The following is a 57,671-nucleotide window of genomic DNA, read 5'->3' on the forward strand; positions in this document are numbered from 1 at the left end:
CTTCTTCTGATTCGAAGCAGGAGCGGTCGTTAAAGGTCGCCGGATCTTCGCAAAAAGCAACCTGAGGCACGACAGCAGGCGGCGCTGCTTCGACCGCAGCTGTTGGTTCCCCACCGTTCCGAGTAATACACTCGCTCATCAGGAACGACTTCGTTCCGGCTTGCGGAGCCAGATTGCCATTGCTCCCGTACACGGTGAATACATCCTCGGCATCGCGCAGGATCGTCGTCCCGCCACCAGCAGCATAAGCCTGACCAGGGGACAACGCGAGCAGTGAAGCCAGCGGCACCGTGTGCAGCAGCAGTCCGGTTGGGACGCCCCGCCAGATTTCCAGTTGATCGAAGGCGCAGTACAGCGTGTAGTACTCATCCGGCGCAAAATTGAGGCGGCCGTCGCCGGGAGTCGTGTTCCCGCCACCACCGCTCGACGATCCACCGCCCGTACTGCCGCCGCCACCGCCGCACACAATCGGTCCCGCGTTGGCATTGAAGCCGCTGATCGACGCCGTCGCGGTGATCGTGTCACCACTGACGGCGTTGACGACGAAGCCCTGACTGAAATTGCCCGTGGGATACGCGCTTAACTCAGTGCTGGCGACAGGTGAGCCATTCTTGAAAATCTGGACGCTGACGGCGGGATCGCTGTAGCTGAAATCGATCACCGTGCCAGCAATGGCGACGTACTCACAGCCGCCACCGTCCACCCAATTCAGGCTGGTGATGGTGACGCCGCCGGCGGCAAAACTGGTTGAGGTCAGTAGCAGGGTGAAAACAAGACAAGCAAACAGAAGGATCTTAAGCGTTCGACGAGGCATGAAGTTTCCCTACAGCGTAGTTGAGTAATCAATCATTCATATGATTTTATCGATTAGATAAAAATTATGTTGATCGGTTTTGTCAACATTCTGTAGAAATGGGGTGGACTTTTAGGCTGTCCACGCCTCGACCGCATCCGCGATGATGCCAGCACACGCGAAGACATCGTCGAGGCTCACCCATTCGACCGCCGCATGCGCGCCTTCGCCGCCGGGGCCGATGATCACCGTGGGGATGCCCGCGCGCCCAAGAATTGCCGAATCGAGCCAGGCCCACATGCCGTACAGCGTCGGCTCACTCCCCATAATCGCGGTTGCGGCGCGCTGCACCGTCTGCACAATGGGCGCATCGAGGCTGATCTCGTAACCGGGACGGTAAAATTCCAGTTCGACTTCGGCGTTAAAGTGCGAGTCTTCCCGTTGAAGTTCGTTGATGTGTCCCTGCCACCACTCGATCACATCGTCGCCGGTGCGCCCCGGCAGCAGGCGGTGTTCGACCTGCAAACGCGCGCGATCCGGGTACGTACTCAAGCCGAGACCGCCGCTGATCATGCTGGCATGGATCGATTCGCGACCGAGCAGGAGGCTCTTCGTCTTGAGCGCGGCCTCTTTTTCGAAGCGCTCGATCACATTGAGCAGCCGCCCCATGTGCACAATCGCGTCGATGCCCGTGTGATACAGGCTGCCATGCGCCGCGCGCCCCTGCGTCGTCAGGTTAACCCACGCGAAGCCCTTATGCGCGACGCACAGGCGCAGTTCGGTCGGCTCGGTGAGAATGGCAGCGTCCGCCCTGACAACCGAGACCAGCGCATCCATGCCGATGCTCAGGTATTCCTCATCGGTGACGAACCCGAGGATGATGTCGCCGCGCGGCTGGAAACCGTCACGTATCAGCGCCTCAACCGCGCCGAGGATCGCCGCGAGGCCACCCTTCATATCATAGGCCCCACGCCCGTACAGCCGATTCTCTTCGACCCGGCCATCGAGCGGATTATCGAGCATGTTTTCGAGGCTGACGGTATCGGTGTGCCCGGTCAGCAGCACGCTTTGACCGCCGCCCGTGCCGCGCCAGCGCGCGATCACATTGGGACGGTTGCGCGCAGTCTCCTGCAGTTCAACTTCGAGGCCGAGCGCGCGGCACAGATCAGCCAACCACTGCGCCACCTGGGCTTCGCCCGCCCCCAGGTCGTCGAGACCGGGGTTGACCGAGTTGATCTGCACCATGGCCTGCAGCCATTGGGTCGTGAGGTTCGTGTTAATCGTCGCCATCGTTCACCGCCACCTTGTTGATCATCGCGTGCGCGTCCGGATGCAATCCAATCAACCACTCGCCGAGCAGGGCGACCGCGCGATGCACGCCGACTGTCGCGCGCGGATGCCCCATGCTGCTGACCTGAATCGTGTATTCGCGGCCTTCGCGTTTGGCGCGTTCGCTCACGCGCAGCGCCAGATGCTGGATAATCGTTGCTTCGCCGACGTGCACCTCAAACAATAGCGCATGTTGACCGCGGTACAGCGTCATAAAGTGGATATGCAGGTCGCCCTCGTCGACATTCCACCCCGCAAACTGATCGGCCATCTGATCCAGCGTGAGCGGGCTGGTGAACACAATATGCGGCATGGGCAAATCCCTGATCACTGATACGTTCGGCGCGCTTATCTCGTTGCGCGCATAGGCGAAATAATAACACGCGCGTCCGGCGTTCCGCGCAATCTGTTCATACTTAGTAATGACGCGATCTGTCATGTCATTCACCCACGCCGAAGGGAGCAGATTGGTCAAGCCGGGCGTGTTGGCCAGCAGTTCCGCGCTGAGTTCGGCGTATTCGAGGATGTCGGTGGCGAGGTACAAACGGCCGTCCGGCGTCAGGCGGCTGACGAGCGCGTCGACCGTATCGCGCTGCATCAAACGGCGGTGATGATGCCCCGGCTTGAACCACGGATCGGGGAAATTGACGTAAATCTGGCTGATGGACTGCGGCTCGAACAGGTGGTTGAGCGCCATCTCCGCCGTCGAATGGATCACACGCACGTTGGTCAGTTGCTCGCGGGCGATCAGCTTCTCGCCAATCACCATGCAGCGATTCGAGATCTCCAGCCCGACGATGTTGTGATCCGGGTAGCGCCGCGCGAGATGCAGCAAAAACGCGCCGCGCCCAAAGCCGATCTCTAAAATCAGCGGGCGCTGGACGCCGAACAGCGCAGGCCAGTCGGTCGGCCAGTCACTGCGATAGCCGCTCAGTTTTTCGGTCATACGTTCCAAATCCAGTCGTTACCGACCCCACCCCGAATTCACTTCACGGCAAGACAGTTTTAATATTTCGAGACTGTCTTTCCTCAGACAACACCTGTAGGGACGCGCAGAAGCGCGTCCCTACAATTTGTTCGTTTGTTAAAAGTATCCTGTCCTCAGCCCAAAGAGCGGGAGCTAGGCGTGCTTTCCAAGTCCCCTCTCCTCTTTTCGGAGAGGGGATTTAGGGGTGAGGTCTGTTTTTACCGTGCTAGCCCCGCCAGCAGCAGATCGAGCGCCAACTTGGCGTCAATCTGCCCGGTTTTGATCTTCACATCGTAGTCGTGTAGGGCGCGGTAGATGCGCTCCAACTGCGCCGCGTTGAACGCCCGCGACTGCTTCGCCAGCTTTTCGCCGACAAACGGATGCACGCTCAATGCCGACCCGATCTCTTTGGGCGCGCCGCCGCGATCCAGATGATCGCGCGCCATAAGCAGCAGGCGGAACTGGCGGTTGATCATCGCCAGAATCGCGAACGGGTCTTCCTGCTGTTCGAGCAGGCGGTACATCAGCGTCGAGGCGGCTTTCGCGCGGCCTTCCGCCAGCGCGTCGACCATCTCGAACATATTCGCTTCCTGTACATAGGGCGTGAGCAGCGCGACATCCTGCTCGGTGATCGGGTGCTCGCCGTTCACGAACGCGATCAGCTTGAGCAGTTCGTTATCCGCGCCGCGCAGATCGTTCCCGGTGACGCTGGCGAGCGCCACCGCCGCCGCGGGTTCGATTTCGACGTTGTAGGTCTCGCGCGCCCGCTTGAGAATCCACTCAGTGCTGTCTTTCGGCACCATGTACAGCTTTTCGAAGCCGTGTTCGTCGCTTTGCGCCAGCTTGACGATCTTGTTGCTGTCGGCGAGCTTCTCGCGCTCCCAGAAGATCAGCCGCCCCCATTCGGGCAGCGTGGGCAGCGCCGTCACCAGCGCCTCGACCGCCTTTTTGCCCGTTTCGCCCGCGCCTTTGCGCGTGATCCACGCCAGCAGGTCGCGCACGATCACCAACCGCTTGTCAGAGAGGAAGGGGTAGGCCATCACCGCGCTGAGCAGCTCGCCGACGGACGTTTGCGGCCCGTCGAATTCGGCGGTGTTCAGGTCGGCGTTCGGCGAGGCGCTGATCTTGGCACGCAGCTTGCCGACCTCTTCCTCAACGCGCAGGTCATCATCGCCATGAAAGATGTAGAACGTAGGTGATTTAGTCATAACAGATTGAGGACTGAGGACTGAGGACTGAGAACTGAGAACGCTTTACTTAGGTGGCTGGGCTGGCAGCAAAGCTCATTGATGAACAACCCAGCCTGCGCGTTCGCTGTCACGTCGTTTACTCAGTCCTCAGTCCTTTAACCTCAGTCCTTAACTGGAGCGCGTGGTCACGCGGTGCACCGTGATCGCATTGGCGCTGAACGGCGTCCGCATTTCGCTGCGGGTGATGCGAATGATTTCGAGATCGGCGGGGTCACCGTCGGTGGTGATGTATTTTTGCAGCGACAGACCGAGCGGCTGCGAAAAGATCAGCGCGGCGATCATCAGGATCATTAGCGTCGGGAAGCGATTGAAGACATCGCGCCGATTTGCGCCCGCCAAACCGAGCAGCGCCGCCGCCGACGTCATCATCCCCGTGGTGACGAGGTTGGTGCCGCAGTTGGGATGCACCGCCAAATGATGTTCGCCGTTGCGCATGCGGCGCAGCGCATCGCGCACCGCCGCGTCAATGGCTTCGGTGGGCGCTTCGCCCATCAGCACGAAGCCGCTGCCATCACTGCGCCCCGCCATGCGCAAATTCTTGACGCGATTCGCCAGCAGGTGGATCGTCGCGTGTTCAAGACCATGATTCCGTCGCGTCCGCCGGACAAGCGGTAAATCCAACACTGGTTGTAGGGAGTCCGCCAATTGTTCAACCCATGCGGTCATTTACTTCATCTCTCGCTTGCTAGCACGACAGGTTCACAGACTGTAACATACTTTTCGCCCCACGAAAACCCGGCGTCCGCCCTACGGCGGATGTGTTTCAATAAAAATACGAGTAGAATGAACGTATGGTGGTTGCAAGTTAGCGCCTTCGCTTTATGGAGAATAACACAATGCCAAGACAGACACGCTTTGGGCTGCTCCTGCTCATTCTCGTCATTTTTGCTTTGAGCCTGCCCATGATGACGGCCGCGCAGTCCGATCCTACGCCGACGCCGGCTCCGCTCACCGAAGTCACGGCCGAACCGGAAGCGACGCAGGAAGCCGTCCAGCTCCCCGGTACGGATCGTCCCGAACCCGTCGATGGCGGCGCGCTCAGCGTCGGCGACACGCTTGAAGGCACGCTGACCGAGAGCGAACCGGCCTTCGCCTACACGCTGACCGGTGAAGCGAATCAGACCGTGCGCATCAGCCTGATTTCGGACGAATTTGATCCGTATCTCGTGCTGCAGGATGCCGACGGTAACCTGATCGACACCGATGACGACAGCGCGGGCAACTTCGATTCGCGCATCACGTACACGCTGCCGGACGCGGGCGAATACACCGTCATCGCGCAGAGCTTTGCCTACTACAACAACAGCGGCGCAGCCGTGGGCGCGTTCACGCTCACCGTCGACACAATCGAAGTGCGGCGCATTGAATACACGCAGGAAGTCACCGCCGAACTGACCAATGATGAACTGGCCGCCGATTACGCCTTCACGGGCGAAGCGGGCGACTCGGTCATCATCCGGCTGGACTCCCCGATCTTCGACACGTACCTGCTCCTGCTCGACGACAGCGGCTTTGAACTGACGTCGAACGATGACAGCGGCGGCTCGCTCAACTCGCAGATCGGCCCGTACGAACTGCCGTACACGGGCGCGTACACCATTCAGGTGAACAGCTTCAGCCGTTCCGCGATCGGCGAATATACGCTCTCGATCGACAAGGCGGACATGCAGCCCATCGCCTACGGTGACACGGTCGAACTCGACATCACCGAACGCGGCGGCACGTTCTTCTTCAGCTTTGAAGGCAATACGGGCGAAGTCATCAACGTCTACGCTGAAAGCACGGGCACGGTTGATACCGATCTGGCGATCAATGATCCGTACAACTACCAGCTCATCGCGGACCAGGACAGCGGTCGGCGCAATGATCCCGAAATCACCGATTATGTACTGACCACCAGCGGCACGCACACCATCGTCCTCGACGTGATCTCGGGCACGGGCTCGGTCGCGCTGACGATTGAACGCGGCATTCTGCCCTCGCTGGACGACGGCGCGCAGGAAGTCACCTTCTCGAGCGATGGTATGAACCCGACCCGGTCACTCGTCTTCACGGGCGAAGCGGGCTCGGTCGTCCGGCTGACGCTGGCTGTCGACTCGGATAACGCGACGGGTTCGCCGAACATCAGCGTGATGCAAGCGGGCAGCACGCTCGCTTCGGGCAGCGGCAGCTATGTCAGCGGCCTGACGCTGGAATTCTCGGTGTACTCGGATGGCGAAGTGCTGGTCAGCATCAGCGACTACAGCTACAGCGATCTCACCTACTCCGTCTCGCTGGAAACCGCCGAATAAAACCCATCTGCACCAGCAAACAGGGCGCGCTGCGGTGCGCCCTGTTTATTTTCACACCGGCAGCAGTTCTGGCGGATTCAAGAGCTGCCGTGCCGCCTCCAACTCCTGCGGATTCCCGATCAAACCGACAATATCCCCTTCGAGCAGCGGCGTGTGCGATTTAGGATTGGGCACGACAGCGCCATCGCGCATAAGCGCGATGATCGACGTGCCGACCGTCGCGCGTAAATTGCTGTGCGCAATCGTCGAACCACGCAGCGGGCTGTGCGACGACACGGGAATCCACGCGATTTCGATGCCCTGCGCAGCGATCAGCAGTTGATCCAGCGCCCGATGATAGATCGGCGCTAAGGGTGCAGTATCCGCCGGGGCGACCGCTGGTTCGTCCCGCGACGGATGGCTGAAGATGGGCAGGCGCAGGAGGAATTTTTCGGCGAGCGGAATCGAGCGGAACATGAGCGGATTGACGATGATCGAGATCAGCGCGCCCGCCAGAATGAGCGAATACTGGTCCTGTGACAGCACGCCGAGCGCGATCCCGGACTGCCCGACGATGAACGAGAATTCGCCAATCTGACTCAACCCGGCGGCGACGACCAGCGCCGTCATGCGCGACGCGGGCAAGAACACCGTCAGCAGCAGCGTGATCACCGACTTGCCCACGATGATCAGCACGCTCAACACAATTACCTGCCCGGCATTCGCGACGATCACCGCCGGGTTGACGAGCATTCCAACCGAGACGAAGAACAGCACGGCGAAAATCTCGCGGAAGGGGACAACTTCCTCGCCGACCTCATGGCTGATCTCCGACTCGCCGATCACCACACCCGCCAGAAACGCGCCGAGCGCCAGTGACACGCCGAAGAGTTCGGCGGCGGCGAAGGCTGTGCCCAGCGCCAGCGCGACGACCGCGAGGGTGAAGAGTTCGCGCGAACGGGTCTGCGCGATCTGCGTGAGCAGCCACGGCAGCAGGCGCGCGCCCACCAGCATGATCAGCGCGACGAAGATCACCGTTTTGAGGATGGCTAGCCCGATGTTGGCCAGCGAAACCTCGCCGCCGCCCATCAGCACGGGCAGCAGCACGAGGATGGCGACGGTCGCCAAGTCTTCCAGCACCAGCCACCCCACCGCGACCTTGCCGTGCCGCGTGCGCAGCAGATCGTTGTCGGTCAGGGCGCGCAGCAGCACCACTGTACTGGCAATCGAGAGGGCGAGTCCGAGCACCAGCCCGGCCTGCAGCGACCAGCCCCACGCTTGCGCCAGCAGCACGCCAATTCCCGTCGTGATGAGCATCTGAAACACGGCACCGGGCAGCGCCACCCGCCGCACCGCCCACAAGTCACGCAAGGAAAAATGCAGCCCCACGCCGAACATCATGAAGATGACGCCCATCTCTGCCAGTTGACTGATATCGTTGATGTCGCCGACAAAACCGGGGGTGAACGGCCCAATGGCCATCCCTGCGAGCAAATAGCCGAGCAACGTGGGGAAACCAAGCTTGCGGGCAAGCCAGCCGCCGAAAAATGCGGTCAGAATCGCCATCGTAAAAGTAGCCAGCAGCAGCAGGTCGTGGTGCATCATGTCTCCTTGTTGGGTGGGGCGCTTGTCCTTATAGTTCGCTTCCAGACTACTGATCGTTCGGTGTCGGTTGGGATGAATCGGGCCTGAAGTACATTACAGACGTAGTTACAGTCCCAAATCTTACCCCATGGCGGGAATCATAAATTCTTTATCAGATTTACCCACCGCATATAGACTTTTACCTGAAATCTGTTGTAATATGCACTGTGGGATGTAGTGTGAACAACTATGCTGTATTGAGGTGCGTAAATGCCGCTATATACGTATCGTCGTGAAGATGGGACGACCTTTGATTATCGCCAGAAGTTTCTCGATGAACCGCTCACCGTTGATCCGGTGACCGGGCAAAAGGTTGTGCGCGTGATACAGGCAGCGGGCGTGATCTTCAAGGGGACGGGTTTCTACGTCAACGACAGCAAGAGCGCGTCGCGTTCATCTACGCTCACCCCCCCCAAGACCAGTGATGATGCCAGCAAGCCTGCCGCCGACGCTGCTAAACCGGCTGCCGAGAGTAAGCCTGCCGCTGCTGAGGCCAAACCAGCCGCCACCACTGCCGCCGCCGACTAGCGGCCGTCATTATTTGATATGAAAAACGCCCGTCATTGAGCGGGCGTTTTTGATTCCTGTGCGCTGTCTAAAGTCGACTCGCGAAAGTTCCAATGTAGGGGTAGACCTATGTGTCTACCCGGTTTCGGGCGCACACGCAGGTGCGCCCCTACATCCATTCGTGGATTTGTTTCGAGAACCGACTTATGCAATTTAACTTATGAATACGGAGTTCTGACCCCACCCCCGGCCCCTCCCCGAATTCAGGGAGCCAGCAAAAACCCTGTTTGTCTCCCCTCTCCCCGCTTGCGTGGGAGAGGGGGTGCTGACAGGGGTAGGTTTTCAATTGTAGGGACGAGGCATGCCTCGTCCTCCTTTGCCAAAATAACCGTCACCCTATTGGCTAAAACCTTCTTTTGCTTTCACGGATGGCAGGCTTTTGGTTCAATCCAGAGAAAAACAGGACGAGGCATGCCTCGTCCCTACAGGGGGTTTTGGCGAAAGAAACGCGCATTCCATTAGGAAGCATTAAAAACCTACCCCTGACAGGAGAGTGGTTGGGGGTGAGGGGAGGAGCGAATGAGGCTCATCCCTAACTGACGTTGGATAGCAACTTCAGCCCTGCGGCGCAAGCCAATACGTCGAGTTGCGCCCCTCCGCCGTCCAGCCGATCAAGCCGTTGTAGTCCACCTGATACCAGTACACACCGTCCGCGCATACGCCCTCCGTCAGCACGGTGAACACACCGCCGCCGGGGATCAAACCGAGCACGCGCGCGGCAAACGTCGGCGCGACGCGCACGCGATTCGGCAGGCCGGGCGTCACTTGCGCCGGGTCGTTGATCGTCAGGCGCGGCGCAAGTGTACACTGCGTCGGGGTGGTCGGGACACTCGCCGCCGGGCTGGCGGTCGCTTCGCTGTCGACCGCAGGTTCTGTCCAGTAGGTACTCCACTGGCCTTCGGGCGTCCACCCGACGATACCGTCATAGTCGACTTGCCACCACGTGATGCCATTGTTGCACTCCGGGCCGTCGACAACCGTGAACACGCCGCCCGCGGGGATGTAAGCGAGAATCGCGCCACCGCCGGGCACAGGCTGGTCACGCAGCACATTGGGCAGACCGGGCGTGACGACGCCCTGCGCGCCGATCGCCAGCCGGGAGGTCACAGACATACAGTAAGTTTGAGCGTAAGTCGGAAAGACGGAAACGCCCGCCGCCGTCAAGGTGACGGTGAGCGCGAAAATGAGCAGAGTGATCCGCCGGAACATGGTGCTTCCTTGTTGAGGTAGAAACGTTCTACCTTTCATTATGCGGTAAAGTGCCATGCGCTGCCTGTCCCCCGGCTGACGTTTGACCTACGATCTCAACCAGCGTCGAATTTTCGATCCCCAGCGCGGTTTGCGTTATGGTTGGCTCAGCGCCTGCAGCACTTGCTCGGAGTGATCATGACCAAACCATTACAGGGTATTCGTGTCCTTGACCTGACGCGCCTGCTCCCCGGCGGCGTGGCGACTCTCATGCTGGCCGATCTGGGCGCGGAGATCATCAAGATTGAAGCGCCGGGCGGCGGCGACTATGCGCGCTGGATGCCGCCCCTCATCGACGAGCAGGGCGCGTACTTCGGCGCGACCAATCGCGGCAAGCAGAGCATCATCCTCAACTTGAAAGACGAACGCGGGCAAGCCGTGCTCCAGCGTATGGCGGCGAGCGCCGACGTGCTGATCGAGAGCAACCGCCCCGGCGTGCTGGATCGGCTGAACGTCGGTTATGACACGCTGAAGGCGATCAACCCGCGGCTCGTGTTCTGCGCGCTCTCCGGCTGGGGCGCGACCGGGCCATACGCGCAGCGCAGCGGGCATGATCTCAACTATATCAGTGAGGCAGGCTTGCTCGGCGAAATGAACTCACCGCAGCCCTTCGGCGGGCAGGTGGCCGATCTCGGCAGCGCGTATGCGGCGGTCGCGGGGATTTGCGCGGCGCTGTTTGGGCGCGAACGCACAGGCGAGGGCGCCTTCCTCGACATCTCGCTGTTCGAGGCGGCGCTGCCCTTCATGACGATCTCGTGGGTCGAAGCCATTAGCGCGGGCGATCACATTCGCGGGCGGCTGTCCGGCAAAATGGCGTGCTACAACGTCTACACGACCAGTGACGGGCAGTCGGTCACGCTGGCGGCGCTCGAACCCAAATTCTGGACGAACTTCTGCACGGCGATCAACCGTCCGGACTTGATTGAAGGCTACGAAAAGCCAGAACGTCAGCGTTATTTGCTGGCGGAACTGGAGCAGATCTTCGCGCTTAAGACGGCGGCGGAGTGGGCAGCGCAGCTCGAACCGGCTGACTGCTGTTTTTCGCGCGTCATGCGCCCGAGCGAGGCGCTCAACCACCCGCAGATCGAAGCGCGGCGCTCACTGGAATGGACGTGGTCGGAAATGCCCGTCATCCACAGCCCAATCCGCAGCGGCGACCTGCCGGAACTCGCGCCCGTGCCCGGCTATGGCGAACACACGCGCGCGGTGCTGCTCAGTTTTGGCTATACGGAGGCTGAAATTGATGAACTGACGGCGCAGGGGGTCGTGCAGGCGTAAAAAAACGCTGCGGACAGGCACCTACAATTATCGCCTGTCCGCAGCGCAGCAGTGCTCAGGTGAAGCTTACGAGTACCGGATCACGGTCGGGGTCGGCGTCGGCGGGAAGACCCAGTGGCAATCCAGCGGCATGGTGCTGATCAGTCCGGCGTTGTAGCGGGCGAGGTACCAACCGCACACCCAGACTTCTTGGTTTCCCTGTTCACACGGGCCGTTACCGCTTTCCCAGGCCATGTCACCGCCGGGGAAGCATTCATTATCAGCCACGGTGTTGCACTGAATGCCGTTGCTGCCATCTTCGGTGCACAGCAGATTTTCCGGGGTTTCAGTTTGGGCGCTGACGACGAGCAGGCCGCTGACAGCGACGAGTAGGAGGAGGAGCGTGAGGAGCATAGGTTTCTTCATGGAAAGTCTCCGATGGTGATGAGAAGTACGTGCTTAATCATCACTATATAGGCGGCTTAAGAATTAAAGTGTTTAGGTTTTATGGTTTTTAATTAATTCTAAATCAACGTTTTAGTGCAGAAGTGCCTGCCGTGTGATCGCTACAGGTTAGTTTTTCTGAGGGAATCAACATGAGTTTACTGGCTGAAAAAGTGATTCTGGTGACGGGCGGCGCGTCGGGGATTGGCCGCGAAACTGCGCTCGCGCTGGCGCGGGAAGGGGCGCGCGTCGTCGTCTCCGATGTGAACGCGGCGTTGGGCGCGGAAACGGCGGAGCTGATTCAAGCGGCGGGCGGCGGCGCGATCTTCGTCCCGTGCGATGTCTCGAAAGCCGAGCAGGTGCGCGCTTTGATCTCCGCGACCGACGAAACCTATGGTCACTTGGATGGCGCATTCAATAATGCAGGCGTGGGCGGCGTCATGGCCACGACTGCCGATCAGGACGAGACGGCGTGGGATCAAGTTATCAACATCAACCTGAAGGGCGTGTGGCTGTGCATGAAATACGAACTGCCCCTGCTCCTGCGGAGCGGTGGCGCAATCGTCAACACCGCCTCGGTCGCGGGCTTGGTCGGCTTCCCCTACGCCAGCGCCTATGACGCCAGCAAGCACGGCGTGATCGGTTTGACCAAGACGGCGGCGCTCGAATATGCGGCGCAAAATATCCGCGTGAATGCCATCTGCCCCGGCTTCACCGATACGCCCATGGTGCGCGACATGGTGCAGGTCGCCCCACACATGCAGCGCCGGGTCACGGGCAACCCCATGCGGCGTCTGGGGACGGTGCAGGAAATTGCCGAGACGGTCGTATGGTTGCTGAGTCACAAAGCGTCTTTTATCACAGGTCAGGCCATCGCCATTGATGGCGGCCTCACCGCCGGATAATCGGGAGTTCACCGTTCACTGTGTTCAGTGAACAGTCAAAGAACACCCATGCCGGGTTCATGTTCGCACTGTGAACTGTGAACTGATCACTGTTGACTTTGACAAGGGAGAAGCTATGCAGATCGGAATCATCGGGACCGGGAGAATCGCGAGCGGCGTCGGGCAGCGCTTGATCAAAGCCGGGCATGCCGTCTTTTTCGGCTCGCGGGACGCGAGCAAAGCGCAGACCGCTGCCCAAGCCATCGGCGCGCAGGGTGGCACGCAGGCGGAAGCGGTCAGTTTTGGTGAGGTGATCATTCTCGCCGTGCCGTTCGGCAGCGTCGCCGAAGTGGTCAGCGAGCTGCCTGGGCTCAAGGGCAAAATCGTCATCGAAACGGCGAACGATTTTCAAAGCACCGATCCGCTGTCCACGACGGAACGCGTTCAGGCGCTGCTGCCCGACTCGAAAGTTGTGAAGGCTTTCAATCACATCTTCTCACAGGTGATTGCGAATCCCGCTGCCCAGGGATTAACCGCCTTCATCGCTGGGAACGACAGCGCTGCCAAAGCCGTCGTCAAGACGCTGCTGGAGGACATCGGCTTTGAGGTGGTCGATGTGGGCGGGGCGAAAGAAGCGATGCACCTCGATCATCTCGTGCGCTTCATCGTGTTTCTCGGCTATGACCACGGCATGGGCACTGATCTCGCCTTCAAGCTCGTAAAGGTCTAGGACATGGCCGACTTTCGCCTCCCCGACTCCACCTATATCGCCGCAGCTCGTTTTCGCGTGCGCGACCTGAGTCGGTCGCTCGGCTTCTACCGCGATATCCTCGGCTTGCAGGCCACCGAGATCGGCGAGCATTCGGTCGCGCTCTCGGCAGGTGACTCCGCGCCCATCATCACGCTGGTGGGGAATCAGCAGTTCACGCCCAAGCCCTCGCGTTCGACCGGGCTGTATCATGTGGCGATTCTCACGCCCAGTCGTCCCGCGCTCGGCAAAGTGCTCAAACGCTTAGTCGAAGCCAATTACCCCATCGGTGGCGCATCCGATCATCTGGTGAGCGAGGCGCTCTACCTGTCTGATCCCGATGGCAACGGACTGGAAATCTACCGGGATCGGCGGCGTGACGAGTGGACGTATATCCACGGCGATCTGCAAATGGCGACCGAACCGCTCAATCTGCGCGCGCTGGTCAACGACGCCGACCCGACGCCCTACGATGCGATCCCCACCGGGACGATCATCGGGCATGTACATCTGCATGTGTCGGATCTGGCAAAAGCGGAGGCGTTCTACAACGGCGTACTCGGGCTGGATGTCGTCGTGCGCAATTATCCCGGCGCGCTGTTCTTCTCCGCGGGTGGCTATCACCATCACCTGGGCACGAATACGTGGGCGGGGCGCATGCTGCCGCCGCAGACGGCAGTCGGCCTCGACTGGTGGGATCTGGTGGTGCCCGGCGCAGCGCAAACCGTGATCGAACGTGTGCAGGCCGCCGGGTTGCCCATCACGATCAGCGGGACGGGCGCGGCGCTCGTCGTGGATCAGGACGGCAACCAAGTCCGCATCCTGAACGGGTAAAGCGCAAAGAAAAGACTCAACGCAAAGACGCCGGGACGCCAAGGCGCAAAGTAGGGTGACAAAAAACGGGGCAGGTCGGGTCTTGCTTCAGTCGAGCATCAGCAGCGACGCTCTCAGGTAATTCTGAATCTTACTTGGCGTCCTGGCGTCTTCGCGCCTTTGCGTTGAATCTTTCTCGTTTCTTTCTTCTAGGCTTTGGCTGCTGCATAAATCATTTGCAAGGCGGCGTCGGCGCTGCGGGCTTTGTTCGATTCGCGGTCGCCATCCCATAGGTAGCGGTTGACCTGCGTCTCGCGGTCGCGCAACGCCAAACCGATATACACCAGCCCGACGGGTTTCTCCGGCGAACCACCGCCCGGCCCGGCGATTCCAGTGACGCTCAGGGCGATATCCGCATTAAACAGGGCACGCACCCCCTCCGCCATCGCCTGCGCCGTCGCCGCGCTGACCGCTCCGTGCGCGCTCAACGTGGCTTCCGGCACCCCGATCAGCTTCATCTTCGCTTCGTTGGAATAGGTCACGACGCCGCCGAGTACATAGGCGGAACTCCCGCTGATGTTCGTCAGGCGATGCGCGATCAAGCCTCCGGTACAGGATTCTGCTGTGCACACCGTCCAACCGCGGCGTTTGAGCGCGTCGCCGATGAGCGCTTCTAAGCGTATATCATCCATAATGACTATGCTCCCCGGCAATTTGAAATATTGCCTCTTTGATCCCCTGACAATTCTACTTGATACGGATATAATGTGGGATAACCGAACAGCGGTATGGGATAATGAGGGATAAATCCGCTCATGGGGTACTGGGGCTGGCGTCCGCTGATCCTGGGGCTGTTTATGAGTACCTGGGTCGCTGGATGCAACGTTGTTACGGATCACGCCTCTCCGAGTACCTTACCGACCACTTATCCAAGTGTCACCTTGACGATAGGGCGGTTAGCGTCTCCGAGAGCAGCGCCGACGCGCGCGGCAGTTATGACAGTTATTTCTCCGGCGGGCCTTCCGCTCGCCTATGATAATCCGGTCTGCTATGAAACACGCGAACATTCGCGTTTGTGTCTGGGAATGATTTTCAATCCGCTGCCGTATGCGGTGACAGGAGTGGTGCTCGAAGTCCAGTTGGCCAGCTATATTGAGCAGATCGCCCTTGAACAGGCGATCATCCCAGCGGGCGGGTTCGCGCCGTATCAGGCGGTCTTTGATACGCGCAGCCCGGCCAGCGGCAGCGCGCGGCTGATCGGGGCGAGCCGCAGCGCCGACGCCGCTTGGGTGACGCTGCAAGCAGACGCGGTCACCGCGGAGCCGCTGACGGATGGGCGCTATGTCGTCAGCGCCGCTGTGAGCAACGCGGGCACCCTGCCCGCCGAAGCCTTACGCGCGGTGGTGCTGCTGCTGGATGAGCACGATCTGCTGATGGGCTACCGCGTCGTCGATCTCGACGGCATTCATCTGGAATCGGGGGCCATGTTCCCGCTCCGGGTGATCGTCGCGCCGCAGGTCGGCGTAGCCGATGTGCAGGTGGCGATCTATGTCGAGGGGCGCAAACTCGTACCCGAATAGGCCAATCCGACTGTATACTAAGAGAGATACAGGAGGACACATGACAGAAACATCGGAATGGGTTAGTTTGCGCCAAGCCGCCGACCTGTTAGGCGTGCACCCGGCCACGGTGCGCAACTGGGCCGATAAAGGCGATCTCCCGTCGCGTCGTACGCCCGGCGGGCATCGCCGCTTTCGCAAAGCGGATTTAACGCAGTATGCGGCGACGCAGGGCGAACTGCAGCCGCTCGAAGTGCAGGTGATCCTCCAGAATGCGCTCGGTCAAACGCGCATGACCGTGGGCGGCGGCACGCTGAATCAAGAAGCGTGGTACGCCTCCATGAGCGAAGCCACGCGGGCGACCATGCGCGATCAGGGGCGGCGCGTGCTGGAAGGGCTGCGCGCGTATCTGGCCGCCGGGTCACCGGATAACCGCCTCGCGGAGGCTATTCGCATCGGCAAAGATTACGCGGCGATTCTGGAAAAAGATGGACTGTCGCTGCCCCAGGCTGTGCGCGGTTTCTTTTATTTCAGCGATTTTGTCACCAACGCCGTGCTCACGTGGTCAGAGCTGAACGTGCCGCGCAGCGCGTCGGAATGGGCGCATTTGCTGCGGCAGGTCAACACCTACATCAACACCATGCTGCTGTCGATCATCGAATACTATCAAGCCGAATAACCCCATGCCGATTCCTCCGGCATGGGTCGCCTTATGTCTCATCGAACATCTCGGCGCGAAGAAACTGCGCGCGCTGTGGACGCACTTCAACGGCGATCTCGACGCAATTCTCCGCGCCGACGAGCGCGCGCTGGATCGTGTGCCGGGAATCGGCGTGAAGCTGGCGGCGGCGATCAAGCGCGTGGACGTGGACGGAGTCGCGGCATCAATGACCCGCTGGGAACAGGCGGGAGTGAAGCTGATCACACTCGGCGATTTGGCGTATCCGCCGCTGCTCAAGCGCATCCCGGACCCGCCGCCGCTGATGTTCGTGCGCGGTGATCTGCCCGTCACCATGCTGCGCTGCGCCGCCATCGTCGGCACGCGCACACCCACCCCGGACGCCCTGCTCACCGCCAAACGCATCGGCTACGAACTCGCCAAGCGCGGCTGGATCATCGTGAGCGGGTTGGCGCTCGGCATCGACACGGGCGGGCATATGGGCGCGCTGGCGGCGAACGCGCCAACGGTCGCCGTGCTCGGCTGCGGCGTGCTCAACCTCTACCCGCCGGAAAATCGACCGCTTGCCGAATCGGTCACGGCACTGATCAGCGAAGTGCACCCCGAAGCGCATCCCACGCCGCCGGCGCTGGTCGCGCGCAACCGCCTCATCAGTGGGCTAAGTACCGCGGTGATCGTCGTGCAGACCCAGCACGACGGCGGTGCGATGCACGCCGCGCGGCGCGCCGTCGAGCAGGGGCGGCGCGTGTTCACGTTGGCGAGCGACGCCAGTGGCAATCAGGCGCTCGCCGAGCAGGGCGCGACCGTGCTCCCCGACGCCGACGCACTGGTCGAAGCGGTGAGTGTGCTGGACGCAAACGCTGTTTTACAGGACACGACCATCACCCCGCTGGATAAGCCTATCACCATCCAACTGCCACTGATCTAGCAAAAGGACGCGGCCCAAAATGAATTTTTCGCGCTTTATCGTTGTCATTCTGCTGCTGATTACGCTAACCAGCGTGACTTCGTTCGCCGCTGCTCAGGAACAAGACTCACCGCTGCTGGACATGCTGACTCTCGTGCCACAAGGTCAAAACGATCCCGTATATTTTGCTGATTTTGCGGCAATTCCCAATGCCTATCCCGCAGCGCAGCTTCCCAGTGACTGGAATACTTATGAAGCATGGCGATCGGAACAAGATCAGACCAATGCTCAAGCCTTTGGTGTGTGGTGGGGTGTTTTCCGGGGAATGCAATCGCCAACTCACCAAGTATTTGCGCGGGTTGACGACCTCGAACCAGTCATGGGGTTCGACTTCTTTCAGATTCAGCGCAGCCTTCTGCAAGGTAACGGCCTAGAAGATGTGTACTACCTTGAAGGCTCATTTGATACCGATGCTGTACGCTCGGCCTATAAGTCACGGAATTATGCGCACACCCTGCTCCTCGGTGATTACCAACTCCTGTGTCCCGCGCCAGGTTGCTACCGTTACAGCGAAAGCGACCCCGCGAACGCCTCGGTTGACCTCTTTGGCGGCATCTACGGTCACCCGTGGAGCGTGTTGATTTCTCCAGCGCATGTTATTGGTGTGGCAGGTGGTGAGAAATTGGCAGGGGTCTCGATGCGGGCAATTGGCACCATTGACTCGCTGGCAGATGATCCGGACTATCAGGCGGCCGCCGCCGCTGTGGCTGAGCAGGGTGTATTGCTGCAAGCCTATATTCCTGATCAACACCATCTACTCTTTGAATTATCCGATCCCCCTTTCTTTGAATTCCCGCCTTATGAACTGGTTGACCGCAGCAGATCCTTACAGCAGCTACTCGATAACGGCTACACGACGCTGCCTCGCTTTGATCTGCTAATGCTGGCCGATGTCGTCACCGAAACGCAGCAAGTCACGGACGTCATCCTTGTCTACCGCGATGAGGCCGATGCCCAAGCTGCTGCGACCATCGTACCGGAGCGCATCAACCAATATCGTCTCTACTTGGGATCGCAATTAATGAGCGATGCGTTGGCAAGCCGCTTTGTAAACGCTGTAGAAACACATATTGTCCGTGCCGCAGATCGCTGGGTCGTACGTTTTGAATTTGGGGCGGACAAAGCCGAAGCGGAAGAGATCATCGCGCTCAGCCGGCCTTCCTTGCGCACGCCGCAAGTGTCGACTCCCGGCAGCATCTTCCAACTTTTTCACGAACTCGTTTGGAACGGCGAAGTTGCCTGGCTTTCCATCGTTACCCGTGAGGAATTGGGGCGGATGGCACGTATCGGTGGGATGCAAGTATGAGGGCTGCATCACAGATTAACGGGCGATCCCGTGAGGGCTCGCCCGGACAGCACGCTAAATGCAGGAACTATCAATAGCACTCCGCACGCACACATCAGCCGTGAACACGGCGCCAGGCAAAACCTATTTCGCGATCCGGCAGTACTCGATGCGCAATCGCCAACTGATGGACGACTGAGCGCGTTCCTGCAGGTACGCCCGGGCTTTGGGGCCGTAGAACCGCCCAAGCACCGCCGCCGCTTCGTCGACCGTACCGTAATCCCCTACAAAGGTGAAATCGCGCACGCGCAGCGGAGCTGCGAGCGGCACGCCGTTCCACGTACCGCCCGCGACTTCTACCTCGGTTGTGGGATACGCCGGATCGTAAACCTCAGCCGACGCTACAGAATCGATGATCGTGGGATATTCGGGAGCGAGGGTCGCGGTCAATTCCCCGCATAATGTGCCGGGGCAACTGCCCATAAAGATCAGATAGCCGCCCGGCTTGGTGATCCGGTAGGCTTCAGCATAGTCCAGCACTGCCCACGAGCTGATCGCCACATCCACCGCATTGTCGGGCAGCGAGATCTGAGCGCAGGATTCCCGTTTGTAGGTGACATTCGTTAGCCCGGCATGTTCGGTGAGTCGTCGGTTAAAATCCAGAACCGATTTAAAGGGATCAATGGCGAAGACGTGCCTGGCCTTTCGGGCAAGCCGAAGCGTACCGCGTCCCGTGCCCGCGCCAATATCGGCTACGATACGTCCGGTTAAATCGACGATTTGCTCCAGATCATCCATAAGTGCTTCGGTGGAGAGGGCAAACTTGTGGTACAGATCAGGATGGCGCGAACTGAACCAGTCGAATTGAAAATAGGCGGGAACCGGATCATTTTCGTCGAAATGCCGCCACTCATCGACTGGCGCGGGCTCAATCAAATAGCCAGTCTGAGCAAGGTACTCGTTGGTGATTGTCTGTGTCATCAGAGGTCAGGCAGAGAGGCTGCCGTTCTCCTTTCTAGAGAAGCATTCGACCCACCTGTGATTATGCCCCATGCGACGGAATTCGGGGGTATCGAAGCGCTGCTGTCCGCCTGCTCCGCGCCCAATGCGAAACTGGCCTATAATGGCTGTTTCCGCGCACCGTCTTATGTGCGCGCTCAACAAGGTCAACACCATTGGTATAATCAAGATGACCAAACGCCAAAAACGTCTCCAGAAACTACGACAGAGTCCCAAAGATGTTAGTTTTGAAGAACTTCGGCAAGTGCTGGAAGATCACGGTTTTGTGCTCGATCATGCGCAGGCAGTCATCATATTTTTCGCGCAGTGATTGAAGATCAAGCTTTCAAAGTTATCATTCCCTTCAATCGCCCGGTGAAACCCGTCTATGTTCGTGCCGCGCTTGAGCTGATTGACCAAGTGAACGAAGTGAGGCAAGCTGAGACAGAGGAAGAAAATGGCGAAGACAAATAAAGACCTGCAGTATTATCTGGGACTGCGCTACAAAATCGAACTCATCCCCGAAAAAGACGGCAGTTGGGGCGCAGTCATCCCCGAACTAGCGGGCTGTGTCGGCGGCGGCGAAACCATTGCCGAAGCGTTAGAAATGTTAGAGGATGCCAAAATCGGTTGGCTGACCAGCAGTTTGGCACATGGCGATCCGATCCCCGAGCCTGCAGCGGAATACGCTACCGCCTAACATATCATTTGCAACCGCGTTCAAAGCGCTGCTCCGCGCCCAATGCGAAAACTGCCTATAATGGCACTACTCAGGCCTAGTCTAGGAGTGTGCAAAGCATGAATCTGCAACGTTTCGCGAGTCTGCTCCTCATCCTCACGCTGCTGCTGAACACCACGGTGACTATCGCGCAAGACGACTCGTCGCCGCTGCTGGACGCGCTGGCGCTCGTCCCCAATCCAGCGCACGGCGACCTCTACTTCGCCGACTTCACCGCGGTGGAACAGGCATACCCCGCCGCGCAGCGTCCCGCTGACTGGGCGGACTATGAGGCGGCGAGCGGCGCAGCCTACGACATCTGGAGACGCACGTTCAGAAATACGATGCTGCCCGGCCTGGAATATTTCACCCTCGGCGACGAGATACCCGCCGCGATGGGTATCGACTTTTTCGAGATCGACCGCGCGCTGGTCGATCTCGCCCCACCGCAAACCGTCATGTATCTGTTCGGCGACTTTGACCCCGCAGCCATCGGCGCGGCGCTGACCGCCCGCGACTTCACCCAGGAGTCAGTCACGGGCGAAGTTGAACTGTGGTGCGGTTCGGTCGGCTGTGAAAACAGCGAACAAATCAACGTGCGCGAACGCAACCCGGCGGACTTCTTCGGCGGCGATCTTGGGCGGCTGTGGGGGCGGCTGATCGCACCGCAGTTCATGATCGGCGCGAATATGTTTGAGGATTTGCAGGTCGTCGAGCAGGTGGTGAACGGGCAACAGGACAGTCTCGCCAGCAATCCGCTGTATCGAACGGCGGTCGCAGCCATCAGCGATGAGGGTACGCTGCTGCAAGCCTTCATTCCGTCGGATGTCGGACTAGCCGCCCTCAGCGACCTCGGCGCGATGCTCCCGCCTACCCTGTCACCCGAACAACGAAGCGCCATCATCGAGCGTTTGTTGGATAACGACTTTGAAGCGCTGCCGCCCTATAAGCTGGCGCTGTTCGCCCAGGTCGTGAGCGAAACCGAGGAGATCGGATCGGTGGTGCTGCTGTTCGCGCAGCCCGACGCTGCGGAAACCGCCGCGCGCATCATCCCGGCACGGATCGCCGCGTATCAGAGTTTGGTCACGCAGCGTTCCTTCAGCGATATGTTGACAGAGCGGCAGGTCGAGGTGCGTGCTGAGGTGCTTCCCGGTGAGTTTTACACGACCGTGCGGCTGGACTTCGCCGCGCCCATCCCGCCCGCCGCAGTCCTCGCAGATGAAACGGCACGACCGTTCATGTATAGCCTGCTGCTGCGCGCCTTCGCGCAGCGCGATCTGGGCTGGCTGTCGACCTTCACGCGCGCGGATTTGGAGGCGCTGGCGGGGAACTAAGATTTGAAAGAAACGGGGCGATCCGCAGATGTGGATCGCCCCGTTTCTTTTCTGTTTGCGGACGCGATAAACCGAGTCTTTACGAAAACTAATGCGGTTCGGCGAGCGGTGTTGGCGCCCCGCCCCGAATTCGGGGCGGGGCCGAGGGTGGGGTCAGCATCTGAGCTGTTTCAACCCACTTAGGCCTCGTCCCGACGTCGTTATGTAGCGGGAGCTAGTCGCCCGCGGCGGCCACTTCCTCGACCAGCGCTTCGGTTTCCTTGTCGATGCGCTTGCTGCGGAAGATCGCCCACACGATCACGCCGACCAGCACCAGCATCACGATGGTGACAGCGAGACGGGTACCGCTGTCCGTCTGCGGCGCGGCGACGGTCACCACCAGCGGCGCAACCAGCAGCGAGACGAGGTTGACGACTTTGATCATCGGGTTGAGCGCCGGACCCGCCGTATCCTTGAACGGATCGCCGACGGTATCGCCGACGACCGCCGCTTTGTGCGAGTCGGAGTGCTTGCCGCCGTAGTTGCCCTCTTCGATGTGCTTCTTAGCGTTATCCCACGCGCCACCCGCGTTGGACATGAACACCGCCATCAACTGCCCGGCAAGGATGATGCCGCCGAGGAAGCCGCCGAGCGCGGGCGCGCCGAGCAGGAAGCCAACCACGACCGGCGTCAGCACGGCGATCACACCGATGGGCAGCAGTTCACGCTGCGCCGCCTGCGTCGAAATGCTGACCGCTTCGGCGTAATCGGGCGTCTTCGTGCCTTCCATGATGCCGGGGATGCGCAGTTGACGGCGCACGACGTGGATCATCTCGAAGGCCGCGCGGTTGACCGAGCGGATGAGCAAGCTGCTGAACAGGAAGATCACGCCGCCGCCGATCAGGAAGCCGATGAAGACGATCGGGTCGGCGATGTTGATGCCGCGCGCGTACACCGTTTCTTCCAGCGGAATGCCCAAGCCTAACTGCACCACGCGGGTATCGGTGAGGAACGACCCGAACAGCGCCACCGCCGCGAGCACCGCCGACCCAATCGCAATGCCCTTGGTGATCGCCTTGGTGGTGTTGCCCACCGCGTCGAGCTGGCTGAGGATTTCGCCGCCCACGCCGTGATTTTCGCCCGCCAGTTCGGCGACGCCCTGCGCGTTATCGGAGATGGGGCCGAAGGCGTCCATCGAGACGTTGTTACCCGTCAGCGTGAGCATGCCGATACCGGTCATCGCGACGCCATACAGCACCGCGGTGAAGGTATCGACGATCTGATTGCCCGCCGCATCGGTCACCGGGAACAGGCCGAAGATGATGATGCTCGTCAGGATGCTGCCGGACAGCACGAGGATCGCCCACACGCTGCTTTCCATACCGCTGGACAAACCGCTGAGGATGGTGGTCGCCGCGCCTGTTTGCGTACTCTTGGCGATTTCTTTCACCGGGCCATGTTCGGTGTCGGTGAAGTAGGCGGTCACGCGATCCGTCACGACGGCGAGGATGATCCCGACGACGACTGCCGCGAGCGGCTGCCAGACGATGTTCCCCTGATTGATGTTTGGCTCACGCATGTAGAACACGGTGAAAACGCCGAACAGCGCAATGCTGATGGCCGCCGCGCTGTAGAAGCCGCGCGTGATCGCGCTCAGGGCGTCCTTGCCCGTGGTCGAGCGCACGAGGTAGGTGCTGATGATCGAGCTGAGTACGCCGATGCCGCGCACGACCAGCGGGAACACGATCCAGATCGGGGAGCGCGTGACGGTCGCCAGCGCCAGACCGAGGATCAAACCGGCCACAATCGTGACTTCGTAGCTCTCGAAGATGTCCGCCGCCATCCCGGCGCAGTCACCGACGTTATCGCCCACGAGGTCGGCGATAACGGCGGCGTTACGCGGATCGTCTTCGGGGAGGTTCGCTTCAACTTTACCGACGAGGTCAGCGCCGACATCGGCGGCTTTGGTGAAGATACCGCCACCCACGCGCATGAACAGCGCCAGCAGCGTACCGCCGAAGCCGAAGCCGAGCAGCGCATCCGGCGAGGCGATGCCGAACAGGATGAAGATGATCGTGCCGCCGAACAAGCCGAGGCCATCGGTCAGCATGCCCGTGATCGTGCCGGAGCGGTAGGCGATGCGCAACGCATCCGCATACCCGCGCTTGGGATCAACCGCCGCGGCGGCGACACGCACGTTACCCTGCACGGCCATGTTCATACCAATGAAGGCGACCGCCGCCGAGAACAACGCGCCCATCAGGAATGCGCCCGCGCGCCCGATGGCGATGGTGGTACGCGCCGGGTCGCAGCCTTCCGGCGCAGGCAGAATGCCGCGCGAGACGATGGCCGCTTCTTCGGCGTAAACGACGGCATTCTCTTGCAGGAGGGTCAGTTGGCTCACATCCGTGATGTTCGGGTTCTGCGCCGCAACATTCGCCCGAATACCATTCGCGTCCACGCTTTCGCGGGCGGTATCTGCTACTTCGGGGCAAAAGTGCTCAATGGCGTAAGGGGTCGGGTTGATCAGGTAAACGCTAAAGAACAGGACAACGACCAACACGGCGACCAGCACGCCGATGATGCGGAACTGCGACCGCAGGTAGGCGTTCGCGCCATCCTTGATGTAGCCCCACACCTGCTGCATTTTGGATGAGCCCTTGCTTTCCGACAGAATCTGCCGCGCGAGGAAGGCGGCATAGATAATGCCTGCGAAAGCAATAGCCATTACGATGAGAATTAAAAGATTTTCCGTTTCGTTCAGTGGACGCATAAAAATACTACTCCGTAGGTACGAAAGAACCGAGAAATTGGGGCTTGATTGAAAAAAGCAACTATGCGCTTCTGATTGTCGCACAGGGTTCAGGCGTTTGCAAGCAGTCCCGGTAACGCTGGTTGGCGGATCGGCGCCGGGCAGGACTCGCGCCTCCATAGTCGAGGCCAGCAGCGGAGATGTCCATTAACGGTTACTCGAACAAATGCGGGGCGCAGCGGCGAATCTGCGCGCCGATTTCAGCATCGCGCCAGTGCTTGGTCTGCAGCGAGGACAGCGGAATGAACGTCTTGTACAGCTCGACAGAACGCGCTTGCAGAAAATGCCCCGGGCTGTATTTCATGATCGCCGTCGCCCCACCGATCAGCGCGTTGGGCTGCCACCCCGGTTCCCGCAGCGCCAGTCCCTCGACTTCGCCATCGCCGTAGATGATCCGCTTGTCGATGCGCTCGACATTCGCCCACGTCGTACTGATCGTCATGCCCGGCGCCCGGTAGCTGATGCCCTGCGGCGACACATACAGACCCGAGGTGCGCCCCGCCCAGACGAAAATCGCTCCGGCGATCATCCAGATGACGCCGAACAGCCCGAACAGCAGCCCATCGACGGGTTCGCCGACGATCAGCATAAACACGGGGACAAACCACAGCGCCGCGCTCATATACAGGAAGCGCCCGCGCATGATCTGCGGCGCAATCCGATACACTTTTTCCTCTGCTGCTGTCATCACCATCGCTTCGACTCCCGAGTGCGCTCACTTCCGAGCGTTCAGTGTATGCATCTGCACTTATGCATTCAATCCCACTTCGGGAGGAAGCGCGGTCAGACTTTTGTCAGGGTGTGGGCATGGCGCTGCCGGGTATCAGCGCAGCATCGCGCTGGAAGAGGTGTCCGCAGACTGTGGCTGCCCGGTCAGCAGCGGTCGATGTTCCGGCTTGATCGTGGCGGGCAGCAGCACCGTGACGGTCGTGCCGCCGCCGACCGTACTGGTGAGGTCAATCGTGCCGCCGCTGCTCTCGATGATGCGCTTGGCAATCGGGAGCCCCAAACCGAAACCGCGCGTCGAATGGGCTTCGTCCACGCGATAGAAGCGTTCGAAGACGCGGGCTTGCAGTTCGACCGGGATGCCGATGCCCTTGTCCGCAATCGTCAGGGTGAGCATCTCGGACTCCATGCGGCTGCTCACCCTGATCTCGACCTGATCATCGGAATATTTGAGCGCGTTATCCAGCAGATTTTGCAGCGCAATCAACAAGAAATCACGGTCAGCCAACACCCATGCGTCCGGCGCGCACAGATCCACGGTGAGGGTCAGCGGTTTTTCCTGATAGCTGCTCTCGGCGTTGGCGCACAACGCGCGGACAATCTCATCGATGGGCAGATGTTCCATCGCAGGGGAAATGCCGCTGTCCAACCGCGACATCAGCACCATGCGCGACACCAACCCGTCGATATATTTGGTCTGGTCATCGATGGTGTTGAGCAGACGCTGTCGCTCTTCGGGAAGCAAACGTTTAATCAGATGCGAATTCACGTTGATGATCGAGAGCGGCGTTTTAAATTCGTGCGACGCCTTCTGAATAAATTCGGAGAGGATCCGGCGGCGCTCATGCTCGATCGCGAGATCCAGCGCCTGCCGTTCGTAGCGTTCGCGTTCGAGAATCTCGTGTTTCAGCCGCTCGTTGGTCTCCGAAAGTTCCTGAGTGCGCTTCACCACGCGATCTTCCAGTGTGTCGTGGGCCAATTGCAGTTCGGCAGTCATCACATTAAAGGCGTGGGCGAGCGTGCCAACCTCATCTTTCGAGGTGACCGGCGCTTTGATGTTGAGCTGCCCCTCGGCGACCTGCTCCGCGACCTCGGTCAGCGCGCGAATCGGATCGGTGATGCGGCGCGATATGATCAGCGAGGCGAGTAGGGCGATAATCGTCAGCGCGATCGCCAGGACTGCCAAGCCCGTCGTCTGGCGCTGCGCCGTTTCGAAATAGGGACTGCTCGCCTGCGACATAACCAGATACCACGGCACGGTCTGCAGCTTGACGATGGCGATGCGCTCCTCCAGGCCATCCGGCAGCATCGGGCCGGAAGTCACTTGCGTCTGATGCGTGTGCCTCAGCAGTTCGACCAGCGCGGGCAGCGGTTGGCTGAGCTCGTCATCCGGCAGCGGCGGCAGTACATGGTCGCTTTGCAAAGCGCGGATCTCGTCGGGCGTGTACGTGGCGATACTGCGAAAGAGCAGGTCTTCGCGTTCGGTCTCGACGATGCGCACAAAGTTCTGATCGAACATGCTGACGTTTTGCCCGCGAGCATTTTCGAGAATGATATTCTGGACGGTCGCAATCGCGACCTGAATGCGCAGTACGCCGAGGATCGAATTGGGCGCTTCCCGTGAGCGCAGCGGAATGCCATAGTAGAAATAGACGCCACCGCGTTCCGGTCGATATTCGATGGGCGAAATATTGATCGAACTGCCGATGAAAGCGGAGCGAAAGTAATCGGTCTGCGACTCGTCCGCGCCCATGTTTTCGGGCGCCGTATCCAGAATGTTGATCCCATCCTGGTTGAGGATGGCTTGCGAGAGGATGTAGTACTCATCCCATGGCTCGACCTCGAGCGAGTCGAGGATGATGCGAATGCGCGTTTGAAACTCCACATCGCTGCGCTCCGCTTCGCTCGCTACGAGGTAATCGACGAGCGACGGCAGGCGCGACCCCACATTGAACACCTGCTGGTTGCTGCGGTTGAACTCGTCCACACGGTTGGCGAGCTCCATGGCGCTGACCATGAGGGCATTGTCGGCTTCGGTGATGAGCTGCGCGCGCAGCCATTGGTTGAAGACGAAGACAATCGCGATGCTGAGCAGCGCGCTGATAAAGAATACGCTTAACAACCGCGCTTGGATTGATGCGAAAGCTTTCTCGATGCGCCGCATAACATCTCGCTGCTACCCGTCGCGCAGCAACTCAAGCTGGGCTTGAGCCTCTTGCATCAGTTCGGGAATCGGTCGGTCTGACTTGAGCACGCCCGAAAGCAGCTCATTGTAAATCGCCCACGTCTCGCGCGGATCGCTCTCCCACTGCGGGAGAATCGCCAGATCGGCGGTGAGCAGTTGGTCAATGAAGGTGGCGGTCGCGGGGTCAACCGTTGCCTCCAGGCGCGTCAGGATGGAGCGGCGCACGGGCAGACGACCGAGCAGCGGGAAGACGCGCTCCTGCGCTTCGCGGCTGATCAACAGTTCCAGCCATTCCTTCGCCAGTTCCGGATGCCGACCAGCGCTCGGCGCGCCGTACAGCACATTGCCCACCAGCATGTTCGCGGCATGACCGTCGCGCGGCATCGGAATGCTGGAATAGCGGCAGGTCGTACAGCCCGCCGTCGTCGCCCAGCCGACATGCCAGCTCCCGGCGATCTGATAACCGGACACGCCGCGGAACAGCGCTTCGTAGACCTGCCCCTCATTCGTATTATCGATCAGGCCGGGCGGGGTATACGCCGCGAGTTCGCGCAGCATCTCGTAGACCGGAATCACATCGGGATCGTTAAAAATCGGGATAGTGCAGGCATCATCGACACACGGGAGCGCGTCGAGCTGCGCCTGATAGACCGCGATGCGAAATGCCGCGCCGACCGCCGTGCCGCCCGGTCCTTGCAGCGTGTAGCCGAAGTAATCGCCCACGCCTGCCGCGGTGATCGCCTCCGTTTCGGTCAGCAGTTCGTCCCAGTACTGCGGCGGCTCGTCACAGTTCAACCCCGCCGCTTCGACCACGCTGCAGTTGCGTTCAAACGCAAATACGCCCGTGAACATGGGGATCGCGTAGACATGGTCTGCGTAGATCGCGCCGGCATAGGTCGCCGGAATCAGATCGTCGACATATGGGGCAATGATGTCATCGAGCGGAATGAGATCCCCCTGCGCGGCAAACGCACGGAAGTAGTTCTCGCCGATCACCACATCCGGTGGGCGGCCCATCAGAATGGCGTTCTGCAGATTTTGCCGCAGCGCCTCATCCCACCCTTGATCGGTGATGATGATTTCGAGTTCGGGATGCCGGGCTTGAAACGTCGCCGTGATGTAGCTGTCCAGTTCCAAACCGGAAGGTCCCCAGACGACAAAGGTGTTGTCATCAGTTTGCGGCAGGGGCGCGGCCGACAGCGGAATTCGGATTCCGAGGAGGATGACGAGCGTCATCCCGAGCATGAGTGACGTTCTGCGATGCATAGACTACCTCTGAGCGCAATCCGGCTGCCCGATGCTGTGTCAGCCTATGCTGATTCTATGCGTAAATTCTCACATAAGCAAACTATTTTACGAATATAGTTCTCAATTAATCGCACATTTTATGAGAGTGATTATTCATGTTTTTGGATAAGGTGCTGCACCTGCACCGTTCTTGAACGAGCCTCACCCCCGGTCCTTGACGGCGGGACAGATTTAACAACTGAGGGAATGGTAGGGACGCCCAACGGGGCGTCCGCTGGAATGGGGGCGAAACGGACGCGCCGTTGCGCGTCCCTACAAACCACGTTTTCCCTCAAACGCTCAGGTCAGCGCAAAAGCGCGGGCAGGATTGGTGATCATAATCTGGTCGATGACAGCATCGGTGACGCCGCGCGCGCGCAGGGCCGGGATGAAACGGTCAAAGAGCGCGGTATAACCGCGAATGCCATCCGGCTGCGGGCGACCGTCGAGCTGCGCGGGATCGTACCAACCCGCATCATGCGACAGCAGCATCTGCTCCGCATAGCCCGCCGCGATCAGCTTGACGACCAGATCCAGCATGAGCGTCTGATCCATCCACGCATCCGCCCCAATCGCGTCAAACTCGACCCACACGCCGCGCTGCGCCATGTCCACATGCACCGCCGGATCATGAACGGTGTGCGCGTGCACCCAGATGAACCGCCGCAGATCCAGCCCGGCGCTGGCGAGCACCTCGACCTCGCGGCGGATCGCGGTCGCGCCGATGGTATGACTCGCCACCACCGCCCCGGTCTGCTGGCTGGCCAGCGCCGCCGCCTGCAAATTCCGCACCTCAATGGGTGTCGGACCGTGATCGTTCAGCGCCACCTTGATGAACCCGGCGCGGACATCGGTGTCGTCCATGCCCTCGGTCAGTTCGCGCACCCAGCGCTCAGCCAGCGCTTCTGCGCTCAGGTCGAGCAGATCGGCGGGGATGAAGCCTTCTTTGTAGACCCCGGTCGGCGCGATGAGGTGGAGCGAAGTTGCCGCCGCGATCCGCTGCAGCACCGCCACATTGCGGCCAACGCCGGGCGGCGCGCAGTCAACCAGCGCGGTCACGCCATGCGCGGCGAGTTCGTCCAGATACGGCAGCATCCGCTCGACAACCCGCTCGGGATCGGCTTGCGCGTAGCCGGGGACGAACGGGCCGCGCAAGTCGACAAACAGATGCTCGTGCGGCAGGGTTCTGCCGAGCGCCGCCGCGGGGATGGCGCCGCGCAGCGTCTGGATGTGGCCTGAAGTCATGGTGTGCTCCCTGTGCTACTACCTTCGCGCTCTCGAGTCTCGCCCGCTGCGGAGTGACGGCGAACCGTCGATTGGGCCCATTGTACCCGAATCAAAAAGGCGGAGCCGAAACTCCGCCTTTGCGCAGTGGCTTGACCTCAGTCGAGCGGATTATCGCTGACGAGCACCAGCGTGCCCGGTTCAAACAATGTCGCGCAGGTGAAGTTGGTGAACTCCGGCACGGTGTAGCTGCCGATGATCTCCGGATGACGCGGTACACCGCTCGCCGCCAACCAGATCAGCGTGCCCTGACCGCGCAGGCAGAAGACGGCGCCGCCATTGAAATAGGTCATGCCTCCTGGACTGAAGATATCAATCGCTTGCTGTACGCCGAGTTCTAACAAGCCGGGCGCGCCGAGGTTCGCTTCGCTATACAGCGCGCTGCCGAGCCACGTGGTGGAGCCGCCATTCTGGTAGAGGATGCGGCAGTTCATCGCGTAGCTGAGGCTGTCCGGCGCACTCACCCGCACCACGCCACCATCGGCGAAGTTATGGTCTTCACACAGCGGTGTGGGGGGCGGCGGCGGCACATCACCAATGGTAATCGTGACGCTCGGAACGGCCAAACTTGTCGGATATTCTGGCGCGCTGCTGGCGCTGATGCTGTGGGCGATGGTCGTCACGCGGTCGGTGTTGCTGGTCGGGTTTTCGAGGGCAGCGACGGTCACGCTGACCGTGCCCGCCGCGCTGATCGTGAACAGCAGGGGCGACACGCTGCTGCCGTTCAGCGTCACTTGCGCCGGGTCAAAGCTGACTGCCAGCGTGAACGGCTGACTCGGCTCCGTGCTGACCGTGATCGAATAGGTTTGCGGCGCGCTCGTCTCGGTCATGTTGAAGGCGAACGGCGTCACCGTGATCCCGCTCACTTCACTCGGGGGGACGCTCGGCGTGAACGCGGTTTCATACGCGCCCATGTCAACGCGCCCGGCCTGCACGCGCGCCGCGCCGCGATAATCCGTCCCGCTGGAGGCAAACGCCGGGTCACCCGCATTGATGACCGCACTCCCGGCGTCCGGCTCATAGTCGCCGCCTAAACCGGGGTCGCCCGTGAGGTTGCCGCCGCCAGCCGCCACCCCGCAGCTTCCATCGCCCATGAGGCTGTAGTTGGCAGTGAGACTGCCGCCGTAGGAAAAAGCGCAATCGCCGCCGGTGTTGTTAGCAATGATGCTATTGTTGATCACCGTATTGCGATTGAGAATGCTGATCCCCCCGCCGAAGCCATTGTAGTATGACCTGTTCCCGACAATGGTCGTGTGGTTGAGGACGAGCGAGCTGGTGTACGGGCTGGTATCGATCGCACCGCCACGCCCCGCCGAGTTTCCGGTCAGTACGCTGTTATTGATCTCGATGCGCGCGCCGTAGCCGCCGCTGACCGCTGCGCCATAGTCCGTCGAATTGTTATCGACGAGGCTGTTATCGAGGACGAGCGTGGCGCTGAACACGTTAATGCCCGCGCCACAGCAGGGGCCTCTGCCGTTGGTAATCCGCACGTTGTTGATGGTCGCGCTGCTGCCGCCTTCGAGGAAGAAGACGCGCACCGCGCCGCCCCCGCTGACCGTCGCACCGTTGCCATTGAAGGTGACCGTGTTGCCGTTATCGGAATAAAAATACAGCGTGCTGGTGACCGTGTAGGTACAACCGCCGACGAGATTGATAGTATCGGATTGATTGTTGACCGCCGCCTGATACATGGCATCAGCCAGCGCCGCCGCATCGCCGATACCGCCCGTGCAGCCGGGGTTGAAGGTCGCCGCCTGCACACCCTGACGCGGCAGCAGCAGCCCACTCAGCACGATTGCGCCGAGCAGCAGCACCACCAAACGAGGAAGTCTGGTGCGCCGATGAACGCGCGTGAAGCTCGGTGTGTAAAAACGGGTAGGCTGGTCATGGAGTTGTCGGGTGCTATCTGGTTGCGCCCCGCGGTGATGGTTCATCTCTGCCCTCTAGCATGTCTGAATAAGTCTCTCTATCAGGGTAGATTCTTGCCTGTCAGAAATAAATCTACTGAGGGAGAATTTCTGTAGGTAGGGGGTGGAATTAGCTTATATGGCACCGACCTAATATCAAGCCTGGGGAGAGGGACTTACTCCCCTCTCCCGTGCGAGGGGGACTTGCTACCCCTTCAGCCCGCTTGACGAGATGCCCTCAACAAACTGCCTCTGGGTGAAGAAGTACAGCGCGAGGATCGGGATGATCATCAGGACACCCGCCGCCATTTGCAGATGCACGGAATTCGGCGCGTCGCTGCTCACAAACTTGGTCAGGCCGACCGCGACGGGACGCCATTCGTCGGTTTGCGTGACGAGCAGCGGCCACAGCAGCGCGTTCCACGAGCCGATGAACCCGAAAGTGATCGAGGTCATGATCGGCGCGCGCGAGAGCGGCATCACCACCGACCAGAGGAAGCGCGGATGCCCCGCCCCGTCGATGCGCGCCGCGTCCCACAAATCTTCGGGGATCTGCGCGAAGAACTGGCGCAGCAGAAAGATCGTGAAGGCGGACGACCAGAAGGGCACGCTCAGCGCCGGCCAGTTGTTGATCCACGGCACGCCGAGCAAATTCTCGCTCAGGCGACCCAACCAGATCACCGTGAGGTAGTTGGGGATGAAGCGGGCGACTTCCGGAATCATGATCGTCGCCAGTGTCAGCGTGAAGAACACGTTTTTGCCGAAGAAGCGCATGCGCGCGAAAGCGTAGGCCGCCGGAATCGACACAGCGAGCTGCCCAAACAGCGTGATCGCCGTGATGCGCACGCTGTTCCACACAAACTGGCTGAAATTGGCTTTCGCCCACGCTTCCGCATAGTTGCCGAACTGCGGCACTTCTGGGAACAACCGCCCCATGATGACTTCGCCCTGCGTCATGAGCGACGCGCTGATCATCCACGCGAACGGGAACAACGCCTGCACCAACCCAATGATCAGTACGGCGTAGACGAACACCGTCCCCCATGAGATCGGTTTGCGCGTGGTGGACTTGGCAGTTGTCAAATCGATGGGACGCGCGCTTTCAGCCATAGAACACCCGACTTTCAGCTAAACGATTCTGGAACAGGGTCAGCAGCAGGATCACGCCGAACAGGACGAACGACAGCGCCGAGCCGTAGCCCATATTGGGATCGGTGCCGCGCGCCGTTTCGAAGATGTACACGCTCAGGGTATCGACCGAACTCTGCGACGCGGGCGTGCGCATGATCCAGATCTGCGTGAACGCCTGAAACGTGCCGATCAGCGCGATCAGCGAGAGGAAATAGGTGGTCGGCGAGAGCAGCGGCAGCGTGATATAGCGGAAAATCGACCACCCGGACGCGCCGTCGATGCGCGCCGCCTCGTACAACTCGCCGCTGATGGTGCCCAACCCGGCGAGGAACACCGCCGTGTCATAGCCGATGTACGTCCACACCGTGTACATCATGATCACGATCAGCGCGAGGCTCGGCCCAGCGAGGAATGCGGGTACATTGGAACCGAAGATCAACTCGACGATCCCCTGCGCCTCCAGCAGCCATTTCTGATCGGGGATCCCGAACAGGCCGATCACCTGATTGGCGAACGAGGCCGGGCGCTGCGAGAAGATCTGATTGAACACGATCGAGGTGGCGACGAACGGCAGAATATACGGCAAAAAGTAGACTAAGCGGAAAAACGAGCGGCCTTTGATCTTCTGGAATAACAGGTAGGCCAGTGCCAGCCCAATCGCCAGTTGGAACGGCACGGTGCCGAGCGCGAACATCACCGTGATGCCGAAGGTGTGCAGCACCTCCGGGTCGCCGCCGGCCAGCAAGCGCGGCAGTTCCGCGACGAACACCACCCCGCCGACCATCAACGCCAGCGCCGCCGCCGCCAGCACCACGAAGCGCCGATTCGAGTGCGACCGCACGCCGCGCGTCCATAACACGTACCCGGCGACCAGCAGCGCCGCGCCGACTGAAATCATGAGGATTTGCGTGGGCAGCAGTGAATCGCCGCTGGCCGCGCCGATCTCCGTCAGCGTGAGCTGGATCGTGAGCACGCCCATGCCGATCAGAAAAGCCGCGGTGGTCGCTTTGAAGAGGTGCGCGCCCCGGTCTGCGCCGCGCACGACCGTAACGGTCAGCGCGCTGGCAATCAGCGCGATCACCGCGACGGTCAGGAAGGGCGTCCACGCGGCGAGCACTTCGGGCAGTTGGAAACTGGCAACCAGTTCGGTCACGAAGATGCCTTGCACGAGGTTTTGCCCGCGCAGTCGCTGCGGAATGTTGAGGATAGGCACCAGCGCGGTAGTAAACCAGCCGATGAACAGAATCAGCGCCGCGCCGTTGAGCACGCCCGGCAGGACATACACCAGCGCCCGATCCGCGCGTTTTTGCCACAGTCCGCGCAGTTGGATCAGCGCATAGAGGCTGACCGCCACGCCGATCCAGAAGAAGATCACGTAGGTGAACCCGCTTAACCCGCGCGCAAAATTGTCGAGGCCGAGATATTCGCCGGGGAAGCGCCGCCAGCGGTGCAAGCTGACGAAAAACGCGAACGCGACCGGGAAGATGCCGAACAAAAACAGGAGAATCATGGCGGGGGATAAAAAGGCATACGCAATCAGGTTTTCCCGCAAACGGGTCATGCGTCTCGTTTGAGCCATAGTTTCTCCCTAGTTGATGGGCTTGAGCCTTCGGGACGCCCGTCTGTGCGTCCGTCTGAGCAGACAGCCACCCGACCGTCCCTATAATCTAGTGCATTCCTTGTCATGGCAGCGATGGGCACGAAGGTACAAACAGGATCATGTGAATTGTAAACACAGATGCCGGGAGAACCAATTCCTGCGCCTGAATTTCACAGAATCTTAAATCACGAGGCGCTAGGCGGTTGGGTGCGCAGTGGAGGTTCGCTGTCGAGCGGCGTTTGCGTTTCGAGATCATAGGTCAGCACTTCGGGGACGCTCCCGCCCGCCAGAAGCTGCACAATCGCGTAGATCATCAGGCGCGCTCCAGCTTCGCCGTTGGTCAGGTCGCTGTTGCCGAGCTTGACGCCGTACGGCTGATCAATGGGGCGAGAATACACCAAGGGCACATCGCGCTGCGCCAGCGACCGCCCGATTTCGCCCGCCAATTCTGCATCCAGCGGGCACAAAATGATCGCGCGCGCCCCTTCAAGCTGCGCGGTCTCTACCTGCGTGATCTGCCGGTAGGTGTCGCCCTGCGCGTCGAACACCCGCAGCTGCAAATCCAGATCGTTGGCAATCTGACTCAGTTCGCGGGCGCGGGTATTCTGCCACGAACTGCGCAGCCCGCAGGCGAGATAGGCGATATAGCCCTGTTCGCCGAGCGCGGCACGCGCCCGAGCAATGACGTCGCTCGTCGGCAGCAGATCGCCTAAAGCGGCGGTCGCCCCCTGCACAATCTGGATCGGTTCGGCGCTGATGGTCGTCAGGCGATAGGCATTGTAGAGAATGCTGATCATGAGTGCGGCGAGCACCGCCACCAGCAGCACCACCCGCGACGACACGCGGCGCGCTGCCCCCACTTCGGTCTGCGGAGTGCGCAGGTTGAGCGCCTGCTGCAGGTCAGCGAGCATGTCATTGACGGTGAGGTAGCGTTCCTGTGGGTTTTTCGCCAGCGCGCGCAGAATCACTTGCTCGACCGCCGGGGGAATCGCGGGGCGCAGTTCGCGCGGTGGGGTGGGCACCTGCTGCACATGCTTGTAAAACAGGCTGGCGATGTTCAAGCCGCTGGAGACTTCAAAGGGCACGCGCCCGGTCAGCATGTGATAGAGCACCACGCCGAAGCTGTAAATATCCGATAGATGGTCGGCGGGCTTGCCGAGCAAAATCTCCGGCGCAATATAACTGGGCGTGCCGATGATGCCGTGGTCTTCTTCGCCGATCAACTGCGCCGGGTTGTCGCGCCGCGCCAGCCCGAAATCGCTAAGGTAGGCATTGCCCGTATCATCCAGCAAAATGTTGCTCGGTTTGATGTCGCGGTGCGTCACGCCGCAGCTATGCGCGTAAGCGAGGGCGCTGCCAATTTGCTGGGTGATTTTGGCGGTCGTCGCAATCGAGAGGGGGCCGCTGCGCAGCATATCACTGAGCGACCGATGCATCAGACGCGTGACGAGATACGCATGCTGGTTTTCGATGACACCGTAGTCATAGATCGGCAGAATGTGCAGATGTTCCAGTGAAGCCACGACATGGGCTTCTTGCTGGAAGCGCTGAAAGGCCAGCGCGTTCGATTGCGCGTCTAGGTCGATGATTTTGAGGGCGACGTAGCGATTGACCGGTACTTGTCTTGCCCGGAAGACGGAGGCTGAGCCACCTCGTCCAATCCGTTCCTCAATCTCGAAATCCCCGACCCGCCGATAAGACCACGTCGAAGCAATCATCGTGACTGCACATGCCCCACAAGTCAGGTTAGTTCGTGTTCATTACAAGTATAACCGATAGAACGTAATTGAGAGCGGGAGAATCTTGCAGATTTTTGTAGATTCTCACGAATTAGGATCATAACTTGCCACGTTCTCTCTGGTAACCATCGAGTCGGGGGGTAACGCAGCTGTTCAGGGATGGGATCGCCCGCCAGCATAGCGATGGCGCCGTAGACCATCAACTGCGCCGACACCCGCCGATCCACGGCGACGCTGCCGCGCAGATAGCTGTCAGTTCGGAGTAGATCGAGCGTAAACGGCTCCGCGCCCGCGCTCACGATGAACACCTGACTGGTAGGGATATTCGCATTGGTCAGCGCATTGGTCGCGCCATACGCGCAGGAATCGGAGACACACAGAATCGCATCGGGAGTTCGTCCGGCGGCAATCAGCGCAGCGACATCCGTTTCTGCCGCTTCCAGCAGCTCACGTCCCTCGGCGCTGAAGCGACCGTTGTTTACGACATTGGGCGCAGCAGCAGTCAGCGCATCGATGATGCCCTGCACGCGGAGCTGCGTGGCGGCAAAATCACCACGGTCAATCGTGATGTAGCGCCCCGCGCCGCCGCGTTCCGCATTGAAAATCTCTGCCGCCAGTTGACCAATGCGCTGACCAATGGCGTAGTTATCCGAGTCGAGCTTCGCGCCATACTCATCATCGACCAGGGTCGCCCACACCAGCGGAATGTTCGCTGCCTCCAGCGAAGCGAGGCTGTCGGCGAGCTCAGTTGGCGAGGTCGGGCACAGGATGATCGCCCGGGCCCCTTCCAGCCGCGCCTGTTCGATCTGCGTGAGCTGGGTATATACATCGTTCTTCGCGTCGTAGACCACCAACCGCAGTCCAAAATTCTCGGCAATTTCGCGCGCGTAGCGCGAGCGGGAAGCGAACAACACGTTATCGAGCGAGCAGTTGAGATAGGCAATAAACCCATCGCTGCCCAGCACCGCCCGCGCCCGATCCAATGTGTTCTGATTGGGGGTGAGCGTCTCCAGCGTGCCGAATTCGCCATCCAACATGGTGATCGGCGGCTGCGTCGTCGGCAAACTGGGACGGCTGACGATGAGCGCGCCCACTGCGATGAGGATCAGCAGCGCCATGATGGGGATGAGCCACCAGCGGCGGCGGCGCACGCGCGTGAGCGTGGAGGGCATTTGCCATTGCAGCGTCGATTTGCCCAGCACCGTGTTGTAGATATCCGTCATCTCCGCCAGCGTCGCGAACCGCTCCGGCGGATTTTTGCGCAGCGCCCGCAGGATCAAAGCGTCGATGGCGGGTGGGAGGCTCGGGTTCAAGACCTTGGGCGGAAGCGGTTCCTGTTCCATCTGGCGAAACATCAGACTGCCTAAGCCGCCCTCGTCCAGTTCAAAGGGGGGGCGTCCCGTCAGCAGGTGATAAAGCAGCGCGCCGACGCTGTAGATATCCGAGCGGGTATTGCCATCTTCGCCGCGCAGTCGCTCTGGCGCCACGTAGAGCGGGAGCTTGTTGAGCGATTGGCTGACCAGCGGATCGAGCGCGCTGGCGATCACCGACGCCACGCCGAAATCGGAGAGGTAGGCGCGTCCCGCATCATCCAGCAGGATGTTGCTCGGCTTGAGATCACCATGCAGTACACCCTTGCGATGCGCATAATCCAGCCCCTGCCCAATATCGCTGAGCAGATCACCCACGCGATCCACTTTGAGCGGCGCCCGTCGAATCAAATCGGTCAGCGCCCCGCCGCTCAACAAGCGCATGGCGATATAGGCATACGCGTCGTCGACGAGACCGTATCCGTAGACGGGGAGGATATGAATGTGTTCAAGGCTGGCCGTGATCGCGACTTCGCGCTCAAACGCCGCGCGAAACGCCACGCGATCCGAAATGTCGCCACCGAGGTCGATGATTTTGAGGGCGACGAAGCGGTTGACCGAAATCTGCCGCGCGCGATAAATCGTCGAGAGCCCGCCGCGCGCAATGCGCTCTTCGACAATGAAGTCTCCGATTTGTCGACCTGACCACGTTTCGGGCATAGGACGTGACCTTCACGGTAGATAAATCAAGGTCATTATACTCAGTTTTTTGTCATTGTGAGCGATTATTTCTATTTATGTACATTCTATTAAATAGCATATTACAAACCGTTGAATTGAAGGGCGCACACATCGTTCACCATTGAGCCAAGGTCGGGCTGCCCCACGGGGTGTCCGCTGTTTCCAAATCGACTGTACGGCAGACCGAGTGAACGGACTCAACTGTACCCCCTCTCCGTTGGGAAAGGAGATTTAGGTCTGAGGTTCGGCAAATCGTTGTTTCTGAGATGATGTGTCCGGAAGTGCGGCTATTCGGTCACGAGATCTTCGCGGGTGATCACGCCACCGGGCGGGACGAGGAACGTCTCTGAGAGCGTTGCCCCGGCGAGCAGTTTGACCATCGCGTCGATGCCGGTCTGTGAGAACAATTCACGCCCCACATCGACCGACGCGCGCATGAAGTAATTGTCGCGGATGTACTCACGAGCGAACGCCTCAGCGTCCACACTGCTGATGATCACCTGTGACGGATCGATGTCGTGATCTTCGAGCGCATCAATCGCGCCATACGACCCCGCGTCGTTGATGCTGAGAATCACATTGAAGTCCACGCCCTGATCGAGCAGGTCGGCCACCGATTCGCGTCCATTGTCCCGAATCGCGCCGAGGTAGCGCCCGATGATCCGCGCCGCCGGAGCGACTTCCAGCACGCCATCCTGCATGCCGTTGGCCCGCGCGACGATGTACGGCAGTGACGGATAGTCGAGGATGATGATATTGGCTTGTCCGTCCAGCTCATCGCGGATGATTTCACCCGCCGCGCGCCCCGCTTCGACGCCCATCAGGTAATCATCCCCGGCGAGGAACACGCCGCCGTAGCTTTCGTTCTGCGTAGACATGAACACCAGCGGCATGCGGGCCGCTTCGACGGAGAGCAGCGTGTCGCGCAGCAAGTCCATGTCCAGCGGGCAGATGATCAGACCCTTAGCGCCATCAGCGCGCGCGCGTTCCAGCTCGGTGACCTGCTTATAGCGGTCGCTGTCGCTGTTATAGATGCGGAAGGCGACCTGATAACGCGCCGCCGCATCTGCCATTTCGCGGGCTTGCGCGGCGTGATATTCGCTCGATTGGTTGCAGGTGATGTAGGCAATGAAGCCATTCGCGCCCAACCGCGCCTGGGCTGCCGCGATCTCGTCGGCGGTCGGCACGGCGTCTTCGGCGGTACCCTGCCCACCTTCGATGATGGTTGGGTCAGGCACCGGCGTCGCCGTGGGGATGGCGGTGGGCGTGAAAATGCCCGAACCGGTCAACTGCATGGTGAGCACTGCGACCAGCGCCACGATCACGACAAGCCCGGCCAGCGCCGCCATGCGCGCCGTAAACACCGGCTTGCGGACTTCGGCCTTGCCCGTTTCCTGCGTCGCCGCGGGGAGGTGCACCGCCGGGTAGGTCGCGGTGCTGATTTTGCGCCCGAGCGCCATATTCAGGTGATCCGCCATTTCGCCCGCTGTGCTGAAGCGATCTTCGGCTTTCTTGGCGAGCGCGCGCATGATCACCGCTTCGACACCCGGCGGAATGATCGGGTTGAGCGAGCTTGGCAGCGCGGGAATCTTTTCCAGGTGCTGGTAGATCACCGACACCATATTCGTCTCGGACGCCTCGAACGGCGGCCGCCCCACGAGCATGTGATAGAGTACGCAGCCCATGCTGTAAATATCCGAGCGGTGATCGAGCGGGTCGCCGCGCAGTTGTTCCGGCGACATATAGGTCGGCGTGCCGACGATGTTCCCGGTCTTGGTGAGCTGTTCCGAATTTTCGAGAATTTTCGCGAGGCCGAAGTCCGTCAGGTAGGCGTTGCCGGTATCGTCCAGCAGAATGTTGCTTGGCTTCAGGTCGCGGTGAATCACGCCTTTGCTGTGCGCGTAAGCCAGCCCGCGCGCGATCTGCGTGAAGATTTCTGCGGTGCGATCCAGCCCCAGCGGGCCAGCGTTGAGCAGATCGCTCAGCGAGCCGCCGCGCAGCAGGCGCATGGCCAGAAACGCGATCTCATTGTTGACGATGCCGTAGTCATACACGGGCAGGATGTGGATGTGTTCAAGCGAGGCGATCAGCTTGGCTTCCTGAGCGAAGCGCGAGCGGAATTCATCTCGTTCGCCCTGTGACGGGTTCAGCGAAATGATTTTCAGCGCGACCGAGCGGTTCATGGAAGCTTGAAAGGCGCGATAGACCGTCGCCATGCCACCCTGACCAATGCGCTCTTGGATGGTGAATGCGTCGATTTGTTTGCCCAAGAAATGATCAAGCTGCATAGGAGTCCTTTTAACGCCTAAACGCGCCTAAGTATATGACACAGATATAAGAATTGCGAAAGCCTAGCGTGGGCTATTCGTAGAGGATTCTCTCTTCATTTCACTATATAATGGGACGCGCACGGAAAACGTAAAGTATTGAGTGGTGAAACATGAAATCTCTCATCCGCCTTGGCGCGGTGTTGATCAGTCTGCTGATCATGACAGGCACGGCAGCGGCGCAAACGACCGTCCCGGCTGCTTATCATCTTAATGGTGTGCAGCACATCTATCAGGATTGGAATAACTGCGGCCCGGCGACTCTGACCATGGGCCTAACCTATTTTGGTTACGAAGCCGATCAGTACCCGGCGGCACAGTGGTTGAAGCCGAACCCGGAAGACAAAAACGTCAGCCCGTGGCAGATCGCCGAATACGTCAACAATCACCTGCCCGGTACGACGCGCGCGCTCGTGCGGCAGGGCGGATCGCTGGATACGCTGCGTCAGCTTATCTCGAACGACTTCCCCGTGATGATTGAAGCGGGCTACGAACCCCCCGGCGAAAACCTCGGTTGGATGGGGCATTACCTGCTTGTGATCGGCTATGACGACGCCACCCAGACGATCACCACGCATGACAGCTATGAAGGCCCAAACCTCGGCTACAGCTACGATCACGTCAACACGTACTGGCGGCAGTTTAACAACCTGTACATCGTGCTCTACGACATCACCCGCGAGGCTGAAGTCATGGCGCTGCTCGGCGACGACGCCGACGAAACGGTGAACTGGCAGAACGCGCTCAATCTGGCGCGCGCCGAAGCCATCGCCAACGATCAGGATCCCTTCGCGTGGTTCAACATGGGCACGAGTTTCGCCGGGCTGGGCATGTATGTCGAAGCGTCCGTCGCCTATGATCAGGCGCGCAACGTCGGCGGCGGTCTGCCGTGGCGCATGAACTGGTATCAGTTCGGCATGTTGGAAGCGTATGTGCAGACGCAGCAGTATGACAAGGTGATCGCGCTGGCACAGGCTAATCTGAATGATGGCGGCGGGCAGTACGTCGAGGAGACATTCTATTACGGCGGGTTGGCGCGTTTGGGTTTGGGCGAAACCGATCGCGCGATCAGCAACTTCAATGGAGCGATCAGCTTCAACCCCAACTTCACCCCCGCCCGCGTCGCGCTGGAAGACCTCGGCGCGAGTTAACGCGCCAAGTAACAGAACAGATTAGGTAACGGAACATTCGCCCTGCCTAATCTGTTCTGGATCACAATAACTTCAAAATGCGCTGACCGATGTATGCTTCTGCCCCCTTACGGGTTTTGTAGGGTATCCGCCAACCAGTCATACATTGTCTGATGGGTGTAATGCAGATTGCCTAAGCCACAGTGATTATCTGCGCCATTCTGGCTGGTGAGCAGTTGGTAGCGCTTGGCAATGCTGAGTTTGTCCAAATATGCGACTGCCAGCTGACGCGGGATATCTCCCTCGCCTTCCCCCTGAACCACAAGGACTGGACATGTGATCTGAGCTTCGAGCCCGTAAGCGTTGAACGGCTTAATCACATCAAGATATTCAGCAAAGTTCGAGACTCCATTCGCCCAGAACATATACAGTTCGGCTGTTGCCCGGTGAATGGGGGTTTTCCCCATCATCCTGCGCCCCATCCAATTCACAAACGCGATGGGAAGCTTGTCTAGGGCGGCGAAAACGAGCTGTCCAACTGGGGCTGGCAGTTGACTGCGAATACCACCGATCATGTGATCAGAGAAACTAGGCATAATCGCATTGAAAGCGGCAGCCTTGATTCGCCGATCGTGGGCGATAGCTCTGACACCAAGATACCCGCCCAGACTATAGCCTAACAACCCTAGCTTCTCTGCATCAACTTCTGAACGCGACACGGCATAATCGATCACTGCCCGGATCGGGACTTCGTAGTCCGGGCGGAAGGGCAGTTCAGGGTGGCGCAGCAGCAAACCGCGCTGTCCTGGACCATGAAACACCAGGACGTTCAAGCCGCGCTCTAGCGCCACTGGAACACCGGCCATCAGGTAGGCTTCCTCACCATAGGCATCACCACCACCCACCACAATGATCGTTGGCGCGGGTTGGCGGTTGTCGGAGACGGAGAAGAGAAACCCCGGCAACGTCACCCCTTCTTCATAGGGAATCTCGACCGCTTCGAAGGCTGGCTCGAACAGTTTCCCTGCCGCCATAAAGCAGTTCAGACCATTTTGATAGAGCCGCCGATGTTCATCTGTGCCGGGGGGAAGAAAATAGAATTCGGCAGCACGATAGTAGTTGTAGGCACACAGGTAGCTAAAGCGCGCCGATGACTTATACCCTGCCTCCAGTTCAGCCTGAGCACGTTCTGCGGTCTGCGCTGCCAGTTCTGACCACGTCTGAACCCAAACTTCGACCGTCTCCCCACCACGGCGAATCTGGTCAATCGCATACAGACATTCTCCGATAGAGGCGGCGTCGTACTGCTGGTAGCCCAGGGTGCGGATGTATTGGTAGTCAATCAGCGAGTTCTTGGAAAGCCCCATGTGAAGAATGCCGGTGCGTGTCCCCGAAGCCGACATGTTCAAGTCCTTTACACGGTTGAAGCATCAACCCATTTCTCGACATTGAGTAGATTATCTTCTACATTGTAGATATTGTTGGCGTATCGAGTTCAGGGATCAAGAACCAAAGCGACGACGTTTGTAGACTAACTTAGATATGGGGGATATCTGTAGATGAACAAGAGCAGCAAGTCAGAGGATTTGCGCGTGCGCCGCACCCGTAAACTGGTTTGGGAAGCGCTGATGGAATTAATTTTGGAGCGCGATTTTGACTTCGTTACAGTGAACGATATCTGTGAACGGGCAATGGTGCATCGCACCACCTTTTACAATCACTTCCAAGATAAGTTTGACTTGCTTGCCAGCGGTATGGCCACCATGTATGAAGAATTCACAACCGAGCTGGTATCTCCGCTTGAGGCTTACGAACGCCTCGATCCGGATCACCCGCCGGCTTACTTTGTCCAGCTATTTCAGCACATTTTGGATAACAAATTGTTCTATACGGCGATGCTAACGGGCAGAGGGGTGAATCCGTTTCGTGAACGTTTACTGTCTTACTTAACCCAAGTATCCTTACAGCGTCTCAAGTATGTTCAGAGCAAACTAGGGTCAGCGCGGATTCCTCTGGAGATGACTGCGTGTTTTTACGCGGGAGCCATTATCAGTACAGCGACATGGTGGGCAAACGAAGGTTTTCGCGAAACACCGACACAGATCTCGCATCACCTAATACATCTGATTTCCTATGGAACTACTGGGTTATTCAAGAGTGTCGGGCAAACGCCCGTAACTGAAATTCCACTCATTCAGGAGGACAGTGAGACTGATCTGCGATCCGCGCAGCATCCACCGCAGGGACATTTCTGAGTTCGAGATTTGGGGCGTGAACAGTTTACAGTTCACAGTAAAAACAGCTTTTGACTGTCCACTGTGAACTGTCGACTGTGAACTCTCTTTATTCTTCGAACGCTTCGTCGTCGAGCAGGCGCTGCGGTGTCGGTGCGCCGTTGCCATCTTCAGCCCGGCGTGGACTGCGCGCAGGCGGAGCAGCTGGCGCTTCTACGGGCACAGCGGCGGCGCGGCGGACATCGGCGGGTGCGGCGGGCAGACCATAGCGTTCGCGGATGGCGGCTTCAATTTCGTCGCGGACCGCCAGATTTTCCAGCAGGAACTGCTTGGCGTTCTCACGCCCCTGACCGAGCAAGCCGTCATTATAGCGATAGAAGGCGCCGCGCTTCTCGACGATGTTCAGGTCGGTGGCGAGGTCGAGCACTTCGCCGCTCTTGCTGATGCCGCCTTCGAGGAACATGATGTCAAATTCGGCTTCACGGAAGGGCGGCGCGACCTTGTTCTTGGTCACGCGCACGCGGGTGCGGTTGCCGACGACTTCGCCGCCGCCCGCCTTGATCGATTCGAGCTTACGCACATCAAGGCGCACGCTGGCGTAGAACTTCAGCGCGCGGCCACCCGGCTGAGTTTCCGGACTGCCGTACATCACGCCAATCTTTTCGCGGATCTGGTTGGTGAACAGCACGGAGACATTCGACTGCTTGATCGCACCGGAGAGCTTGCGCAGCGCCTGACTCATCAAGCGAGCTTGCACGCCGACGTGACTTTCACCCATCTCGCCTTCGATTTCGACGCGCGGCACGAGCGCGGCCACGCTGTCCAGCACCACAACGTCGAGCGCGCCGGAACGCACCAGCGTCTCTGTGATTTCGAGCGCCTGTTCCGCCGTATCGGGCTGCGAAATGTAGAGCGTATCGACGTTCACGCCGATGCGCGCCGCATAGTGCGGGTCAAGCGCGTGTTCCATGTCGACAAACGCGCAAATGCCGCCGCGCTTCTGCGCTTCGGCGACCACGTGTAAGCACAACGTCGTTTTACCCGAACTTTCCGGGCCGTAAATTTCGGTCACACGCCCGCGCGGAATACCGCCGACGCCGAGCGCAATATCTACGGTGAGCGAACCGCTGGGGATGACATCGACCACCATGTGCGACGCATCGCCGAGGCGTACGACCGTACCATCACCGAAGCGTTTCGTGAGTTCGTTGACCGCTGCATCCAGCGCTTTCAGACGACCCTCATCGCCTATCGCGAGCTGACTGACTTCCTCGCCTGAACCTTTTGGCTCTTTTGCTGGTCTTTTTGCCACGTCCCCCAACCCCTTTAAGCACGACTAAACCGTGTCATCCATTATAGCGGTGTTTACCAAAAGCGGGATCAGGATAGCATATTTGTTCTAAAAATGCAACTCCGGAATAGGTATTTTTCCCCGTAGATCGGGCAGACTTAATGATTGTATGAGCTTTCAAACGATCATCCCGTATAATAAAGGCAGCCCCGAACCACGGTGACGTGGGCGGGAACTGACCGCTTGCCTACACGATTTGGTAAACCACGTATGCGCCGACTACTTCTTGTGATCGTCGTCCTGCTCCTCGTCAGCACGGCTGTGTTGGCGCAAGAGACGACCTATGTTGTTCAGCCGGGCGATACGCTCGGACGCATTGCCACGCGCTTTGGCGTCACCGCGAATGCCATCGCCACGGCCAATAACCTGCCAACCGTGGATTTGATCTACGTGGGGCAAATTCTCGTCATCCCCGGCGTCGAACCGACGCCTGCGCCCACCCGCGCGGCCACGGTTGCGCCGACCAGCACCCCCGCCCCGGCAGTAGATACGGCGGGCGAGTCGCCGGAGAGCACCGCCGAAGCGCCCGAAGCCACGCCGGAAGTCGTCATCCCGCCAGAAGTCACCGCTGACCCGGCCATGCCGCAGATCAACTTCCAATTGGGCGGCGAAGTCCTCAGCTTTGCCTACCCCGAACTGATGCGCCGCGCGTCGATGACGTGGGCGAGCAGCGCTGTCCATTGGACGCAGGGCGCGGGCATGGAGATCGCGCAGGGCGCCATCGATGCGGCGCGCGCCAACGATTTCCGCATTTTGCTCACCGTGCAGGGTGATCCCACCGAATGGGCAGCGGATCCCGCAGCCTATAACGCCGCTTTCGCGGGGTTTCTGGCGCAGGTCGCCGCGCTCAGCCCGGATGCCATTCAAGTGTGGAATAATCAAAACATGGAGAGCGGTTGGGCGGACGACCGTGTAAGCGCCGCCGCCTACACCGACCTGCTGCGCCTTGCCTACAGCGCGATTAAGACGGCCAATCCCGCCGTCACGGTGATCAGCGGCGCGCCCGTGCCGACGCCCCTGTTCGCCTCATGCCTGCCGAGCGGGTGCGAAGATGGCGCCTACATGCGGCAGATGGCCGACGCGGGCGCGGCGAACTACGCCGACTGCATCGGCGTGCAGTATACGCAGGGCGCGCTGGCTCCGTATGTCAGCACGGGTGACCGCCGCAGCCTGCCGGATCATCACAGCTACTACTTCACGCCCCTGCTCGATACAGTCGCGGGGATCTTCCCCGACAAGCCGCTGTGCATCACGCGCATCGGCTACCTGACGAGCGCTGGACTGCCTGCCCTCCCCACCGCTTACGAGTGGGCGACCAATACGTCGCTGAGCGAACAAGCGGAATGGCTGGCCCAGGCCGCGCTCCAAGCCCGCAATGATGGTCGCGTGCAGTTGTTCATCGTGTGGAATGTTGATTCGACGGTCTACGGCGATAATCCCGAAGCTGGCTATGCCATCGTCCGCAGTGACGGCGAATGCATCGCCTGTATCGCGCTCAACGCGGCGATGCGGACGCAGTAGACGACTCCGTTTGGCGCGCAAGGTTGGCTCCCCTCGCTGAATTCGCTGAGGGGCCGGGATCTGTCACGGGGAGTTTTGATTTTCAGGCTGATCAAGCACAGTGGATTACCAAAGAAGAGTAATTTCTCTCGTAGGGGCAAGGCGCGCCTTGCCCCTACCCAAGTGAAAACAACCCATTTTTCAAATGGCTTCTGAAAACCCCTCACCCCCGACCCCTCTCCCACGCAAGCGGGGAGAGGGGAGGCGTTGCGAGCGGTGTTGTCTCCCCTCCCTGAATTCGGGGAGGGGCGGGGGTGGGGTCAGAGTCTGAGCTTTTTCAACACCCTCTTGCCTCGTCCCTACAATTGGAAACCTACCCCTGTCACAAGGCCGGGGTGGGTCGGATTTTAGCTCGTCGCCCCGCCGCGAATCTTCGCGACCACATCACGCATCAGCGCCGTGAACGTGTCGAGCGCGGCGGCGGTCGCCAGCGCGGCAAGCGGCAGCGTCGGGCGGCGGTCGGCGCGCGACGGCTCGATCGGCGTGGTGCTCAGGCGATTGAGCGCGTCCAGCACCGCCAGCCGTTCAGCGGCTTGATCGTAGGGCGGAAAGGGCATCAGGTACTGGAGCGGCACTTCGACGGCGGGCTGCTTGCTGAACGAGCGCACCGAAAATACGACCACGCCGCCCGCGCCCACCCAGATGTGCGCGTGAAAGGCGGGTTCGCTGCGCCCGCTGAAGGTCAGGCTGTCGGTGTTGTCCTTCGCCCAGTCGAACAGGCTGCGGGCGATGCGCGCGTTTTCGACCCCGTTGGGCAATTGCTCCATGTACTTGAAGTAATTGAGCGAATTGGGCGTCGGCGCCAGCTTGATCGCCTCGCGCCCAGTGGGCGGGGGCGGCGGCTGGTGAAACTGGATTTTGCCGAGCGCCGCGATCAACCGCTTGAAGGCCGGTTCGTGCCGCTTGCGGAAGTCAGTGAACTGGCGGTTGATGAGCGCAATGGGCAGCGGCGCATCGTCGAGCCGAGCGATCAGCAGCGGCTTATGTAAATCGAGCGCCAGCAGAATTTCCCGCTCCACCCACTCGGAGTCACGCGCGGGCTTGGACATGACCACGATCAGCGCGCCGCACTCCGTCACCGCTTTTTCGATCTCGCGCGCCCACGACGAGCCGTCGGGGATGGCTTCGACATCTACCCACGGGCGATACCCCGCGTCCGTCAGGGCATCCGCCAGTTTGAGCGCGAAATCGCGATCCTGCGAACTGTGGCTGATGAAGATACTCGGTTGGTGCTGCGTCATAAGCTCTGCTCTCAAGTTGGAGGGCGGCTCAACTCTGATAATGGATGATCGCCAGCGACGCCCCGGTTCGATGCGCTAACTCTTCTGGTATTTTACCTAAGCTCGACTGAAAGCGCTGGCGCGTGCCCGTCGTACTGAGCAGCACGAGGTCAGACGCCGCGATTTTGTTCTCAATTACACCAATTCCTGGGGCATCCAGCACGTTGACCGTGTAGGGATGATCCATTTTGAGGCGTTCCAGACAGTCACACACTTCAGCATAGTATTCTTTCGCGCTCAGCACCACGAGCGGCACATTCAGGCTGTCCGCGACGATGATCGCCGCATCGGCCATCTCGTCGATGAAGTTCATGGCGGTGCTGTTGGGTTCCATGATCATGAGCACCCGTTCCAGCGCGTTGATCGGGTGCGTGATGCGCAGCACCATGACGGGCGTGCGCGAATTCCACAGCACATCGTCCAGCACCGTGCCGAAGATGTTCTGCGCCAGCGTCGGTTTGCCGCGCCACCCGAGCGCGATCAGTGTGGCATTTTGCTCGGTGGCGGTGTACAGGATGCCGCGGGAGAGCGAGTCGTCGATGCGTTCGATACGCGTCACCTCGCTGTGCCGGAAAGCTTCGGCATTGACCACCTGATCCTGATCGTCCAGTCCTTCGATCGCCCCCGCGCGATTGGCCAGTGCCACATTGAGCACGGCCAGTTTCCCACCTTTCGACTCGCTCAACAACTGCATCAGCGCGATCATGTGATCCTGCGTTTCCGGGTTGCTGATGGCCAGCAGCACGCGCTCAAACAGGTTTTGCGGCAGCGAGACGACCTGCGGGGTACGCAGGCGCTGGCCGAAGCGCTGCACCAGCAGCGGCGACGTGATCGACGTGGCGAGGATCATCAGCATCGTGCCGTTGAACACCGAGAGCGGGAACAGCCCCGCTTCCACGCCGACCAGAATCGTCGGCAGGGTGACGGCGGCCTGACACTGCGATAAGCCCCACATTGTCCACAGTTCGTCGCGATTGTAGTGGAAGAGGCGTGTCGTAATAGCTGCGGCGGCGAACTTGGCCACGTAAGCGATGATGGTCATGGCGAGGCCGATCATCAGCGCTTCACCGCCGATGAACGCCCCCGGATCAGTGATCATCCCGCTGTAGACGAGGAAGCTGGGGATGAACAGCGCTTCGCCCACAAACAGAATGCGGCCGATCACCTGACTATGGCGCGGCAGCATCGAATTGATTGCCAACCCAGTCAGGAACGCGCCGACGACCGCGTGCACGCCGATCATTTCGGCGAGCAGCGCCGCCACGAACAGGATGAACAGCACATACTGAAATTCCACGTCACGCCCGCGCAGGTATTCGAACAGCTTTTTGCCCACGCGCGGCAAAATGACGAGGATGCCGACCGCCAGCGCGCCCATCAACGCGAACAGCGTGAGGAATTCGCCAATATCCGCGTCGCCGCCGCTCACCCCGGTGATGACCGCCAGCACGAGAAACGCCGAAATATCGGTGAACACCGTCGCGCCGACCGTCACCGACACCGTCTCGTTGTTGACCACGCCGAGCCGCGTCAGGATGGGGAAGGCGATCAGCGTGTGCGAGGACAGCGCCGAACCGAGCAGAATCGCACCGCCCCACGTGAAACCGAGCCAGCGTCCGAGCAGCGTCCCGCCGATCAGCGGAATGGTGAACGTCAGCACGCCGAAGAGAATCGCCCGGTTGCGCACGCGGTTGAACTGCGCGAGATCGATCTCCAGCCCGGCGTTGAACATCAGGTAAATCAGTCCGATGATCGAGAAGAGTTCGACGATGCCTTCGGTTTCCAGCAGATTGAACCCAAACGGGCCGATCAGGATGCCGCCGACCACCAGCCCGACAATTCCCGGCAGGCGCAGCCGCGTGGAGAGCAGTGGCGCAATCAAGATCACGCCCATGATTGTCAGGAACACGGGGAGCGGTTCGTGCAGTAGCGCGAGGGGTTGTTCGGGCATAGTTCAACCTTTTGATGAACGCCTTATTTTTCGACCACGTGAGTTATACTATAATCCTCACTGTAAACCTTAATCTTAGATGAAATCTATGTCTGTTGAAAACCTCACCGGGCGCTCGCTCGGACAATATCACCTGCAAGAGCTGCTCGGCGTTGGCGGCATGGGGGCGGTGTACCGCGCCCATCAATCTGCGCTCGGTCGGGATGTCGCCGTCAAAGTGCTGCCGGGCGAACTGGCGCAGGAACGGGGCTACATTGACCGCTTCAAGCGGGAAGCGCATATCGCCGCCTCCTTGGAGCACCCGCACATCGTCCCCATCTACGATTATGGCACACAGGACGGCATCGCCTATGTCGTGATGCGCCTGCTCAACGATGGCACGCTGGCGCAGCGCCTGTATGTGCGGCGCATGCGGGGGGAAACGCTGCCCGCGCTCTCCGAAACCGCCGATTTACTGCGCATTCTGGCAGGCGCGCTCGATTATGCGCATCGCAAAGGCGTTGTGCATCGTGACATCAAGCCCGGCAACATCATGTTCGACGACGGTACGCCGTACATCGTGGACTTTGGCATCGCGCGGCTGCTCAACGAGGCGGCGCTCACCGGGCAGCAGCAGGTGTTCGGCACGCCGATGTACATGCCGCCGGAACAGTGGCGTGACGAAGAACTCACGCCGGAAACGGACCAGTACGCGCTGGCTTCGGTGCTCTATACGATGATCACCGGGCAGCCGCTGTTCCCGACCGCGCAGCCGCAGCAGTTGGTCTTCCACCACCTGAACGATACTCCGGTCCCGCCCACGACCGTTCGTCCCGATCTGCCGCCCGCCGTTTCTGATGTGCTGGCGCGGGCACTGGCCAAACGCCCCGGCGAGCGCTTCCTGACGGTGACGACGTTCGCGCAGGCGTTCGGCGCGGCAGTGGCCGGCAAAGAGACGGCGACCACCGGCTTTTTCACCTTCCCACTGACGGATGATCTCCCGGTGGAAAGTGACTCTGTAAATGTCTCGCAGCGCGTGCCCCAAGCGCCCGAGGCGGAGAGTCCCCCGCCCGCGCCAATCCCAGCGCCGAATGCGCCGCCGCTGTCGACAATCAAATCGGTGCCGCGCGTCGAAGAGCCGCTGCCCGCGGTGCCCCGCGCCCAGCCCGTCACGCCGAGCGTGCCGCCCCCGCCGCGCCCCACACCCGCCTATGTGCCGCCGCCCGCGCGTCCGGCTCCCGCCCCTCAAAGGTCGTCGACGCTGCGCTCGCTGGTGATCGGCTGCGGTGTCGGGCTGCTCCTGTTGGCGCTGGTGGTCGGCGCGGGGCTGCTGCTCGCGGGCAATCAACTGCTCAACTTCCTGCAATCCGAGGCACAGGTGACGACGGCGCCCGCGACCGTGCAACCCGGCGTCAGTGAGCCGACCACCCTGCCCGACACACAGGCCACGCCGATCACGCCTGTGGCCGCCGACCCCGTGCAGGTCACGCCCGGTCGCCTGCCCGATCAACTGCCTGCGCCGGAAGACGTGGTGATGTCACAGGCCGCCGTGCTGACGCACAGCTCCGGCACGGTGCGCGCGCTCGACTTCAGCCCGCGCGGCGGCACGCTGGCGACCGGCGGCGGCGACACCTTCGTCCACTTATGGGACACCACCAGCAATACGCAAATGGGCACGTTCAGCACGGGCGGCGTCATCAACGATGTGCGCTACAACCGCGACGGTTCACGCATTGCCGCTTCCAGCGAAGCGGGGACGGTCACGCTGTACGATGTGGACGGCGGCGCGGTAATCGCGACGTGGTCGGCGCACAGCGTCCCCGTGCGCGGCGTAGCCTTCAGCCCGGACGGATCACGCTTGGTCACGACGAGCGAAGACCAGACGGCGTTGGTGTGGGATGTGGCGGCGCAAGCGCAGGTGCTCCGGCTGACCGGGCACAACGGTCATGTGCTGGATGCCGACTACAGCCCGGACGGATCGCTCATCGTCACCGGTGGGCGGGATGGTACGGTGCGCTTGTGGGATGCGGCCTCCGGCAGTCAACTGCAAGTTATGAACGGTCATACCGACGAGGTGCGCAGCGTCTCGTTCAGTCCGGATGGATCCCTGATCGCCTCCGGTTCCGCCGATGGCACGATCCGCCTGTGGGATGCCGCCTCAGGCGCAGCGCTCACCACCTTGGGCGCGGCCAGCAACTGGATCTGGTCGGTGGAGTTCAGTCCGGATGGATCGCTGTTGGCAGCAGGTGATCGCAACAACACCGCCACCGTGTGGGACGCGACCAGCGGCACGCTCATCGCTACGCTGACCGGACACACGGGCTGGGTGATCGCCGTCGATTTCAGTCCGGATGGCGCGCTGCTCGCCACCGGGAGCGGCGACGGCACGGCGCGCCTATGGAGTACGTCGTCAGGCTGATTATTTCTCGCGCAGATACACAAACCAGTAGATCGCGCCGACCATCACCACGCCGCCGATAATGTTGCCAATCGTCACCGGGATCATATTGTTGAAGAAGCCCGTCAGCGTGAGCGCATCGAGATTCAGCCCGGTGCTGGCGGCGAATTCCGGATCGAACGTCTTGATCAACAGCGCGCTAGGGATGAAGTACATGTTGGCGACGCTGTGCTCAAAGCCTGCCGCGCCGAACGCCGTGATCGGAAACAAAATCGCCATGATTTTATCGGTCGTCGTACGCCCGCCGAGCGTCAGCCAGATGGCCATACACACCAGCGCATTGCACAGAATGCCGAGCGCCAGTGCCTGACCAAATTCAAGCTGCGCTTTGTTGTTGGCAATCGTCAGCGCCGTCTGCCCGATGATGCCGCTGCCGAAGCGGTATTCACGTCCCACATAGACGATCACCGCCGTGATCAGCGAGCCGATCAGGTTGCCGATATAGACCAGCGTCCAGTTGCGGAGCAGCGCGGCGGTGTTCACCTTGCGGCTCGCCCAGGCGATCACGATCAGCACATTGCCCGTGAACAGTTCCGCGCCCGCCAGCACGACGAGAATCAGCCCGAGGCAGAACACCAGCCCGAACAGCAACCGGGTGATGCCATAGGGGATCATGCCGCTGGCTCCGGCGACGGCGATGGTGGCGAACAATGCGCCCGACGAGACGAAACCGCCCGCCATCATGGACTGGACGAGCGTGGTCGTGATGCTCATGTGCGCTTTGCGGACGCCCATTGCGGCGGCTTTGGTGGCAACTTCGGTGGGGGGCAGCATATCGACGGGGAGTTGGGTGTCTGACATAAGAATTGCGCTTCTCTCTAATGAATATTCTATCCGTCTGATTGTCGCGCAAATATCGGTGATCGGGGGATGAAGATTGTCACGCGCCATCTAGTGAATAGCTCAGTATCAGCGTTATTTGGATGTCATGCGGCGAGCTGACGGCTGACACCGCCCAGCGCGCGTCGGAAGTGTGCTATAGTCATCTCATCTGTCATACACACCTGTGAGAGATCTGCGGTGCATCATCATCACCATCAGGCGCGGCAGGCGCGCCGACTGCTGGATCGGGGTTATGCGACGCCGATCACGATTGACCATTTAAGCTCGGAAGTCGCGCTCTCGCCGTTCTATCTGATCCGGCTGTTTCGCCGCGTCTACAAGCAGACGCCGCATCAATACCTCATTCAGGTGCGCATGGCGAAAGCCAAAGAGCTGTTGAGCAGTTCGGATCTCAGCATCACCGACATTTGCGCGGAAGTCGGTTTTGAAAGTCTCGGCTCGTTCTGCACATTGTTTCGCCGCGTCGTGGGCTTGTCGCCGAGCGCCTACCGCCGCAGCCGCCAGCCCACCCAGCATGCCGCTTACATCCCCCTGTGCGCCGCCGTCCAACACCAGATTCCGGACACGCTCGATCCGTAAAAGAGAGCAATTTTCGAGAAGCCTGTTTAGCACAGATGTTTTATCATTTAGCTATTGCTGATGAAGGAGACACTCCATGATCAAGCGACTGGCCGTCACCACCCTGTGGGTCACAGATCAGAACGAAGCCCTCCGCTTCTATGTCGAAAAGCTCGGCTTTGAAATTCGCGCGGATGTCACCGTGGGCGACTTTCGCTGGATCAGCGTGGGCGCGCCCGATCAACCCGAGCTGGAAATCGGCCTGACTGCGCTCAAGACCGGCGGCGGTCTCAGCGACGCGGATGTGGCGGTGCTGACGCCGCTGGTGGCAGCGGGGCAGCTCGGTCACTGCGTGTGGAAGACGGATGACTGCCACACGGCCTATGCGACGCTTACGGCGAAAGGTGTGGAATTTCTGCAGCCCCCCGCCGACCGTCCGTATGGCCGGATCGAGGCGATCTTCAAAGACCCCAGCGGCAATGTCATGGTGCTCTCACAAGACAAGAGGAGCTAAACGATGAAAAAGGCAGACGGATTTACCGCCGAAGAAAAAGCGGCCATGAAGGAACGCGCCAAAGAGATGAAGGCGGAAGCTCGCGCGAATCAGGATCGGCAGGCCGGGGAAAATGACCTGCTCGCGAAGATCGCCGAGATGGAGGAACCGGATCGGGGCATGGCGACGCGCATCCACGAGATCATCAAAGCTGTCGCGCCCGAACTCATGCCGAAAACGTGGTACGGGATGCCCGCCTATGCGAAAGATGGCAAAGTGCTGTGCTTCTTCCAGACGGCGCAGAAGTTCGGCGCGCGCTACGCGACTTTTGGTTTCAACGATGTTGCGAACCTGGACGACGGGAACATGTGGCCGACCTCGTTCGCGCTGAAGGCGCTGACGGACGCCGAAGCGGCCAAGATCACGGAATTGGTCAAGCGGGCAGTGCGCTAAGGGGAAAACGACCCCACTCCCCGAATTCAGGGAGGGGAGCAAACATCCTCCGCCAAGCCAAGTTGGTTTCCGTAGGGACGCGATACAGAGGGTGTCTATCATGCTCAGAAATACCTCTACAAGCGGTGCTTTTGTAGGGACAAGGCATGCCTTGTCCTCTCTTCCCAGCTCCAAAAAATAAGGACGAGGCATGCCTCGTCCCTACGATAAAGTCCTTATTGGGCGGAGACCTTCTACATCGCGTCCGCCGTTTCCGACCCCACCCCCGTCCCCTCCCCGAATTCGGGGGGAGGGGAGCCAGCAAACTCATTCCTCCCCTCTCCCCGCTTGCGTGGGAGAGGGGTTAGGGGTGAGGGGTATATTCGCTACCGCGTGACGATGGTCACAGTCGCGCTCGGCAGACGCGGCGTGCTCGCTGTCACCGTGATCGTGCCGGGGGTGGTGTGCGCGCGGACATACATGGCGCCCTGCCCACCCACCAGCGGGAACGGATTCTCGCCCACGAGATCGCCCGCGCCTTCCAGTGTGAAGTTGATCGGCATAATGGCGTAAGGCAGACGATTGCCGTACTTGTCCGTCACCTTGAAGACCAGGCGCGTCATATCCGCGCCATCCGCATCCAACTCCGTATCATCCGCTTCCAACACCAACTGCACCGGCAGGCTGTTCGCCTCGATCCACTGTTCAGCAGCGGGTTTCCCGTCGATCAAGCCGACGAGGTGCAGGTCAAAATAGTTCTCGCCCCAATGGGTCATGTTGTGCGCCAGCCCCTTGACCACAAACGGCGCATGCGGGATGCTCGGGTAGGTCTCGCGGTCGGGCAGGAAGCGCCCATACAGCTTATCGCCGAGGTAAACTTCCAGCTCGTCGCAGTTCGAGAAGACCACCAGCGGATCGTTACCGTTAGCGGCGCGGTCGCCGGGCGTCCAGAAGGTCGCGGCGCGCACGAGCGGACGCACCTTCGGGTCAATCTGGCTTTCGTAGACGTAAGCGGCGAATTTGGGCAGGCGGAAGATATCCATCACGCCGTGATAGCACATGCGGTCGCCGGAGCCGAACTCCTTGTGCGTGTTGTAGTCGAACGCGCACCAGCCAATCGCCCCCGTGACGTTGGGCATGCCGAACTGCTTATCCTGCACGCGCAGATGCCGCAGCGCATGTTCGACCTGCCGCTCTTCGTTGTCGAACGTTTTGGTCGAGAACATGTGCCCGTTGTGCTCGGTGACGAGGTGCGGCGTGTGCGAGGGTTCGACCACGGTATTCGAGAAGTCGTTGTAGGTGAACACGTCTTCGAGGAACTGGCTGGTCAGGAAGTAGCGGATGCCGCCCGTCTGCCGCGTCGGGTCGAGCTTGTGCGCGAGGGCGTTGGTCGCCGTGTAGAGCGCTTCATCGTCCCATGATTCGTTGATGCGCACGCCCCACAGCACAATCGACGGGTGATTGCGGTCGCGCATGATCATCGCTTCCACGTCGCGCAGCACGATGCCTTTCCAGTCCTCGTCGCCGATGAACTGCCAGCCGGGAATCTCTTCCAGCACCAGCAAGCCGAGCTGATCGCACGCGTCGATGAAGTGCGGCGACTGCGGGTAGTGCGACGTACGCACGATGTTCACGCCGAGATCGTACTTGAGGATTTCGGCGTCGCGGCATTGCAAGCGCTGCGGAGCCGCCGCGCCGATGTACGGGTACATCTGGTGGCGGTTCAGGCCAATCAGCTTGATCTTGCTGCCATTCAGATAGAAGCCATCATCCTTGAAGATCGCCTCGCGGAAGCCGAAGCGTGTGGTGAACGTGTCGATCAGGCCGGAGTCGGCGGTGACTTCGATCTCCAGCGTGTACAGCTTGGGATCATCCAGCGACCAAAGGTGAATGCCGGACAGGTTGTCGAAGTGGAGCGTCGTCGTCAGCGTGCCGTCCGGCGGGACGAGCGCGGTCACTTCCTGCGTGACAGCGTTGGCGCTGCCGCGCTGCAAATAGGGATGCAGCGTCGCGCGGATGTTCACGGCGCGATCGAAGCGGTTGGCGTTGCGCAAGCGCACGTCCGCGCTCAGCTTCGGCGCGGTCAGCACGTCACTGGTGCGCGTGAAAACGTTTTCCACATGCACGTTATCGACGATGACGAGCCGCACATCGCGGTAGATGCCGCTGAAGGTCAGATAGTCGACCACGTAGCCGAACGGCGGAATATCGGCGCGTTCGCTCGAATCGAGTTCGACTTGCAGCAGGTTTTCGCCGCCGCGCAGGTGCTCGGTCAGGTCGAAGCTGAACGGCGTGTAGCCGCCCTCGTTGATGCCCACCTGCACGCCGTTGATCGAGACGGTCGCGGCGATCATCGCGGCGTCAAACTCGATGAACACGCGGCGGCCTTTGGCGGGTTCCGGCATGGTGAAGCGCTTGCGGTACGTCGAAATGAAGCCGTACTCGGACGGATCAAAGTTGCGGTGCGGTAGTTCGACCGTCGTGTGCGGCAGCGTCACGGTCTTAAAGCGGTCGTCAGGCGTGCGCGCGTCGAGCGGTTCGGGCGCGAACAGCCATTGATCGTTAAACGGGAGTATCGTTCGCATGGAAAACGCCTTTTTTATCTAAGAGAGGACCACA

At 60.4% G+C, this 57,671-nt stretch carries 46 protein-coding genes (1 of these 46 only partly in view); 19 read left to right on the forward strand and 27 right to left on the reverse strand.

Annotated elements, in window-relative coordinates; genetic code table 11:
* From IPK17_RS05660 to IPK17_RS05680, 5 genes are all read right to left on the reverse strand, one after another.
* Window positions 1–814: the 5' portion of a hypothetical protein gene (locus IPK17_RS05660; protein ID WP_343416705.1), read on the reverse strand. It extends 215 nt beyond the left edge of the window; only the first 814 of its 1,029 coding nucleotides appear in the window; its start codon is at window positions 812–814; the stop codon falls past the left edge of the window.
* A 111-nt stretch (window positions 815–925) separates the two neighbouring features.
* On the reverse strand, window positions 926–2,083 hold the full coding sequence (locus IPK17_RS05665) for a M20/M25/M40 family metallo-hydrolase (RefSeq protein WP_343416706.1): 1,158 nt from the start codon (window positions 2,081–2,083) through the stop codon (window positions 926–928).
* Window positions 2,070–3,068, reverse strand: coding sequence for a tRNA (guanosine(46)-N7)-methyltransferase TrmB (gene trmB / locus IPK17_RS05670; protein ID WP_343416707.1), 999 nt, complete (start codon window positions 3,066–3,068; stop codon window positions 2,070–2,072). Before trmB ends, IPK17_RS05665 begins: the two co-directional genes overlap by 14 nt.
* Before the next feature lie 239 nt (window positions 3,069–3,307).
* Entirely contained in the window at window positions 3,308–4,297 is a 990-nt protein-coding gene (gene holA, locus IPK17_RS05675) for a DNA polymerase III subunit delta (RefSeq protein WP_343416708.1), read from the reverse strand.
* A 150-nt stretch (window positions 4,298–4,447) separates the two neighbouring features.
* Window positions 4,448–5,005, reverse strand: a complete 558-nt coding sequence (locus IPK17_RS05680; RefSeq protein ID WP_343416709.1) for a DUF6391 domain-containing protein — start codon at window positions 5,003–5,005, stop codon at window positions 4,448–4,450.
* A gap of 170 nt (window positions 5,006–5,175) precedes the next feature.
* On the opposite strand from IPK17_RS05680, the gene IPK17_RS05685 reads away from it, so the two are divergent.
* Window positions 5,176–6,630: a PPC domain-containing protein gene (locus IPK17_RS05685; protein ID WP_343416710.1), complete on the forward strand. Its 1,455-nt coding sequence runs from the start codon at window positions 5,176–5,178 to the stop codon at window positions 6,628–6,630.
* Between the two features lie 51 nt (window positions 6,631–6,681).
* Here the strand turns inward: IPK17_RS05685 and IPK17_RS05690 are convergent, their stop codons facing one another.
* Entirely contained in the window at window positions 6,682–8,214 is a 1,533-nt protein-coding gene (locus tag IPK17_RS05690) for a monovalent cation:proton antiporter family protein (protein ID WP_343416711.1), read from the reverse strand.
* A 249-nt stretch (window positions 8,215–8,463) separates the two neighbouring features.
* Between IPK17_RS05690 and IPK17_RS05695 the strand changes: the two genes are divergently transcribed.
* Entirely contained in the window at window positions 8,464–8,781 is a 318-nt protein-coding gene (locus tag IPK17_RS05695) for an FmdB family zinc ribbon protein (RefSeq protein ID WP_343416712.1), read from the forward strand.
* A gap of 594 nt (window positions 8,782–9,375) precedes the next feature.
* On the opposite strand, the gene IPK17_RS05700 is transcribed toward IPK17_RS05695, so the two are convergent.
* Window positions 9,376–10,029 carry an SH3 domain-containing protein gene (locus IPK17_RS05700; protein ID WP_343416713.1) on the reverse strand — a complete coding sequence of 218 codons (654 nt, stop codon included), beginning with the start codon at window positions 10,027–10,029 and terminating at the stop codon, window positions 9,376–9,378.
* A gap of 177 nt (window positions 10,030–10,206) precedes the next feature.
* On the opposite strand from IPK17_RS05700, the gene IPK17_RS05705 reads away from it, so the two are divergent.
* On the forward strand, window positions 10,207–11,346 hold the full coding sequence (locus IPK17_RS05705; protein ID WP_343416714.1) for a CaiB/BaiF CoA transferase family protein: 1,140 nt from the start codon (window positions 10,207–10,209) through the stop codon (window positions 11,344–11,346).
* A 66-nt stretch (window positions 11,347–11,412) separates the two neighbouring features.
* On the opposite strand, the gene IPK17_RS05710 is transcribed toward IPK17_RS05705, so the two are convergent.
* Window positions 11,413–11,751, reverse strand: a complete 339-nt coding sequence (locus tag IPK17_RS05710) for a hypothetical protein (protein ID WP_343416715.1) — start codon at window positions 11,749–11,751, stop codon at window positions 11,413–11,415.
* Between the two features lie 170 nt (window positions 11,752–11,921).
* Here IPK17_RS05710 and IPK17_RS05715 point away from each other — a divergent pair, with 170 nt between their 5' ends.
* The 3 genes from IPK17_RS05715 (at window position 11,922) to IPK17_RS05725 (ending at window position 14,235) form a co-directional block, all read left to right on the forward strand.
* On the forward strand, window positions 11,922–12,674 hold the full coding sequence (locus IPK17_RS05715) for an SDR family oxidoreductase (protein WP_343416716.1): 753 nt from the start codon (window positions 11,922–11,924) through the stop codon (window positions 12,672–12,674).
* A gap of 115 nt (window positions 12,675–12,789) precedes the next feature.
* Window positions 12,790–13,383 (forward strand): NADPH-dependent F420 reductase, encoded by a 594-nt coding sequence (locus IPK17_RS05720; RefSeq protein ID WP_343416717.1) that lies wholly within the window; start codon window positions 12,790–12,792, stop codon window positions 13,381–13,383.
* Between the two features lie 3 nt (window positions 13,384–13,386).
* Entirely contained in the window at window positions 13,387–14,235 is an 849-nt protein-coding gene (locus tag IPK17_RS05725) for a VOC family protein (protein ID WP_343416718.1), read from the forward strand.
* 188 nt (window positions 14,236–14,423) lie between these two features.
* Here the strand turns inward: IPK17_RS05725 and IPK17_RS05730 are convergent, their stop codons facing one another.
* Window positions 14,424–14,906 carry a CinA family protein gene (locus IPK17_RS05730; RefSeq protein WP_343416719.1) on the reverse strand — a complete coding sequence of 161 codons (483 nt, stop codon included), beginning with the start codon at window positions 14,904–14,906 and terminating at the stop codon, window positions 14,424–14,426.
* Between the two features lie 303 nt (window positions 14,907–15,209).
* Here IPK17_RS05730 and IPK17_RS05735 point away from each other — a divergent pair, with 303 nt between their 5' ends.
* The 4 genes from IPK17_RS05735 to IPK17_RS05750 are packed head-to-tail and all read left to right on the forward strand — an operon-like array spanning window position 15,210 to window position 18,725.
* Window positions 15,210–15,794, forward strand: a complete 585-nt coding sequence (locus IPK17_RS05735; RefSeq protein ID WP_343416720.1) for a hypothetical protein — start codon at window positions 15,210–15,212, stop codon at window positions 15,792–15,794.
* Window positions 15,795–15,834: 40 nt separating this feature from the next.
* Window positions 15,835–16,452, forward strand: coding sequence for a helix-turn-helix domain-containing protein (locus tag IPK17_RS05740; RefSeq protein WP_343416721.1), 618 nt, complete (start codon window positions 15,835–15,837; stop codon window positions 16,450–16,452).
* A gap of 4 nt (window positions 16,453–16,456) precedes the next feature.
* Window positions 16,457–17,380 carry a DNA-processing protein DprA gene (locus IPK17_RS05745; RefSeq protein ID WP_343416722.1) on the forward strand — a complete coding sequence of 308 codons (924 nt, stop codon included), beginning with the start codon at window positions 16,457–16,459 and terminating at the stop codon, window positions 17,378–17,380.
* Between the two features lie 19 nt (window positions 17,381–17,399).
* Window positions 17,400–18,725: a hypothetical protein gene (locus tag IPK17_RS05750; protein WP_343416723.1), complete on the forward strand. Its 1,326-nt coding sequence runs from the start codon at window positions 17,400–17,402 to the stop codon at window positions 18,723–18,725.
* 123 nt (window positions 18,726–18,848) lie between these two features.
* On the opposite strand, the gene IPK17_RS05755 is transcribed toward IPK17_RS05750, so the two are convergent.
* Window positions 18,849–19,685, reverse strand: a complete 837-nt coding sequence (locus IPK17_RS05755; RefSeq protein WP_343416724.1) for a class I SAM-dependent methyltransferase — start codon at window positions 19,683–19,685, stop codon at window positions 18,849–18,851.
* Window positions 19,686–20,160: 475 nt separating this feature from the next.
* Here IPK17_RS05755 and IPK17_RS05760 point away from each other — a divergent pair, with 475 nt between their 5' ends.
* Complete coding sequence (locus IPK17_RS05760; RefSeq protein ID WP_343416725.1) at window positions 20,161–20,403, forward strand: type II toxin-antitoxin system HicB family antitoxin; 243 nt, start codon at window positions 20,161–20,163, stop codon at window positions 20,401–20,403.
* Between the two features lie 98 nt (window positions 20,404–20,501).
* The gene (locus IPK17_RS05765) at window positions 20,502–21,755 is read left to right on the forward strand and encodes a hypothetical protein (RefSeq protein ID WP_343416726.1); all 1,254 of its coding nucleotides are present in this window, start codon (window positions 20,502–20,504) and stop codon (window positions 21,753–21,755) included.
* Window positions 21,756–21,969: 214 nt separating this feature from the next.
* Here the strand turns inward: IPK17_RS05765 and IPK17_RS05770 are convergent, their stop codons facing one another.
* The 11 genes from IPK17_RS05770 to IPK17_RS05820 all read right to left on the reverse strand — a co-directional run bounded on the left by IPK17_RS05770 (window position 21,970) and on the right by IPK17_RS05820 (window position 40,744).
* Complete coding sequence (locus IPK17_RS05770; RefSeq protein WP_343416727.1) at window positions 21,970–24,507, reverse strand: sodium-translocating pyrophosphatase; 2,538 nt, start codon at window positions 24,505–24,507, stop codon at window positions 21,970–21,972.
* Between the two features lie 193 nt (window positions 24,508–24,700).
* Window positions 24,701–25,234: a hypothetical protein gene (locus IPK17_RS05775; protein WP_343416728.1), complete on the reverse strand. Its 534-nt coding sequence runs from the start codon at window positions 25,232–25,234 to the stop codon at window positions 24,701–24,703.
* Window positions 25,235–25,369: 135 nt separating this feature from the next.
* Window positions 25,370–27,436, reverse strand: a complete 2,067-nt coding sequence (locus IPK17_RS05780; RefSeq protein WP_343416729.1) for a sensor histidine kinase — start codon at window positions 27,434–27,436, stop codon at window positions 25,370–25,372.
* A gap of 12 nt (window positions 27,437–27,448) precedes the next feature.
* Window positions 27,449–28,723: an ABC transporter substrate-binding protein gene (locus tag IPK17_RS05785; RefSeq protein ID WP_343416730.1), complete on the reverse strand. Its 1,275-nt coding sequence runs from the start codon at window positions 28,721–28,723 to the stop codon at window positions 27,449–27,451.
* Window positions 28,724–29,044: 321 nt separating this feature from the next.
* Window positions 29,045–29,989 carry a phosphotriesterase family protein gene (locus tag IPK17_RS05790; RefSeq protein ID WP_343416731.1) on the reverse strand — a complete coding sequence of 315 codons (945 nt, stop codon included), beginning with the start codon at window positions 29,987–29,989 and terminating at the stop codon, window positions 29,045–29,047.
* A 137-nt stretch (window positions 29,990–30,126) separates the two neighbouring features.
* On the reverse strand, window positions 30,127–31,962 hold the full coding sequence (locus IPK17_RS05795) for a choice-of-anchor Q domain-containing protein (protein ID WP_343416732.1): 1,836 nt from the start codon (window positions 31,960–31,962) through the stop codon (window positions 30,127–30,129).
* Between the two features lie 180 nt (window positions 31,963–32,142).
* Window positions 32,143–33,045, reverse strand: a complete 903-nt coding sequence (locus IPK17_RS05800; protein ID WP_343416733.1) for a carbohydrate ABC transporter permease — start codon at window positions 33,043–33,045, stop codon at window positions 32,143–32,145.
* The gene (locus tag IPK17_RS05805) at window positions 33,038–34,645 is read right to left on the reverse strand and encodes an ABC transporter permease subunit (protein ID WP_343416734.1); all 1,608 of its coding nucleotides are present in this window, start codon (window positions 34,643–34,645) and stop codon (window positions 33,038–33,040) included. Before IPK17_RS05805 ends, IPK17_RS05800 begins: the two co-directional genes overlap by 8 nt.
* Before the next feature lie 206 nt (window positions 34,646–34,851).
* Complete coding sequence (locus tag IPK17_RS05810; RefSeq protein WP_343416735.1) at window positions 34,852–36,384, reverse strand: protein kinase domain-containing protein; 1,533 nt, start codon at window positions 36,382–36,384, stop codon at window positions 34,852–34,854.
* Window positions 36,385–36,407: 23 nt separating this feature from the next.
* Window positions 36,408–38,435 (reverse strand): protein kinase domain-containing protein, encoded by a 2,028-nt coding sequence (locus IPK17_RS05815; RefSeq protein WP_343416736.1) that lies wholly within the window; start codon window positions 38,433–38,435, stop codon window positions 36,408–36,410.
* Between the two features lie 308 nt (window positions 38,436–38,743).
* Entirely contained in the window at window positions 38,744–40,744 is a 2,001-nt protein-coding gene (locus tag IPK17_RS05820; protein ID WP_343416737.1) for a protein kinase domain-containing protein, read from the reverse strand.
* A 152-nt stretch (window positions 40,745–40,896) separates the two neighbouring features.
* Here IPK17_RS05820 and IPK17_RS05825 point away from each other — a divergent pair, with 152 nt between their 5' ends.
* Complete coding sequence (locus IPK17_RS05825; protein WP_343416738.1) at window positions 40,897–41,934, forward strand: C39 family peptidase; 1,038 nt, start codon at window positions 40,897–40,899, stop codon at window positions 41,932–41,934.
* Window positions 41,935–42,041: 107 nt separating this feature from the next.
* On the opposite strand, the gene IPK17_RS05830 is transcribed toward IPK17_RS05825, so the two are convergent.
* Window positions 42,042–43,316, reverse strand: coding sequence for a hypothetical protein (locus IPK17_RS05830; protein WP_343416739.1), 1,275 nt, complete (start codon window positions 43,314–43,316; stop codon window positions 42,042–42,044).
* Between the two features lie 156 nt (window positions 43,317–43,472).
* On the opposite strand from IPK17_RS05830, the gene IPK17_RS05835 reads away from it, so the two are divergent.
* Window positions 43,473–44,168 carry a TetR/AcrR family transcriptional regulator gene (locus tag IPK17_RS05835; RefSeq protein WP_343416740.1) on the forward strand — a complete coding sequence of 232 codons (696 nt, stop codon included), beginning with the start codon at window positions 43,473–43,475 and terminating at the stop codon, window positions 44,166–44,168.
* Between the two features lie 88 nt (window positions 44,169–44,256).
* On the opposite strand, the gene recA is transcribed toward IPK17_RS05835, so the two are convergent.
* On the reverse strand, window positions 44,257–45,399 hold the full coding sequence (gene recA, locus IPK17_RS05840; RefSeq protein ID WP_343417288.1) for a recombinase RecA: 1,143 nt from the start codon (window positions 45,397–45,399) through the stop codon (window positions 44,257–44,259).
* A gap of 309 nt (window positions 45,400–45,708) precedes the next feature.
* Between recA and IPK17_RS05845 the strand changes: the two genes are divergently transcribed.
* Entirely contained in the window at window positions 45,709–47,019 is a 1,311-nt protein-coding gene (locus tag IPK17_RS05845) for a LysM peptidoglycan-binding domain-containing protein (RefSeq protein WP_343416741.1), read from the forward strand.
* A 386-nt stretch (window positions 47,020–47,405) separates the two neighbouring features.
* On the opposite strand, the gene IPK17_RS05850 is transcribed toward IPK17_RS05845, so the two are convergent.
* The gene (locus IPK17_RS05850) at window positions 47,406–48,299 is read right to left on the reverse strand and encodes a toll/interleukin-1 receptor domain-containing protein (RefSeq protein ID WP_343416742.1); all 894 of its coding nucleotides are present in this window, start codon (window positions 48,297–48,299) and stop codon (window positions 47,406–47,408) included.
* Window positions 48,300–48,327: 28 nt separating this feature from the next.
* The gene (locus IPK17_RS05855; protein ID WP_343416743.1) at window positions 48,328–50,289 is read right to left on the reverse strand and encodes a cation:proton antiporter domain-containing protein; all 1,962 of its coding nucleotides are present in this window, start codon (window positions 50,287–50,289) and stop codon (window positions 48,328–48,330) included.
* Window positions 50,290–50,377: 88 nt separating this feature from the next.
* Between IPK17_RS05855 and IPK17_RS05860 the strand changes: the two genes are divergently transcribed.
* Window positions 50,378–52,687, forward strand: coding sequence for a WD40 repeat domain-containing serine/threonine protein kinase (locus IPK17_RS05860; protein WP_343416744.1), 2,310 nt, complete (start codon window positions 50,378–50,380; stop codon window positions 52,685–52,687).
* On the opposite strand, the gene IPK17_RS05865 is transcribed toward IPK17_RS05860, so the two are convergent.
* Entirely contained in the window at window positions 52,688–53,527 is an 840-nt protein-coding gene (locus tag IPK17_RS05865) for a formate/nitrite transporter family protein (RefSeq protein ID WP_343416745.1), read from the reverse strand.
* Window positions 53,528–53,746: 219 nt separating this feature from the next.
* Here IPK17_RS05865 and IPK17_RS05870 point away from each other — a divergent pair, with 219 nt between their 5' ends.
* The 3 genes from IPK17_RS05870 to IPK17_RS05880 all read left to right on the forward strand — a co-directional run bounded on the left by IPK17_RS05870 (window position 53,747) and on the right by IPK17_RS05880 (window position 55,073).
* A complete protein-coding gene (locus IPK17_RS05870; RefSeq protein ID WP_343416746.1) occupies window positions 53,747–54,148 on the forward strand; it encodes a helix-turn-helix transcriptional regulator in 402 nt (133 codons plus the stop codon).
* A gap of 76 nt (window positions 54,149–54,224) precedes the next feature.
* Window positions 54,225–54,641, forward strand: coding sequence for a VOC family protein (locus IPK17_RS05875; protein ID WP_343416747.1), 417 nt, complete (start codon window positions 54,225–54,227; stop codon window positions 54,639–54,641).
* Window positions 54,642–54,644: 3 nt separating this feature from the next.
* Window positions 54,645–55,073 carry an iron chaperone gene (locus IPK17_RS05880; protein WP_343416748.1) on the forward strand — a complete coding sequence of 143 codons (429 nt, stop codon included), beginning with the start codon at window positions 54,645–54,647 and terminating at the stop codon, window positions 55,071–55,073.
* Between the two features lie 365 nt (window positions 55,074–55,438).
* Here the strand turns inward: IPK17_RS05880 and IPK17_RS05885 are convergent, their stop codons facing one another.
* Window positions 55,439–57,637: a glycoside hydrolase family 2 TIM barrel-domain containing protein gene (locus tag IPK17_RS05885; protein WP_343416749.1), complete on the reverse strand. Its 2,199-nt coding sequence runs from the start codon at window positions 57,635–57,637 to the stop codon at window positions 55,439–55,441.
* Window positions 57,638–57,671: the final 34 nt, after the last annotated feature.

This window comes from Candidatus Flexifilum breve, from assembly GCF_016713355.1.

What these genes read in the sequence shown, in the direction of transcription:
- IPK17_RS05710 (WP_343416715.1), bottom strand. Translation starts at nt 11,751, where the DNA reads ATGAAGAAACCTATGCTCCTCACGCTCCTCCTCCTACTCGTCGCTGTC.
- IPK17_RS05725 (WP_343416718.1), top strand. Translation starts at nt 13,387, where the DNA reads ATGGCCGACTTTCGCCTCCCCGACTCCACCTATATCGCCGCAGCTCGT.
- IPK17_RS05850 (WP_343416742.1), bottom strand. Translation starts at nt 48,299, where the DNA reads ATGACGCAGCACCAACCGAGTATCTTCATCAGCCACAGTTCGCAGGAT.
- IPK17_RS05720 (WP_343416717.1), top strand. Translation starts at nt 12,790, where the DNA reads ATGCAGATCGGAATCATCGGGACCGGGAGAATCGCGAGCGGCGTCGGG.
- IPK17_RS05760 (WP_343416725.1), top strand. Translation starts at nt 20,161, where the DNA reads ATGGCGAAGACAAATAAAGACCTGCAGTATTATCTGGGACTGCGCTAC.
- IPK17_RS05765 (WP_343416726.1), top strand. Translation starts at nt 20,502, where the DNA reads ATGAATCTGCAACGTTTCGCGAGTCTGCTCCTCATCCTCACGCTGCTG.
- IPK17_RS05695 (WP_343416712.1), top strand. Translation starts at nt 8,464, where the DNA reads ATGCCGCTATATACGTATCGTCGTGAAGATGGGACGACCTTTGATTAT.
- IPK17_RS05740 (WP_343416721.1), top strand. Translation starts at nt 15,835, where the DNA reads ATGACAGAAACATCGGAATGGGTTAGTTTGCGCCAAGCCGCCGACCTG.
- IPK17_RS05735 (WP_343416720.1), top strand. Translation starts at nt 15,210, where the DNA reads ATGACAGTTATTTCTCCGGCGGGCCTTCCGCTCGCCTATGATAATCCG.
- IPK17_RS05805 (WP_343416734.1), bottom strand. Translation starts at nt 34,645, where the DNA reads ATGGCTCAAACGAGACGCATGACCCGTTTGCGGGAAAACCTGATTGCG.
- IPK17_RS05875 (WP_343416747.1), top strand. Translation starts at nt 54,225, where the DNA reads ATGATCAAGCGACTGGCCGTCACCACCCTGTGGGTCACAGATCAGAAC.
- IPK17_RS05790 (WP_343416731.1), bottom strand. Translation starts at nt 29,989, where the DNA reads ATGACTTCAGGCCACATCCAGACGCTGCGCGGCGCCATCCCCGCGGCG.
- IPK17_RS05745 (WP_343416722.1), top strand. Translation starts at nt 16,457, where the DNA reads ATGCCGATTCCTCCGGCATGGGTCGCCTTATGTCTCATCGAACATCTC.
- IPK17_RS05730 (WP_343416719.1), bottom strand. Translation starts at nt 14,906, where the DNA reads ATGGATGATATACGCTTAGAAGCGCTCATCGGCGACGCGCTCAAACGC.
- IPK17_RS05815 (WP_343416736.1), bottom strand. Translation starts at nt 38,435, where the DNA reads ATGCCCGAAACGTGGTCAGGTCGACAAATCGGAGACTTCATTGTCGAA.
- IPK17_RS05810 (WP_343416735.1), bottom strand. Translation starts at nt 36,384, where the DNA reads ATGATTGCTTCGACGTGGTCTTATCGGCGGGTCGGGGATTTCGAGATT.
- IPK17_RS05885 (WP_343416749.1), bottom strand. Translation starts at nt 57,637, where the DNA reads ATGCGAACGATACTCCCGTTTAACGATCAATGGCTGTTCGCGCCCGAA.
- IPK17_RS05700 (WP_343416713.1), bottom strand. Translation starts at nt 10,029, where the DNA reads ATGTTCCGGCGGATCACTCTGCTCATTTTCGCGCTCACCGTCACCTTG.
- IPK17_RS05705 (WP_343416714.1), top strand. Translation starts at nt 10,207, where the DNA reads ATGACCAAACCATTACAGGGTATTCGTGTCCTTGACCTGACGCGCCTG.
- trmB (WP_343416707.1), bottom strand. Translation starts at nt 3,068, where the DNA reads ATGACCGAAAAACTGAGCGGCTATCGCAGTGACTGGCCGACCGACTGG.
- holA (WP_343416708.1), bottom strand. Translation starts at nt 4,297, where the DNA reads ATGACTAAATCACCTACGTTCTACATCTTTCATGGCGATGATGACCTG.
- IPK17_RS05680 (WP_343416709.1), bottom strand. Translation starts at nt 5,005, where the DNA reads ATGACCGCATGGGTTGAACAATTGGCGGACTCCCTACAACCAGTGTTG.
- IPK17_RS05715 (WP_343416716.1), top strand. Translation starts at nt 11,922, where the DNA reads ATGAGTTTACTGGCTGAAAAAGTGATTCTGGTGACGGGCGGCGCGTCG.
- IPK17_RS05780 (WP_343416729.1), bottom strand. Translation starts at nt 27,436, where the DNA reads ATGCGGCGCATCGAGAAAGCTTTCGCATCAATCCAAGCGCGGTTGTTA.
- IPK17_RS05775 (WP_343416728.1), bottom strand. Translation starts at nt 25,234, where the DNA reads ATGACAGCAGCAGAGGAAAAAGTGTATCGGATTGCGCCGCAGATCATG.
- IPK17_RS05795 (WP_343416732.1), bottom strand. Translation starts at nt 31,962, where the DNA reads ATGAACCATCACCGCGGGGCGCAACCAGATAGCACCCGACAACTCCAT.
- IPK17_RS05770 (WP_343416727.1), bottom strand. Translation starts at nt 24,507, where the DNA reads ATGCGTCCACTGAACGAAACGGAAAATCTTTTAATTCTCATCGTAATG.
- IPK17_RS05880 (WP_343416748.1), top strand. Translation starts at nt 54,645, where the DNA reads ATGAAAAAGGCAGACGGATTTACCGCCGAAGAAAAAGCGGCCATGAAG.
- IPK17_RS05855 (WP_343416743.1), bottom strand. Translation starts at nt 50,289, where the DNA reads ATGCCCGAACAACCCCTCGCGCTACTGCACGAACCGCTCCCCGTGTTC.
- IPK17_RS05830 (WP_343416739.1), bottom strand. Translation starts at nt 43,316, where the DNA reads ATGTCGGCTTCGGGGACACGCACCGGCATTCTTCACATGGGGCTTTCC.
- IPK17_RS05665 (WP_343416706.1), bottom strand. Translation starts at nt 2,083, where the DNA reads ATGGCGACGATTAACACGAACCTCACGACCCAATGGCTGCAGGCCATG.
- IPK17_RS05860 (WP_343416744.1), top strand. Translation starts at nt 50,378, where the DNA reads ATGTCTGTTGAAAACCTCACCGGGCGCTCGCTCGGACAATATCACCTG.
- IPK17_RS05755 (WP_343416724.1), bottom strand. Translation starts at nt 19,685, where the DNA reads ATGACACAGACAATCACCAACGAGTACCTTGCTCAGACTGGCTATTTG.
- IPK17_RS05845 (WP_343416741.1), top strand. Translation starts at nt 45,709, where the DNA reads ATGCGCCGACTACTTCTTGTGATCGTCGTCCTGCTCCTCGTCAGCACG.
- IPK17_RS05685 (WP_343416710.1), top strand. Translation starts at nt 5,176, where the DNA reads ATGCCAAGACAGACACGCTTTGGGCTGCTCCTGCTCATTCTCGTCATT.
- IPK17_RS05865 (WP_343416745.1), bottom strand. Translation starts at nt 53,527, where the DNA reads ATGTCAGACACCCAACTCCCCGTCGATATGCTGCCCCCCACCGAAGTT.
- IPK17_RS05835 (WP_343416740.1), top strand. Translation starts at nt 43,473, where the DNA reads ATGAACAAGAGCAGCAAGTCAGAGGATTTGCGCGTGCGCCGCACCCGT.
- IPK17_RS05785 (WP_343416730.1), bottom strand. Translation starts at nt 28,723, where the DNA reads ATGCATCGCAGAACGTCACTCATGCTCGGGATGACGCTCGTCATCCTC.
- IPK17_RS05800 (WP_343416733.1), bottom strand. Translation starts at nt 33,045, where the DNA reads ATGGCTGAAAGCGCGCGTCCCATCGATTTGACAACTGCCAAGTCCACC.
- IPK17_RS05820 (WP_343416737.1), bottom strand. Translation starts at nt 40,744, where the DNA reads ATGCAGCTTGATCATTTCTTGGGCAAACAAATCGACGCATTCACCATC.
- IPK17_RS05750 (WP_343416723.1), top strand. Translation starts at nt 17,400, where the DNA reads ATGAATTTTTCGCGCTTTATCGTTGTCATTCTGCTGCTGATTACGCTA.
- IPK17_RS05825 (WP_343416738.1), top strand. Translation starts at nt 40,897, where the DNA reads ATGAAATCTCTCATCCGCCTTGGCGCGGTGTTGATCAGTCTGCTGATC.
- IPK17_RS05690 (WP_343416711.1), bottom strand. Translation starts at nt 8,214, where the DNA reads ATGATGCACCACGACCTGCTGCTGCTGGCTACTTTTACGATGGCGATT.